This is a genomic window from Jeotgalibacillus sp. ET6 (assembly GCF_029667115.1).
Taxonomy (GTDB): Bacteria; Bacillota; Bacilli; order Bacillales; family Jeotgalibacillaceae; genus Jeotgalibacillus.
This window is the reverse complement of sequence record NZ_JARUIU010000001.1, coordinates 807,401-865,071: the sequence shown is the minus strand read 5'-3', so window position 1 is coordinate 865,071 and position 57,671 is coordinate 807,401. Positions and strand designations below refer to the sequence as shown.

59 protein-coding genes and 2 other annotated features (1 of these 61 cut by a window edge) are annotated in these 57,671 nt (G+C 42.9%); of the genes, 52 read left to right on the top strand and 7 right to left on the bottom strand.

The window, feature by feature from the left end; genetic code table 11:
* The 4 genes from hemB to P6709_RS04380 form a co-directional block, all read left to right on the top strand.
* A protein-coding gene (hemB, locus tag P6709_RS04395; protein ID WP_278239663.1) for a porphobilinogen synthase crosses the window boundary here: on the top strand, window positions 1-119 show its end. The gene continues 859 nt to the left of window position 1, outside the view; the window shows 119 of its 978 coding nt (coding positions 860-978); the start codon falls outside the window, past its left edge; the stop codon is at window positions 117-119.
* Between the two features lie 19 nt (window positions 120-138).
* The gene (gene hemL / locus P6709_RS04390) at window positions 139-1,431 is read left to right on the top strand and encodes a glutamate-1-semialdehyde 2,1-aminomutase (protein ID WP_278239662.1); all 1,293 of its coding nucleotides are present in this window, start codon (window positions 139-141) and stop codon (window positions 1,429-1,431) included.
* 77 nt (window positions 1,432-1,508) lie between these two features.
* Window positions 1,509-2,576, top strand: a complete 1,068-nt coding sequence (locus P6709_RS04385) for an AbrB family transcriptional regulator (protein WP_278239661.1) — start codon at window positions 1,509-1,511, stop codon at window positions 2,574-2,576.
* 106 nt (window positions 2,577-2,682) lie between these two features.
* Entirely contained in the window at window positions 2,683-3,705 is a 1,023-nt protein-coding gene (locus tag P6709_RS04380) for a hypothetical protein (RefSeq protein WP_278239660.1), read from the top strand.
* Here the strand turns inward: P6709_RS04380 and P6709_RS04375 are convergent.
* Window positions 3,702-3,893: a hypothetical protein gene (locus tag P6709_RS04375; protein WP_278239659.1), complete on the bottom strand. Its 192-nt coding sequence runs from the start codon at window positions 3,891-3,893 to the stop codon at window positions 3,702-3,704. The genes P6709_RS04380 and P6709_RS04375 overlap by 4 nt on opposite strands.
* Window positions 3,894-4,011: 118 nt before the next feature.
* Window positions 4,012-4,249, top strand: a binding site (T-box leader).
* A gap of 115 nt (window positions 4,250-4,364) precedes the next feature.
* Here P6709_RS04375 and P6709_RS04370 point away from each other — a divergent pair.
* The 5 genes from P6709_RS04370 to P6709_RS04350 all read left to right on the top strand — a co-directional run bounded on the left by P6709_RS04370 (window position 4,365) and on the right by P6709_RS04350 (window position 14,834).
* Window positions 4,365-7,010: a valine--tRNA ligase gene (locus P6709_RS04370; protein WP_278239658.1), complete on the top strand. Its 2,646-nt coding sequence runs from the start codon at window positions 4,365-4,367 to the stop codon at window positions 7,008-7,010.
* A 260-nt stretch (window positions 7,011-7,270) separates the two neighbouring features.
* Window positions 7,271-8,578: a bifunctional folylpolyglutamate synthase/dihydrofolate synthase gene (locus P6709_RS04365; protein WP_278239657.1), complete on the top strand. Its 1,308-nt coding sequence runs from the start codon at window positions 7,271-7,273 to the stop codon at window positions 8,576-8,578.
* A 73-nt stretch (window positions 8,579-8,651) separates the two neighbouring features.
* Window positions 8,652-10,361, top strand: a complete 1,710-nt coding sequence (locus P6709_RS04360; protein ID WP_278239656.1) for a sensor domain-containing diguanylate cyclase — start codon at window positions 8,652-8,654, stop codon at window positions 10,359-10,361.
* Window positions 10,362-10,428: 67 nt separating this feature from the next.
* Entirely contained in the window at window positions 10,429-13,890 is a 3,462-nt protein-coding gene (locus P6709_RS04355) for a DUF5057 domain-containing protein (RefSeq protein ID WP_278239655.1), read from the top strand.
* Between the two features lie 56 nt (window positions 13,891-13,946).
* Window positions 13,947-14,834 carry an ankyrin repeat domain-containing protein gene (locus P6709_RS04350; RefSeq protein WP_278239654.1) on the top strand — a complete coding sequence of 296 codons (888 nt, stop codon included), beginning with the start codon at window positions 13,947-13,949 and terminating at the stop codon, window positions 14,832-14,834.
* A gap of 69 nt (window positions 14,835-14,903) precedes the next feature.
* Here P6709_RS04350 and P6709_RS04345 read toward each other — a convergent pair whose 3' ends face one another.
* The 3 genes from P6709_RS04345 to P6709_RS04335 are packed head-to-tail and all read right to left on the bottom strand — an operon-like array spanning window position 14,904 to window position 17,658.
* On the bottom strand, window positions 14,904-16,529 hold the full coding sequence (locus P6709_RS04345; RefSeq protein ID WP_278239653.1) for a hypothetical protein: 1,626 nt from the start codon (window positions 16,527-16,529) through the stop codon (window positions 14,904-14,906).
* 15 nt (window positions 16,530-16,544) lie between these two features.
* Entirely contained in the window at window positions 16,545-17,159 is a 615-nt protein-coding gene (locus tag P6709_RS04340; protein ID WP_278239652.1) for a PilW family protein, read from the bottom strand.
* Entirely contained in the window at window positions 17,152-17,658 is a 507-nt protein-coding gene (locus P6709_RS04335; RefSeq protein WP_278239651.1) for a type IV pilus modification PilV family protein, read from the bottom strand. Before P6709_RS04335 ends, P6709_RS04340 begins: the two co-directional genes overlap by 8 nt.
* 92 nt (window positions 17,659-17,750) lie before the next feature.
* Between P6709_RS04335 and P6709_RS04330 the strand changes: the two genes are divergently transcribed.
* The 30 genes from P6709_RS04330 (at window position 17,751) to pheA (ending at window position 43,778) form a co-directional block, all read left to right on the top strand.
* Entirely contained in the window at window positions 17,751-19,211 is a 1,461-nt protein-coding gene (locus P6709_RS04330; RefSeq protein ID WP_278239650.1) for a hypothetical protein, read from the top strand.
* 36 nt (window positions 19,212-19,247) lie between these two features.
* Complete coding sequence (locus P6709_RS04325) at window positions 19,248-19,967, top strand: PRC-barrel domain-containing protein (protein WP_278239649.1); 720 nt, start codon at window positions 19,248-19,250, stop codon at window positions 19,965-19,967.
* A gap of 19 nt (window positions 19,968-19,986) precedes the next feature.
* A complete protein-coding gene (locus P6709_RS04320) occupies window positions 19,987-21,414 on the top strand; it encodes a VanW family protein (protein ID WP_278239648.1) in 1,428 nt (475 codons plus the stop codon).
* 29 nt (window positions 21,415-21,443) lie between these two features.
* Entirely contained in the window at window positions 21,444-23,099 is a 1,656-nt protein-coding gene (locus P6709_RS04315) for a GspE/PulE family protein (protein ID WP_278239647.1), read from the top strand.
* Between the two features lie 10 nt (window positions 23,100-23,109).
* Window positions 23,110-24,135 carry a type IV pilus twitching motility protein PilT gene (locus tag P6709_RS04310; RefSeq protein WP_278239646.1) on the top strand — a complete coding sequence of 342 codons (1,026 nt, stop codon included), beginning with the start codon at window positions 23,110-23,112 and terminating at the stop codon, window positions 24,133-24,135.
* A gap of 12 nt (window positions 24,136-24,147) precedes the next feature.
* The gene (locus P6709_RS04305; protein WP_278239645.1) at window positions 24,148-25,359 is read left to right on the top strand and encodes a type II secretion system F family protein; all 1,212 of its coding nucleotides are present in this window, start codon (window positions 24,148-24,150) and stop codon (window positions 25,357-25,359) included.
* 89 nt (window positions 25,360-25,448) lie between these two features.
* Entirely contained in the window at window positions 25,449-25,934 is a 486-nt protein-coding gene (locus tag P6709_RS04300; RefSeq protein WP_278239644.1) for a prepilin-type N-terminal cleavage/methylation domain-containing protein, read from the top strand.
* 112 nt (window positions 25,935-26,046) lie between these two features.
* Complete coding sequence (gene pilM, locus P6709_RS04295; protein ID WP_278239643.1) at window positions 26,047-26,973, top strand: type IV pilus biogenesis protein PilM; 927 nt, start codon at window positions 26,047-26,049, stop codon at window positions 26,971-26,973.
* Window positions 26,970-27,572 (top strand): PilN domain-containing protein, encoded by a 603-nt coding sequence (locus P6709_RS04290; protein ID WP_278239642.1) that lies wholly within the window; start codon window positions 26,970-26,972, stop codon window positions 27,570-27,572. The genes pilM and P6709_RS04290 overlap by 4 nt, the downstream gene beginning before the upstream one ends.
* A complete protein-coding gene (locus tag P6709_RS04285; protein ID WP_278239641.1) occupies window positions 27,565-28,341 on the top strand; it encodes a hypothetical protein in 777 nt (258 codons plus the stop codon). The genes P6709_RS04290 and P6709_RS04285 overlap by 8 nt, the downstream gene beginning before the upstream one ends.
* Window positions 28,338-28,769 carry a type II secretion system protein gene (locus P6709_RS04280; RefSeq protein ID WP_278239640.1) on the top strand — a complete coding sequence of 144 codons (432 nt, stop codon included), beginning with the start codon at window positions 28,338-28,340 and terminating at the stop codon, window positions 28,767-28,769. Before P6709_RS04285 ends, P6709_RS04280 begins: the two co-directional genes overlap by 4 nt.
* Before the next feature lie 35 nt (window positions 28,770-28,804).
* Window positions 28,805-29,563, top strand: a complete 759-nt coding sequence (locus P6709_RS04275; protein WP_278239639.1) for a prepilin peptidase — start codon at window positions 28,805-28,807, stop codon at window positions 29,561-29,563.
* 105 nt (window positions 29,564-29,668) lie between these two features.
* The gene (locus tag P6709_RS04270; RefSeq protein ID WP_278239638.1) at window positions 29,669-30,469 is read left to right on the top strand and encodes a hypothetical protein; all 801 of its coding nucleotides are present in this window, start codon (window positions 29,669-29,671) and stop codon (window positions 30,467-30,469) included.
* A 69-nt stretch (window positions 30,470-30,538) separates the two neighbouring features.
* On the top strand, window positions 30,539-31,099 hold the full coding sequence (locus tag P6709_RS04265; protein WP_278239637.1) for a Maf family protein: 561 nt from the start codon (window positions 30,539-30,541) through the stop codon (window positions 31,097-31,099).
* 68 nt (window positions 31,100-31,167) lie between these two features.
* Window positions 31,168-31,839, top strand: coding sequence for a RadC family protein (gene radC / locus P6709_RS04260; protein ID WP_278239797.1), 672 nt, complete (start codon window positions 31,168-31,170; stop codon window positions 31,837-31,839).
* 110 nt (window positions 31,840-31,949) lie between these two features.
* Complete coding sequence (locus P6709_RS04255; protein WP_278239636.1) at window positions 31,950-32,954, top strand: rod shape-determining protein; 1,005 nt, start codon at window positions 31,950-31,952, stop codon at window positions 32,952-32,954.
* A 32-nt stretch (window positions 32,955-32,986) separates the two neighbouring features.
* Entirely contained in the window at window positions 32,987-33,874 is an 888-nt protein-coding gene (gene mreC, locus P6709_RS04250; protein ID WP_278239635.1) for a rod shape-determining protein MreC, read from the top strand.
* Complete coding sequence (gene mreD / locus P6709_RS04245) at window positions 33,871-34,389, top strand: rod shape-determining protein MreD (RefSeq protein WP_278239634.1); 519 nt, start codon at window positions 33,871-33,873, stop codon at window positions 34,387-34,389. The genes mreC and mreD overlap by 4 nt, the downstream gene beginning before the upstream one ends.
* 35 nt (window positions 34,390-34,424) lie before the next feature.
* A complete protein-coding gene (gene minC, locus P6709_RS04240; RefSeq protein ID WP_278239633.1) occupies window positions 34,425-35,108 on the top strand; it encodes a septum site-determining protein MinC in 684 nt (227 codons plus the stop codon).
* Window position 35,109: 1 nt separating this feature from the next.
* Window positions 35,110-35,910 carry a septum site-determining protein MinD gene (gene minD / locus P6709_RS04235; RefSeq protein WP_278239632.1) on the top strand — a complete coding sequence of 267 codons (801 nt, stop codon included), beginning with the start codon at window positions 35,110-35,112 and terminating at the stop codon, window positions 35,908-35,910.
* Window positions 35,911-36,067: 157 nt separating this feature from the next.
* Entirely contained in the window at window positions 36,068-36,769 is a 702-nt protein-coding gene (locus P6709_RS04230; protein WP_278239631.1) for a peptidoglycan DD-metalloendopeptidase family protein, read from the top strand.
* A 58-nt stretch (window positions 36,770-36,827) separates the two neighbouring features.
* The gene (locus tag P6709_RS04225; protein ID WP_278239630.1) at window positions 36,828-37,604 is read left to right on the top strand and encodes a M50 family metallopeptidase; all 777 of its coding nucleotides are present in this window, start codon (window positions 36,828-36,830) and stop codon (window positions 37,602-37,604) included.
* Window positions 37,605-37,689: 85 nt separating this feature from the next.
* A complete protein-coding gene (locus P6709_RS04220; RefSeq protein ID WP_278239629.1) occupies window positions 37,690-39,123 on the top strand; it encodes a ribonuclease E/G in 1,434 nt (477 codons plus the stop codon).
* A gap of 75 nt (window positions 39,124-39,198) precedes the next feature.
* Window positions 39,199-39,273: a sequence feature (ribosomal protein L21 leader region), on the top strand.
* Between the two features lie 15 nt (window positions 39,274-39,288).
* The gene (gene rplU / locus P6709_RS04215) at window positions 39,289-39,597 is read left to right on the top strand and encodes a 50S ribosomal protein L21 (RefSeq protein WP_278239628.1); all 309 of its coding nucleotides are present in this window, start codon (window positions 39,289-39,291) and stop codon (window positions 39,595-39,597) included.
* An 11-nt stretch (window positions 39,598-39,608) separates the two neighbouring features.
* On the top strand, window positions 39,609-39,938 hold the full coding sequence (locus P6709_RS04210) for a ribosomal-processing cysteine protease Prp (protein ID WP_278239627.1): 330 nt from the start codon (window positions 39,609-39,611) through the stop codon (window positions 39,936-39,938).
* 16 nt (window positions 39,939-39,954) lie between these two features.
* Window positions 39,955-40,245 (top strand): 50S ribosomal protein L27, encoded by a 291-nt coding sequence (rpmA, locus tag P6709_RS04205; RefSeq protein ID WP_278239626.1) that lies wholly within the window; start codon window positions 39,955-39,957, stop codon window positions 40,243-40,245.
* A 302-nt stretch (window positions 40,246-40,547) separates the two neighbouring features.
* Window positions 40,548-41,102, top strand: a complete 555-nt coding sequence (locus tag P6709_RS04200) for a Spo0B domain-containing protein (RefSeq protein ID WP_278239625.1) — start codon at window positions 40,548-40,550, stop codon at window positions 41,100-41,102.
* 20 nt (window positions 41,103-41,122) lie between these two features.
* Window positions 41,123-42,412, top strand: coding sequence for a GTPase ObgE (gene obgE, locus P6709_RS04195; RefSeq protein WP_278239624.1), 1,290 nt, complete (start codon window positions 41,123-41,125; stop codon window positions 42,410-42,412).
* A 14-nt stretch (window positions 42,413-42,426) separates the two neighbouring features.
* Window positions 42,427-42,897: an ACT domain-containing protein gene (locus P6709_RS04190; protein WP_426869411.1), complete on the top strand. Its 471-nt coding sequence runs from the start codon at window positions 42,427-42,429 to the stop codon at window positions 42,895-42,897.
* A gap of 23 nt (window positions 42,898-42,920) precedes the next feature.
* Window positions 42,921-43,778, top strand: coding sequence for a prephenate dehydratase (gene pheA / locus P6709_RS04185; protein WP_278239622.1), 858 nt, complete (start codon window positions 42,921-42,923; stop codon window positions 43,776-43,778).
* Between the two features lie 71 nt (window positions 43,779-43,849).
* Here pheA and P6709_RS04180 read toward each other — a convergent pair whose 3' ends face one another.
* The gene (locus tag P6709_RS04180; protein WP_278239621.1) at window positions 43,850-44,386 is read right to left on the bottom strand and encodes a transcription repressor NadR; all 537 of its coding nucleotides are present in this window, start codon (window positions 44,384-44,386) and stop codon (window positions 43,850-43,852) included.
* A 130-nt stretch (window positions 44,387-44,516) separates the two neighbouring features.
* Between P6709_RS04180 and safA the strand changes: the two genes are divergently transcribed.
* The 9 genes from safA to yajC all read left to right on the top strand — a co-directional run bounded on the left by safA (window position 44,517) and on the right by yajC (window position 51,314).
* The gene (gene safA / locus P6709_RS04175) at window positions 44,517-45,743 is read left to right on the top strand and encodes a SafA/ExsA family spore coat assembly protein (protein WP_278239620.1); all 1,227 of its coding nucleotides are present in this window, start codon (window positions 44,517-44,519) and stop codon (window positions 45,741-45,743) included.
* Window positions 45,744-45,881: 138 nt separating this feature from the next.
* Complete coding sequence (locus P6709_RS04170) at window positions 45,882-46,391, top strand: YhcN/YlaJ family sporulation lipoprotein (RefSeq protein WP_278239619.1); 510 nt, start codon at window positions 45,882-45,884, stop codon at window positions 46,389-46,391.
* A 67-nt stretch (window positions 46,392-46,458) separates the two neighbouring features.
* Complete coding sequence (locus P6709_RS04165; RefSeq protein ID WP_278239618.1) at window positions 46,459-46,767, top strand: BofC N-terminal domain-containing protein; 309 nt, start codon at window positions 46,459-46,461, stop codon at window positions 46,765-46,767.
* Window positions 46,768-46,962: 195 nt separating this feature from the next.
* Window positions 46,963-47,574 carry a Holliday junction branch migration protein RuvA gene (ruvA, locus tag P6709_RS04160; RefSeq protein ID WP_278239617.1) on the top strand — a complete coding sequence of 204 codons (612 nt, stop codon included), beginning with the start codon at window positions 46,963-46,965 and terminating at the stop codon, window positions 47,572-47,574.
* A 31-nt stretch (window positions 47,575-47,605) separates the two neighbouring features.
* Window positions 47,606-48,607, top strand: a complete 1,002-nt coding sequence (gene ruvB / locus P6709_RS04155; RefSeq protein WP_278239616.1) for a Holliday junction branch migration DNA helicase RuvB — start codon at window positions 47,606-47,608, stop codon at window positions 48,605-48,607.
* Window positions 48,604-48,807, top strand: coding sequence for a DUF2905 domain-containing protein (locus P6709_RS04150; RefSeq protein ID WP_278239615.1), 204 nt, complete (start codon window positions 48,604-48,606; stop codon window positions 48,805-48,807). The genes ruvB and P6709_RS04150 overlap by 4 nt, the downstream gene beginning before the upstream one ends.
* A 17-nt stretch (window positions 48,808-48,824) precedes the next feature.
* Window positions 48,825-49,850, top strand: a complete 1,026-nt coding sequence (gene queA, locus P6709_RS04145; RefSeq protein ID WP_278239614.1) for a tRNA preQ1(34) S-adenosylmethionine ribosyltransferase-isomerase QueA — start codon at window positions 48,825-48,827, stop codon at window positions 49,848-49,850.
* Window positions 49,851-49,866: 16 nt separating this feature from the next.
* Window positions 49,867-51,006 (top strand): tRNA guanosine(34) transglycosylase Tgt, encoded by a 1,140-nt coding sequence (tgt, locus tag P6709_RS04140; RefSeq protein ID WP_278239613.1) that lies wholly within the window; start codon window positions 49,867-49,869, stop codon window positions 51,004-51,006.
* A gap of 35 nt (window positions 51,007-51,041) precedes the next feature.
* Window positions 51,042-51,314: a preprotein translocase subunit YajC gene (gene yajC, locus P6709_RS04135; RefSeq protein ID WP_278239612.1), complete on the top strand. Its 273-nt coding sequence runs from the start codon at window positions 51,042-51,044 to the stop codon at window positions 51,312-51,314.
* Between the two features lie 46 nt (window positions 51,315-51,360).
* Here the strand turns inward: yajC and P6709_RS04130 are convergent, their stop codons facing one another.
* Complete coding sequence (locus tag P6709_RS04130) at window positions 51,361-51,744, bottom strand: TIGR04086 family membrane protein (protein ID WP_278239611.1); 384 nt, start codon at window positions 51,742-51,744, stop codon at window positions 51,361-51,363.
* 85 nt (window positions 51,745-51,829) lie between these two features.
* Between P6709_RS04130 and P6709_RS04125 the strand changes: the two genes are divergently transcribed.
* Window positions 51,830-52,471, top strand: a complete 642-nt coding sequence (locus P6709_RS04125; RefSeq protein WP_278239610.1) for a DUF421 domain-containing protein — start codon at window positions 51,830-51,832, stop codon at window positions 52,469-52,471.
* A gap of 2 nt (window positions 52,472-52,473) precedes the next feature.
* On the opposite strand, the gene spoVB is transcribed toward P6709_RS04125, so the two are convergent.
* On the bottom strand, window positions 52,474-54,012 hold the full coding sequence (spoVB, locus tag P6709_RS04120; RefSeq protein WP_278239609.1) for a stage V sporulation protein B: 1,539 nt from the start codon (window positions 54,010-54,012) through the stop codon (window positions 52,474-52,476).
* Window positions 54,013-54,125: 113 nt separating this feature from the next.
* Between spoVB and P6709_RS04115 the strand changes: the two genes are divergently transcribed.
* From P6709_RS04115 to P6709_RS04105, 3 genes are all read left to right on the top strand, one after another.
* Window positions 54,126-54,485: a post-transcriptional regulator gene (locus P6709_RS04115; protein WP_278239608.1), complete on the top strand. Its 360-nt coding sequence runs from the start codon at window positions 54,126-54,128 to the stop codon at window positions 54,483-54,485.
* Window positions 54,486-54,628: 143 nt separating this feature from the next.
* Window positions 54,629-56,890: a protein translocase subunit SecDF gene (secDF, locus tag P6709_RS04110; RefSeq protein WP_278239607.1), complete on the top strand. Its 2,262-nt coding sequence runs from the start codon at window positions 54,629-54,631 to the stop codon at window positions 56,888-56,890.
* 295 nt (window positions 56,891-57,185) lie between these two features.
* On the top strand, window positions 57,186-57,524 hold the full coding sequence (locus tag P6709_RS04105; RefSeq protein WP_278239606.1) for a LapA family protein: 339 nt from the start codon (window positions 57,186-57,188) through the stop codon (window positions 57,522-57,524).
* Window positions 57,525-57,671 lie beyond the last annotated feature (147 nt).

Sequence of the window (57,671 nt, the reverse complement as noted above, 5' to 3'; positions counted from 1 at the left end):
ATGGCTGGGTAAACGAAAAAGAAATTGTGATGGAAAAACTAACGAGCATGAAACGAGCAGGTGCAGATCTGATTATTACGTATCACGCAAAAGATGCTGCAGCCTGGCTGTCAAACTAATCGATATGGAGGGATGAAAATGCCAAATTACAACCGTTCGAAAGAGGCATTTACTGAAGCAGAAACACTTATGCCGGGTGGCGTTAACAGCCCTGTCCGCGCATTTAAATCTGTAAACATGGATCCCATTTTCATGGAAAAAGGAAAAGGCTCGAAGATTTACGATATCGATGGCAATGAGTATATCGATTATGTCCTTTCATGGGGACCATTAATACTGGGTCATGCTCAAGACAAGGTCGTTTCTGCTATTCAGGAAATTGCAGCGGGAGGGACAAGCTTTGGAGCACCAACGACGCTTGAAAACAAGCTGGCGAAACTGGTCATTGACCGGGTGCCTTCTATAGAAAAAGTCCGAATGGTTTCTTCCGGCACTGAAGCTACAATGAGTGCACTCCGGCTGGCTCGCGGATTTACCGGCCGCGATAAAATTGTGAAGTTTGAGGGCTGCTACCATGGTCATGGAGACAGTCTTCTCATTAAAGCAGGATCAGGTGTAGCAACGCTTGGTCTGCCGGACAGCCCCGGTGTACCGAAAAGTATTGCGCAAAATACGATCACGGTACCTTATAATGATTTGGAATCGATTCAATATGTATTTAACGAATTTGGCTCTGAAATTGCAGCTGTCATCGTTGAACCGGTGGCAGGGAATATGGGCGTTGTGCCTCCTATAGAGGGATTTCTTGAAAAGCTTAGAGAGATTACGACGGAGTACGAGTCACTTCTGATATTTGATGAAGTCATGACCGGATTTCGGGTAGGCTATCATTGTGCACAGGGACATCTTGGTGTTACCCCTGATCTGACGTGCCTTGGCAAAGTAATTGGAGGCGGACTTCCTGTAGGGGCTTTCGGTGGACGTCAGGATATTATGGATCAAATAGCACCAACAGGTCCTATCTACCAGGCTGGAACGTTATCAGGCAACCCTCTTGCTATGACAGCAGGGTACGAAACCTTATCACAGCTGACACCTGAATCCTATGCGTACTTTACCGAGCTCGGTGATATGCTTGAAGAGGGGTTCACAGCTTTAGCTGCTGAATATTCGATCCCTCATACCGTTAATCGTGCGGGCTCCATGCTTGGCTTTTTCTTCACTAACGAAAAAGTAACTAATTTTGATCAGGCTAAATCAGCAGATTTACAATTATTCGCAGAATTTTACCGACATATGGCTGACAATGGGGTTTTTCTGCCTCCTTCTCAATTCGAGGGCTGGTTCTTATCCACTGCTCACACAAAAGAGGATGTAGAAAAAACACTGCAGGCAGTAGAGGCTTCATTCAAAGCTATTTCAACAAGATGATTTTTTTGCCGGTCCAGGATATATCAGCCTGAGACCGGTTTTTTGTTATACTTTAAGGCAGGAAGAAGGTGGAGAGTATGGCAAATTCTAAATGGAAATGGTTTTTCTTAACGGCTTTATTTTCCACTGGAATGGGCTTCGTTTTTTACGCAGGTGGAATCTTTCTTCCATGGTTATTAGGACCGTTGATCATCATGATGATTCTGCGCAATAGTACGGACTGGCCATTTTACTGGCCAAACTGGTTACGAAATACAGGCCTTTTAATTGTTGGCGTTCAGATGGGAACCTCCTTTACTTCACAAGCGCTGATGATTATGGTGCTTCATTTGCCTCTCATGCTGGTCTTGACATTATTGATCACAGGATTTACTGCCGTTTCGGCACTTACGCTTTCAAAAAATACAGAATATCCTTATCAGACCGCATTACTTGGAAGTTTTCCGGGAGGGCTGTCCCAGATGGTGCTGCTTAGTGAAGAAGTAAAAGGTGCACAGCCTTCAGCGGTCGCGTTAATGCAAACTATCCGTATCCTGCTCGTTATAACAGTAGTTCCGTTTCTAGTGACATTCTTTTTCCCCGCTGCACAAGAACAGACAACCGCGTCTATTCAGCCTATGATCACCAGCGTGCCATTTTTGTGGTTATTCCTGCTTGCTGCTTCAGTACTCGCTGTCTTAAAGGGAATGCAGAGGGCACATTTTCCCATTCCTTTTATGCTTGCGCCGCTGCTTAGTGTAGTGGCATACAATGTTCTTACCTCCAGCCCGTTTGCTCTTCCTGAAACCATTATTGCAGCTGCCCAGATTCTGCTTGGAGCGCATCTTGGTTTGCAAATGGAGGGACTAAGGGGATTATTATCAATAAAGCCGCTTGTCATTGTGGTGGGGATTAATTTGGCGTTGATTTTGTTTTGCATAGGACTATCTTTTGCATTAAACTCTGTTTTTTCGTTTCCTTTGATTGATATGTTTTTAAGCGCTGCACCAGGCGGCGTAGCGGAAATGGCGATAACTGCTTATTCTGTTGGAGCAGATGTTTCCACAGTGACAAGTTTTCACTTGTTCAGGATCTTTTTTATATTATTTGCTGCTGCACCTGCTACTGTTTTCCTGCTGAAAAGGTCTTTAAAAAGAGCCGGCTAAAAATGTATTTGACCCTTTCCCGTTTGTATTCCGTCATATTCTTTTTGATATTTGCATATAAAGCAAGAGTAGGAGTTTTGCAAATGGAGAAATGAGGGAGGAAATGATGAAGAAAAATCACATGCCCCTATCGCTGAATGAATCAATTGTTCTTGATGGAGAAATCGGCTTAAAAGAAATTCGTTCGCTTTCTTTTGAACCGAGCGTTTCAATTACTGAGCATGCTGACCATATTTTGATTGAGGGATCACTTTATTTGGCCGGGGAAGGTATCGCAAGTACACAGTCGGGCTATGATGAACATAAGTACAGAGGCTATGACCGCATTCAGGTTATTAACCATCCGCAGGACGAGCAGCTTGAGTTTGAGCACTACTTTCCAATAACGGTAGCGGTATCTTCTTCTCGTGTCTCAAATATTCATTTATTGGATGTCTATATTGAACACATCGATTATGAATTAAAAGACGAACGTCTCTTATCCATTCAAGCTGATATTGTTGTGGATGGGGTATCGCAGACTGAAGCGGTTCAACCTGTTATCCATGAGGCTCAAGAAGAATCTGAAGAGGGGACAGAAACACTCGAAGAAGATCGCGAGGAAGTGCATGAACTGCCTATCCGGCTTTTGCCTAATCCGTTGAATGAGTGGAATGGACAGCTGCCTCAGGAGGAGCAGGTAGAGTTTGATCTTGATGATCAAGCAAGCTCGGTGAAGCAAAATGCTCAGAGTGAAATCGAGCCGTTCATCGCATCTGAAACAATGGTTATACCGGAAAATGAAGTAAGAGCGACCCCTGCTGCAGAGTCACTCTATGCACCCTATAATGAAGATTATACAACTGCTGACTATTACAACGGGGTTGAGACTAAGGAAGCGGATGACCCTGCAAGTGAAACTGAAAACGATGAGGATTCTTCAGAGCGCAGTGATGATCAGGCTTTAATGAGTTTTGTATCATTGCTGGAAGAAGAAATGACGACAATCAGAATTCATATTGCCCAGCAGGATGAAACCCCTGAAATGGTTGCTGAGCGCTATGGTGTTTCAATGATTCAACTGATGAAGAGCAATCAATTTGAGTCCAGGGCGCCATTTGAAAAAGGCAAGCTTGTGTGGATCCCTTAAATCCATTCAAAATAAAGAACACAGGCAATCCCGATTAAAATGCCGAGAAGAAGTACGTCAAAAGTAGTTGGAAGCAAAATTAGCCGCACGGTCTGGAAACAGCAAAAGGGAATAATCAGCGCCTGACAGCTCGTGCGGCATTTTTTCCACCAGGGAGGCATGGGCTTTGGAAACATTCTTTTAGCCATTTTGTTTCTTCCTTTCCATGTATCAACATCTGATAGTATATGCAGAACTGAAAAAATGGACATTCTTCATCAAAATATTGACGTACATGTCCAACATCCGCTACTATAGAAATACATACTAAAAGCGTTGATTGGGAAGAGTACACGATCTTTCGTTCTTCAGAGAAGAAATTCATTAGCTGAGAGAATTTCCAGAACCGAAACCGAGGAAGTCCCCCATGAGCTGCTTAAATGAACAGGAGTCTATCCTTATTAATTTATAGCCGGTTAAACACCGTTAACGGAATTGAGTGCACAAAATTTTAATATTTTGTGTAAAAAGGTGGTACCGCGAATTCGCTCCTTTCGTCCTTTTACAGGCGAGAGGAGTTTTTTTGTTTTTTACTTATTGTTTTTAACAGTATTGGTGGAATATCCCTGAATGCGAGTTGAAAACCAGACAACAATTATAAAATCTGAGGAGGAAGAGAAATGGATACAAAAGAACTGTCAATGCCGACTAAATACGATCCATTGGCCATTGAAAAAGGCCGGTACGAGTGGTGGCTGAAGAAGAAGGTTTTTGAAGCAAAAAGCGATGCGGATAAAGAGGCTTATACGATTGTGATTCCTCCGCCCAATGTAACTGGGAAGCTGCATCTTGGCCACGCCTGGGATACGACGCTTCAGGATATTTTAACGCGTATGAAAAGAATGCAGGGCTATGATGTACTATGGCTGCCGGGAATGGATCACGCTGGAATCGCCACACAGGCTAAGGTTGAACAAAAGCTGAAAGAACAGGGAACCTCCCGCTATGACCTTGGCAGGGAAGCTTTTGTTGCAGAAAGCTGGAAGTGGAAAGATGAATACGCCGGCCATATCCGTGAGCAATGGTCAAAGCTTGGTTTAGGGCTTGATTATTCCCGTGAACGTTTTACGCTTGATGAAGGCTTGTCTAAAGCGGTTCAAAAGGTGTTTGTTTCTTTATATGAAAAAGGATTAATCTACCGCGGTGAATACATTATTAACTGGGACCCGGCTACAAAAACAGCTTTGTCAGATATAGAAGTGATTCATCAGGATGTACAGGGTGCATTCTATCACATGCGCTACCCATTAACAGATGGCAGCGGATCCATTGAAATTGCCACCACGCGTCCTGAAACCATGCTTGGCGATACGGCTGTCGCTGTTCACCCTGAAGATGAACGCTACAAAGCGCTTATCGGAAAAACAGTTACGCTACCGATTGTGGGACGTGAAATTCCAATCGTAGCAGATGATTATGTGGATATGGAGTTTGGCTCCGGAGCTGTAAAAATCACACCGGCTCATGATCCGAATGATTTTGAGATCGGCAATCGACATAATCTTGAACGCGTTCTTGTAATGAATGAAGACGGTACGATGAACCAGCAGGCAGACAAGTATCAGGGAATGGACCGCTTTGACTGCCGGAAACAAATTACGAAAGATCTTCAGGACCAGGGCGTGTTGTTTAAAATAGAAGAGCATCTGCATTCGGTTGGCCACTCTGAACGAAGCGGAGCAGTAGTAGAACCTTATTTATCCACTCAGTGGTTTGTGAAAATGGCGCCTCTTGCTGAAAAAGCGATCGATCTGCAAAACGGAGATGGCAAAGTAAACTTTGTTCCAAACCGTTTTGAACAGACATATGTACGCTGGATGGAAAACATCAGAGACTGGTGCATATCCCGTCAGCTATGGTGGGGACACCGTATACCTGCCTGGTACCATAAGGAGACAGGAGAGATTTATGTTGGAGAAGATGCTCCTTCAGACCCTGAAAACTGGAACCAGGACAATGATGTGCTGGATACCTGGTTCTCCTCTGCTTTATGGCCGTTTTCAACAATGGGCTGGCCGGATGAAAATGCTGAAGACTTCAAGCGGTATTATCCGACTGCAGCTCTTGTCACGGGCTATGATATCATTGCGTTCTGGGTTTCAAGAATGATTTTCCAGGGGCTTGAGTTTACGGGAACCAGACCATTTAAGGATGTTTTAATTCACGGACTGGTTCGGGATGCTGAAGGCAGAAAGATGTCTAAATCGCTTGGTAACGGCGTTGATCCGATGGATGTAATTGGGCAGTATGGTGCAGATTCTCTTCGTTACTTCCTGTCAACTGGTTCATCACCAGGACAAGATTTGCGTTTTTCAATGGAAAAAGTAGAATCTGTATGGAATTTTGCGAATAAAATTTGGAATGCTTCCCGTTTCGCTTTGATGAATATGGATGGCTTGACGTTTGATGAAATTGATTTGTCCGGAAAAAAATCAGTTGCAGATCATTGGATTCTTACCCGTCTGAATGACACGATTAAAAACGTAACGAGTCTGGCAGACCGCTATGAGTTTGGCGAAGTCGGCCGCACGCTTTATAATTTTATCTGGGATGATTTCTGCAACTGGTATATCGAAATGTCGAAGCTTCCGTTGAACGGGGAAGATGAAGAAGCTAAAAAAACAACCCGTTCCATTTTAGCTTACGTACTTGATCAAACCATGCGTCTGCTGCATCCATTCATGCCGTTTATTACAGAAGAAATATGGCAGAACCTTCCTCACGAAGGCGAATCCATTACAGAATCCTCCTGGCCTGTAGAAAAGCATGAATTAACGGATCGCGAAGCTGAAGAGGAAATGAAGCTTCTGATTGAAATTATTCGTGCTGTACGGAATATCAGGGCAGAAGTAAATACACCAATGAGCAAGCCGATAAAATTGCTGATTAGAGCGCAGGATGAAAAGGTATTGGCGCAGCTCGAAAAAAATGAAGCTTATTTGGATCGTTTCTGCCATCCTGAAACGCTAACGATGGGAACATCGATCACCATCCCTGAAAAAGCGATGAGTGCAGTCGTAACAGGAGCGGAGCTGTTTCTGCCTTTGGAAGGTTTATTAAATGTAGAGGAAGAAGTAGCCCGATTGGAAAAAGAACTTGTAAAATGGACAAAAGAAGTAGAACGGGTAAACAATAAATTAAGCAATGAACGGTTTGTAAGCAAGGCTCCTCAATCAGTGGTCGATGAAGAAAAAGCCAAAAAGCTTGATTATGAAGCCAAATATAAAGCTGTTCAATCCCGTATTGAAGAATTGAAAAATATATAAAATTATCATAGACGATATTGGAACAAAATTTATAACAGTTTAACTAATAAATAATGATCAATAGTATGAGGTGAGCGGAGCGGAATGCGGCGACTCCAGCAGGATTTGACGGCAAACTGAGGGTTTCAGGGCAAGGCTCTGGAAAGGCTCAGCGCCGTCCCTGTGGAAAGCGCCCGCCTTAAAGCGCAGCGAACCAGTCAAAGAGCTTGAGACACTTTTGTCCCAGGCTCGCTTTTTTAATAGAAAGGACGATGGAAAGAATGAATTCATATGAAGAAGCGATTGAGTGGATTCACGGACGATTGCGACTTGGAATTAAACCAGGACTTGCCAGAATGGAGTGGATGATGAAGGAACTGGGAAATCCACAGAAAAACATTCAAGCGGTCCACGTCGGAGGGACAAACGGCAAGGGATCAACTGTCACATTCCTGAGGTCCATATTGAGTGGTGCAGGAAAGAAAACAGGAACCTTTACCTCTCCATATTTTGAAACTTTTAATGAGCGGATCGCTGTTGATGGAAAGCCGATAACGGATGAGGAATGGCTGATGCTGGCTAAAAAAATCAAGCCTCTTGCAGACCGATTAGAAGAAACCGAGTTAGGGGGTCCTACGGAATTTGAAGTTATTACGGCTATGATGTTTCTTTATTTCGGAGAGTACCGTACCGTTGACGCAGTTCTGATTGAAGTAGGACTGGGTGGACGGCTGGATTCAACGAATATCGTTGAGCCTCTTTGTTCCATCATCACCTCGATCGGGCTTGATCATGTAGCAATTCTTGGTGATTCATATGAAAAAATTGCTTTTGAAAAAGCTGGGATCATTAAACGGGGCGTGCCTGTGATTGTGAATGTGAAAAATGACGAAGCAAGTGCGGTGATTAAGAAAACGGCAGAAAACCAGCAGTCTCCTATTTTTGAATCCGGAATTGATTTTTCTGTGCATGTAGAGAAATCAGATAAAGTAGGAGAAAAGTTTATTTATCAGGATTCTTTACGGCTGGTGCCGGTGCAAATGGATATGACGGGGGAGCACCAGGCAGAAAACGCTGGCCTCGCGATCTTTGCAAGCCACCTTCTTCAAAAAGAGCTGGCATTCGTTTTAACTGCCCAAACCTTGCAGACTGCTCTTGAAAAAGCGTATTGGCCTGGCAGAACGGAGATTTTATCTCAAAGCCCGCTGATTATGATGGACGGCGCTCATAACAAAGAGGGAGTTGAAGCTCTTTTAAAAACGGTTAAACGAAAATTCTCTGATCGGAATATTCATTATCTTTTTGCTGCTGTAGGAGATAAGGATTTAAAGAGCATGATTGAACAACTGGAAGAGTCGGCAGAAACAATTTCTTTTGATACGTTTGACATGCCAAGAGCTGCTTCAGAAGAAGACCTGTTTAAACTGTCAGCTCATAAAAAGAGCAGTAAAAAGAATTCATTAGAATGGATTGAAGAGGCTTTAGAGTGCAAAAGTGACGATGTTTACATTATTACGGGTTCTCTATATTACTTATCTTCCATTGCACAGGAGATAAAAAAACAGATTAGAATGAAAAATATAAAGTGACTTTGGCAGTAAAATTTGGTAATATTATGCGTATATTGTGACTATTATCTTATGAAGGTGGAGTTGGTGAAGGATGGAAGGAGTTACTGGCAAAATAAAATGGGCTTTATGGCTTATTTGGATCTGCGTTTTCCCAGCTGGTCTTTATTACTCCTATCAGATAGATCCTCCTTCTTTTGATTCCTTATGGATTCCGTTAAGCTTGATTGCTCTAGCAATCATTTTTTCTTTTCTGCCTTTTACAGTAGACAGCACGACTATTTTCATTATTCACTGGATTAATCTTGCTGCATTTTTAACATATGGTCTATTCTTTGAATTAATATTGATGCAGATTGTTTTAATTCCTCTCCTGCTAAAGTCAGGGATGACGTGGAATACGTCCTACCGCTACGCTTTAAATTCAACTATGATGCTGATGATTAGTATAATTGCTGGATTAACCTATTATTATTATAATTTTTCCGTAACGGAGGATTCATTATGGAGAATTACAGTCGGAGCTGGCCTATATATAGTCATTCACATCGTTTTTAATCACTTCTATTTATATTTTTTCAGTTTAATTGTGAAAAACGGCTTCCCTTTTTTCTCGAGGGACACATTGTTTGATTATCTGGCCACTTTATTAAGCATGCCATATGGACTCGCTTTTTACTTTTTGTTAAACGAGGTCGGTTTAGCAGCGGTTTTTTATTTGGGTTTGCCATTTTTGGCAGTAGCCATTGTGCTGAGATTGTATAACAATTCAGAACAGGTAAATGAAGATCTCGGGAAAGCGGGGAAAATTGGCCATCAGCTCGCAGCACAGCTTGAAGTAAATGAGGTCCTGGACTTATTTGTCAAGAAATTAACAGAGCTTATGCCGGTGGACTATGCGTACATACTTGATGTGGAAGAGAAGGAACAGAAGCTGAAGCTGCTGCGCAGATATGAAAATGAAAAAATTGAATTTAATAATCTTGCCCCTGTATTAAAAGGTGAAGGGATAAGCGGAAATGTATGGGTCAGCGAAGAATCTGTTCTTTATAATAAGAAAATTGAATGGAACGAAAAGGTCGAGGGGTATATGCCCCGGGACACTGAAAGCATTCTCTCTGTGCCGATCAAACGGAATAATAAAACCGTGGCCGTGCTGCTCGTAGCCTCCAAACGAAAAAATGCGTACCGTCCACATTTAGTTCCAATCGTGGATCTTTTGTGTTCGTATTTTGCAGTTGCAATTCAAAATGCTAGGAATCATCAAAAAACCATTACGAGAAGTGAACGGTGTGCCTTAACAGGGTTATATAATTACCGCTATTTTGATGAGAGGCTTGGACTTGAATTCTCTCAGCTGGATAATGGCGGTTTGGAGGAACTGTCCTTACTGCTGGTCGATATTGATCATTTCAAGAAAATTAACGATACGTATGGCCATCAAAGCGGCAATGAATTGCTGCGTGCCCTTGCTTCAACTCTCTACACACTTGTAGGGGACAAAGGAGTGGTTGCGAGGTATGGCGGAGAAGAGTTCGTCGTTCTGCTTTGCGATGTTTCGAAAGAGGAAGCACTCATAATAGCAGAAAATATACGAAAGACTGTGGAGGAAACTGTTTTTCAAACGTCACATGAATTAAGTGATAATAGGGAAGCGATTGATGTAAAGATGACGGTGAGCATTGGGGTTTCAACAGCACCGGAAGATACAGATGATGCTCAAAATTTAATGAGGAATGCAGATCGTGCACTTTATATCGGGGCAAAAAGAGCGGGAAGAAACCGGGTAGCAGCAGGTGCGTAAAAAATATTCTCCATTTCATCTGCAATATGCTATGATGAAGGTACTAGAACTAAAGGAGGATAGACGCATGAGAAAAGTACTGCTGTTTACCATTGCTTTAATCGTAATATTCACGTCTGCTTTTTCAGCTCCCCCCACCCCTTTACAAGCAGAATCAACTCTTCAAAAATTACAAGTGCTTGAAATTACTCCGGATGGACAGACTACATTAACCAGTCTGACAACGGAAAGTTCTTTTCAATATAATGGATACGATATTCAAATCGAAACAATGGCAATGAAGCGCTTTGTGGCTTTGCGTGAAGAAATTGATGGTAAATACGATATGGTCATTATAGGAGAAGGATTTTATAATCCTGCAGGAGTAAATGGCCGGAATCATAATACTTCATCCGTACAGAACGATATAACAAATCTTAAGGCAGACGAACTGATTGAAACCTTTGTAAATAAGGGTCAGCCTCTGTTCATTCATAAAGACAGTGTGAACAATGGAGCCATCCTTCAAAAGCGGCTTGGCAGTTTGCAGCAGCCTTCAGTGATCTATTATAAGAAGGCAGACTCGGCCAATCTGGGTAAAGACTTTGAACAGCTTATGAGCAATGACTTTCAGCAAAAGCCTTCTTTTACATTAACTTCAAAGCCCAAACCTATTTCCTACAATTCACTTGAAGCATATAAGCGTGGAGAAACGGTTCAATTTGACTTAAATATTGATGCTCCATCCTCCGCTTCGAGCCGATCAATGAAACTCAGATTATACATCGACAGAGACTTCAATGATCAATTTCAATCCTCTGAAATTGTTAAAGAAGTCAATGTATCTTCTCAAACACCTTCACTCACGTACGAACTTCCCCTTGGCTATTCCGGAGTCCGTACCTGGAAGCTTGAACTAATTGAAGTTAAAAATAATACTATTTTAAAAGATTATGAAATCGGACAATTTTTATTCGAAGATGAACCGATTCAAATAAATGTACTGCAGGTATTCAAGAGCAGCAACAGTTCTTTAAAAAATTCAAATAACATGAATCAGAGCTATCTCACTAAAGATAAGCAATACGCAATCTCCATTGATGCGACAGATTTTTCCGTTTTTAATTCTGGTGTAGGGTCTTCCCAAAACAGCCGGCTTTATTCACATGAACTTATCAATGGGAAGTATGATATGGTGATTTTCGGTTTTGCGGATACGTACAACACCTCCAATTTAAGCCAGGGTGCTGTAAACTCATTAAAAAAATTCATTGATTCAAAGCAAAGCATTTTATTTACTCATGATACGATTTTTAACCGAAATAACGTATGGGTGAATAATTTCAAAACCACAACCGGGCAAAAGGATCCTGAGACCAATTTAGGACTTAATGCTCCGAATCAGTCTAAAACGACAAAAAAAGTGAATGAAGGGCTTGTCACAACTTTTCCGTTTGACTTGCCTGAAAATGTAGGTATTCAAACTACACATAATCAGTACTATACGCTGGATTTAGAAGATCCGAACGTGATTCCCTGGTACAACATCACAGGAAGCGCAAGGGATACAAACGACAGCTGGAATCATTACTATACGTATTCCAAAGGCAATATTACGTATTCAGGAACAGGACATACCTCTTCAAATTTCCCGGACTCAGAGCAGCGCCTTTTTGTAAATACCATGTACCGTGCGTTTGCAGGTTCCAATCATGCACCTGTTATCACCGTGCTGTCGCCTGAAAACAACGAAACCATTCCATCTAATCAAAAAATTCCTTTATCATTTAAAGTAGAAGACTTCGATCTTACTTCTACTACTAATGATGTGAAAGTTTATGTAAATAATAAACTGCAATATGAAGAAAAGGACAGCTTAAATGGAAAAGCATTTAATTTGCAGCTGGACCATGGCCTGAAAGATGGAGGCGCTGTAGAAATAAAAATTACAGCAAAGGATCAGGAAGGTGCAGAATCTATTCAATATGTCACACTTGAAATTTTAAAAAGTGAAGACTTGCTCGAAGTGGCAAGGTCGTTTGAACCAGAAAAATCCATGTACGAGGCAGCCAAAGATGTAATTGCAGTCAAATACAACATCACACCAAAAGAGATTAATCGCAGTTCTTCTGCAGGTGAAGGAGACCAGACGTTGTCAAATCTGACCTTTCGCGAGACATTTCCACCTGGAATTGACGTAGTGGAAGTGCCCCAGGGCTTCAAAAAATCCGGCACTAAAGAGACCGGCATAACAGTAGAAGGAAAAATGAAAAATATAGTGTACGAAACGAAAGACGACAAAACCTATACAGCTAAGCCGGTTAATTTAACTCTGAAAATTCGTGCAGAACAAAACAAAACCTATCTTTTACAGCAGGCAGGCTTAACATACAAGGACTTTTTCCTTGAAGAGAAAAAAGCTGAATTTAATCGGCTTTCGCTGTCAGCAGCTTATGCAGTGAATGAAGTGAAGCTGACACCATCAATCGTTCTGGACAAAGGACTCGAACGTAATTTAAGCGCTTCAGGCGATTTTGCGTATTCGCCTTCTAACGCAGCGGTTCAGGAGATAAAATGGTCTTCGAGTAATGAATCAATCGTCAGCATTTCTCAAAATGGAGTGATAAAGGCTGCGGGAAAAGGATCGGCCCAGATCACAGTCACAGTCAGAGATGTTTTTGGAAACCAGGTTACTAGAACAGCTACTGTGACCGTACGTGTTCCGATTGAAACCATTTCGCTTGAGAGCATGGAACTTTTTGCAGGAGAAACGATTGATTTACCTCTTAAAGTGAATCCTGAAGATGCATCTGGAAGTGTGGAAATTATATTCCAAAATGACCGTATTGCATCCGTAAATACGGCCTCAAAAAAAATAACGGGAATAAAACCGGGTTCAACCAGAGTGGTTGCCAGAGGGATAAATGAAAATGGAACCATTGTGGAAGCAGAGGCGCTCGTCACGGTAAAAAGCCGGGAAATAGAAAAAATCATGGTGAATCCGAAAGAAGTGACAATCAATAAATTTGAAACGTTCAGTGACTTTGAATTAACCGTTTTGCCGGAGTATGGGGATGCCTCAACCGTTGCATGGACCTCTACGGATCCTCCGATTGTGCAGGTTGTCTCTCCTGGTGTAATACTTGGAATGCGTCCGGGAACTACCACTATACTTCTTCAGGCTCCAAGCGGGGTGACTGAAGAAATAAAGGTAACCGTGCATTCACCGCTTACCAGCGCAGGGTTTGATCAGGACTATATTGTTATTTCAAAAGGGGATACTTATTCACTTTCAGGAAACCTCATCCTGAACCCTGCTGATGCTTCTACAGTTGAGAGTATTGTTTATAAAGATATGGCAGCTGACAACCCATTTATTCTTGTTGAACCGAATGGCTCTGTATTTGGAAAAAGAATAGGGGAAGGCAGTTTGGTAGAAGTAACTGTTAAAGATAAGTCAGGGAACGAATACAAAGATACGATTCTTGTGCATGTAAGAGAAGAAGATACGGATGATGAAGACAATGAAAATGGAGACGACCGCTATTAAAATTGTATAGGACTGAGAAATCGGTCCTTTTCTCTTTTATAAAATGAGGTGAACAAATGAAAAAAAAGATACTGATAACACTGGCGGCACTCTTTGTTGTACTAGCAGCGGCCAGCGGAATTCGCTATATGCAGGTTCAAAATTTCAAAGGGGAAAGTGAACCGTCTGTCTTCTTTGAGTCCATCTATGACAAAGATAAAGAAAAAGTGAAAGCGCTGCTGGACAGCGGCATGTCGCCAAACGCTAAAAATGAAATGGATCAAACCGCGCTGGAAGTATCCATTGAAATTAATGCGGTCGAGATTGCCAGAATGTTACTGAATGAGGGGGCTGATGTAGAACCGCATTTTTCACGAACGGCTCTTCAAGCGATGGTGGACCCTGCACTTGGAGAAGAAAACAGCTTAAACGATTCTATGTTTGAATTGCTGAAGGATATGGCACAAGAAGAGCCCGAGATTGTCCTTTTTCAGGCTGAAAACGGTGAAAACCTCTTATTTGAAGCCATCCGGAATCAGCATAAACCGACTATACTATGGCTTCTTGAAAAAGGTGTAGATCCTCATGCGATTAATGACCACGGGGAAACGACCTTTCACGCAGCCGTTAAATATCCGGCTGATCAAACAGGATTTTATTTTGAATCAGCTCAATATACAAGGGGTACTGCAAATGCAGATATGGAAACCCCGCTGTCTTTAGCAGTAAAATCAGGACAGCCGGGATGGGTCCTCCTGTTAAAAAATGTTGAAGATATTAATAAACCAAATTCAATGGGATGGACGCCTATTATGTTTGCAGTAGATTTTGGGTTTGAGTCTATCGTGGAGGAATTAATTGATTCTGGAGCTGATTTGTCCATAGTAAATCAGGACGGGGATACAGCTGCCACCTTAGCCCGAAAATGGGAAAATGAAACTATTATTGAACTTGTAGAAAAGTAAAAGCCCTGGAGTAGTGCTCCAGGGCTTTTTGGCTGTTCATATATTCCTGATAATTGGGTATACAGCAATTTAATTAATTTTCCTATAAGGCTCCTCTATAACATCCAGTTTTTCTACTGCCGGGAGAGCCTGCTGTTTATCTATAAAAAGACGCTGATCATTTCGGATAAATAAGCGGGATTTGCTATAGTAATCCTCGCCTTCATTTTCCGGGTCTGCCAGTGAAAATAAAATATCATCTGCTCCCTGAACCGTATCTCCTCTGAAACTGTTAAATTCAAGAGAGCCTTTACTGAAGATTCCGCCCTCTACATAGACATATGATCCGACAGAATAAATCTCAGCATCTTCATCTGTGTAAAGAAAAGCATTCAGCTGATTGGGAAATTCATTAAAGCTTTCCGGATTGCTGAAAGAGTTTAACAGGGCAATATCGAGTCTTCCTCTGCTCATTAAAATAAGCTCTCCATCGCCGTTTACTTTTTTAATATTAGCATTAAAGATATTGGTTGTACCTAATACATACATAACTGAATCCATTTGATGATCCCCTCTGATCATCACGTCCCCAAATACAATCATATTAGCCTGAATGAGTGCCTCCTCCTGAGCAGCGCTTTCAAGGATAAGATCACCCATGACAACTATCCATTTATCATTGTTAAGGGTTACAGAGTCGGTATTGAGGTAGGAGTCTTTCAAAAACAAATGATTCTTATCAGGCTCAAGCCCGCCGATCACATTTTCTTCATGCAGCACGGTATCTGATGTCAGCTGGTTCTGATATTCATTTTTCGTAAGCGTCCGCCCGACAGTCTCCTGGCCCTTTATGGTAAGCAGATCCCCGCCGGCAGCAAGGATCTCAATCTGCTGCTCTGTAAAAGACGAATCCATTTCTTTTAATTTGGATGTAACAGTGGGAAGCAGTTTGACATCAATATAGCCGCCGTCTGAGCCTAAGACAGGAGCTTGTACGCTAAATGCATCACTGATCATTTGATCGGCTGTTTTCGGCAGCCAGTGGACGGATCTGTTTAAAGCTGAATCAAAGCATGGAGAGGCAGGACTGCTTTTGCAGCTGGCCGCAACCCCATTTAAAATCAATTGGGAGTTTTTTTCTACAGTTGGGAAGTAGCTTACTATCGTTTTACTGTTTCCATCATATTTGTATTTTGCTTCGTCAGAAATAAACAACTGTTTGTCAGCATAGATGTCTCCATCAATGTACATTCCCCCATGCAGGCTCAATGTATCTCTGGCCCCGGCTCCATACTTTAAAAAACCGGGCATGGCTGTGATATAAATCGTTTTAGAAAAATTCTGCTTGTATCCTTTGCTGCTTACCTCGTAAACTCTCGTATATTCTGTCTCCGGATCGAGGGAATGCCCGGAGGAAGCATCCGAAATCTCTAGAGTAGGGTGCTGGGTTAAATGAGATGAAATCATTGTATCAAGTTCGTTTTGATAAAATGGCCCCGGCGGAGAAAATGGGAATTGCTGAATTCTGTTTTTTAAAACTGCCACGCCTTCTTCAATTGATTTTATTGCTTCAGAATCCTGAACGATGGTTTCTTCTCTGATCTCCGTTCTTTTCGCCCCGCCTATTGTCGCTGTTAGAATGGCTGCTCCAAGCGTAGTGAATACCAGTATAATCAGCATCACCGTCAGTAGAGTGTAGCCGTCTTCTTTTTTCAATGAAATCCCTCCTTCTTAAAAACCAAAACTTGATTGCAATGTTACAGGATTCATACGTTCCGCCACCCGTTCGTTTTGAGGCAAAATAGCAAGCTCAAGTTCAATGATTCCGTTTGATTCACGCCCATTGCACGCTTGGGATGAACAACGCATCTGGAGAAAGCTTTGATCTGAGGCGGTTAAAATTTGAATAGTTTCCCCCTCAAGTACAAGCTCCGGCTCATCACCTGCAGCAATCGCACTTCCATACGTTTCTTTTTCTTCTTTTGTAATGGTGTCAATCCAGATTTTGTTTTCTTCAAAGTAGATATAAGTATCATCAGAAGTATCAGGCTGGCGTATTAAATAGCTTTCAACTTCCTTGTCGGATAACCGGATCAGCTTTACACCCTTTTGGTTGCCGTTTGAATAAGGTTCTACAAAATCAGGTTTCTGTTCAGACATTTCATTTAAAATCATCGTGGCAATATAGTCTGTCTCATCCCGCGCATTTCCTAATGCAGACGTTTTTTCATAAAGGCTGTAGCCGGAAATAAACACTCCATAAATGGACACGATGAAGATGGAAGATACGGCCAATCCTGTGAGCAGTTCTACAAGTGTCATCCCTTTATTGTTCAACCTATTCATTTCTCAGCACTCCTCTTACCAATACTTCCTCCATGCGTTTTCTTTCCCATTGAACAGAAGCTTCGATGGGAATTAATTCGCTTTTCATTTCTTCTGTTTCTTGTTCATTCGAGCCCTCAAATTCAGTAAGTGTAACCAGTACGGAATAAGTCTGATTATTAATAACCGGGCTGAAATTGGAACGGCATATCTCTTCCTGGTCAAATAATAAAGAACCGTTAATCACAGTGCTGCAGGAATCAATGGTCAACTCCAATTCCGATGAGCCTTGCTGGGAAAAATAATCCCTTACATGCTGAAAGTCCTGATTTTCGATGTATGTAACGACATTTTTAGCTACATTTACGCCGACCGTATTGTCCTGATTAGAGAATGTGAATTGGTAGGAATTTAAAAAGAAAGTCAGTAAAGAAAAAACAATTATATTCAGTAAGGTGATAGATACCAGTACTTCAAGCAGTGAGAACGCTTTATTATTTGAAAAAAGTTCTATTTTCAATGATTTTCACTTCTTTCAATTTAGTTAGCTTTATTATACAATATTTTATATATAAATCATAAGTACTAATTCTATCTTTTAGGAGTGAAGTAATGGCTTCATATATTTTTGCTGCTATCGGCATGTTACTGTTAATCCCTGTACTGTATTTTATTCCTATTGGTTTTTCTGTTGCAGGCAGATTGCTGCTTGCTGGAGCAGCACTATTATCAGCGTTTGCTGCGATTGCTCTGCAGCCTTTTTTAAATACCCTTCAAAGTGTGCTGATCGGCGCCATGCTTACGATTACGGCTGCTATACTGCTGCCTCGTGCAGCGGCGGGGATTTTTAAAGAAGAGGAGGAGGATCAGGATGTATTTTCTTTTTCTGAACCCATTCCTGCTGGGCCTTACGCTCCAAAAGGGTATAAGGATTACGACGAAGTTCCGGAAGAAAACACGGGGATAAAAGAATCATACGAAACGGAAGAGCTTAGTAAAAGTGAGCTGGACTGGTTCTTAGCTCCTGCTCCTGAAGCAGAAAAGGCTGAAGAGGAAGAAGAAGAATTGAATCCAGCCGCCGGTGAAGACATAGTAATCGAAGAACCGGAAAACAAACCAGATGAAAACTCAGTTCTGGATGAAGAAATTCAGGATAACGCAGAAGAAAAAATTGAATATTATGATGAGCCGGAAACGGAAGCAGAAGAAGAGGACGAAGTAGCTTCCTTTTTGGATACAAGAAATAAAATAATGCTCAATGATTTGCAGGATGAAGACGATAATACAATAGAGCCCGCTGAAAACCCAGATGAGGAAATGGATGAATCTGTTTTTAACCGTTCATGGCTTGAAGCAGCTGTATCAGCCGAAACTGCCGCAGCTTATGAAAAAGCAGAGGTGGAGGAAGATAGTCTCTCTCTTACAGCTGAAAATAATGAAGAATTATTGCATTCCTTTACCTTTTCTATAGAAAACAAGGCAGACGAAAGTGATCAGCCTCAAGTGGCACAAGCAGAATCTATTAATCTTGAAAAAGAGGAAGAAGTTATTACTGATTGGAAGGATGATCTTTCTTCAGAAAAATCAGAGCCTGATTTAACACCTGATGCTGAACTCGAACAAACGATGTCTGAACAGCACGAGGAGAATTTTGACGAAGTGGATACCGAGCCTTTAGCAGTAGTTGAAGCGGCAAGCGAAGCACAGGAAGTATTTTCTGAAGAAGTAATTGAGCCAGCTTCTGAAGATACCTTTGCAGCAAAACCTCAGCCTGCATTTATTGATCCTGAATTGTTCCAGACCATTCTTGATCAATTTTCTTATATGCAGGCCTCGCTTTCTGCTTCTGAATATGAAGAGTCAATCAGAAGCGTCATCGAACTGCCGCTTGCCCAGGAACAAAAATTGGCTTTGTACCGCCACTTCCTGCTATTTCTGATTGAAAAGAAGGAAATGAACCACGCGGGACAAATTGCAGAAGAAATGGCTGATGAGTTCAGCATGTACAGAGCAGTAACAGAGGAAATAAAGATGTTCAGAGAATTTATCGCTCACTCGCATGTCAATGGATAATAGATTAAAAAATGAAAAGAATAGGTGTGGTTATTTATGAAAAATAGTACAGAATTAATCGGTCTACCCGTTATCTCTATCACGGACGGTTTGGAAATTGGCACAGTTAAGTCAATAGTTGTGAATCCTGAAAAAAGATCTGTGGACTTTATTGCAATTGAGCACGAAGACTGGCAGACAAGTGTCCGGGCGATTCCTTTCAAAAAAATTATCGGACTGGGTGAATACGCTGTCACAGTTGAGCAAAGCAGCGCCATTATTGATTTAAATGAAATTCCATTAGCGAATCAATTGCTTAACCGGAAAATTTCCATTACAGAAACAAAAGCAATGAGTAAAAAAGGAAGACTAATAGGAGAAATAAAAGACTATTATTTCAATGAAGACAGCGGCTTGATAGAGCATCTTGAAATAGAATCCGCACAGCAAAGAGGCTACCTGAAAGCGGAAATGGTTATTACGTACGGAAAAGACATTATCGTGCTTGAAGAAGCGGCCTACAGTTCATTTCAATCTTCTCTTTTTGAAGAAGAAGCTCCTGAAGCTGAAGAGGGGCCTGAAGGTGTTACACTGCTTTCACAGATTAAAGACAAGCAAAGCAGCTTGTTGGTGGGCCGTAAATTAACCACCGATGTGAAAGATGACAAGGGAATTTCTATTTTGCATGCAGGCAGTGAGCTGACAAAAGCAGATATTGAGCTTGCTCAGCGCAAAGGACCCGCCGTATTTGCCAAACTGGCTACCTCAGTAAACTAATGGAAAGTGGGTGTTGGGAATGGGGAACAGCCAGATTGTAAAATTACTGCTTACCGGATTTCTTTCCTTTTTCATAATTTACGGAACCTCACAGGCTGGTCCTAAAATTCTTCCCGGCTTGCCCGGCGGCACGAGCGTTTTTGAGGAGGATACCCAAATAGGCGGAGTAGATGTGGGAGGCATGAGCAAGGATGAAGCGGTCATTGCGCTTATTGATGACACTCAGACCTGGAAAGAACAGGCATCCTTAGAAATAGCAGAAAACGAACAAACAAGCCCCGTCGAATTGTCTTTGCTTCATTTTCTGATTGAGGAGTCAGTTGAAGCAGCTTCGGATCATCAGTCAAACCCGTTAAAGGTTAAATTGGATATTCAAGAGATCTTAATCGGCATTGAACAGGATCTTTCTGTACCTGCGTCTGAGTGGGTGGATCCTGCAAAGCTTCAGTTTGAAATTGAAAAAAATGTACAGATTCTTTTTTCTGAGGAAACAGTGACGATTCCCTTAACCGCTCTGCTGCCGGATGACAAAGAGCAATCAATCATCGCAGAAGAAGCAGGTGATTTTACTCTCTCGGGCAACCAGCAGCTTTTTGTGGAAGAACATAAAATAGTGCCGATTGAATCCGGCGGTACTTTTTCCATCCTTTCTCTCGCAGCTGCTTATGGTGAGGAGTTTCTAACCGATGAGGAATTCTCCCAGCTGGCAAGTGTTATCCACGGTGCCGTTATCGATTCACCGCTGACGGTAACAGAGCGCTCAATCTCTCTATCCCTGCCTGCTTGGGCAGAAAGAGGAAAAGAAGCTAAAGTGGAGAGAGAGTCAAGCCGCGATTATCAGTTCATGAATGCTTCATCAGCACCGGTCACCATGGAAATGGAGATTGTACAGCAGTCGCTTTATGTACGCATTAAAGGACAGCAGCATTCTCATACATACGAGGCGGTTACAGGTGACATTCAAACGATCAAACCGAAAATTATTAACCAGTACAGTCCCTTTGTTCAATCCAATGTCACCAGAATTTCAGAAGAGGGCAGCGATGGCTATTTGATTCCTGTGTATCAGCGGGTGCTGGACGCAGCGGGAGCAGAGGTTGAAAAAAACCTGCTGTATGAAGATTTTTATCCGCCTGTACACCGGGTTGAAATCAAGAGTCTTGAGCGCCCTGAAATCCGGATCGAAAAGGATGATTCTCCTTCAGTTTCAGTAGACAGTGAGAACACCGAAGATGGGTCAGGTTCAGATGACGAACAGAATACAGATATAAGCGAAGATGCGGAGGAGGGACAATCATCAGATGCCTCCTCTGCATCTGGAACTCAAGCGGATCCGGCTGATGGCGAAGTACCAACCGAAATAGACCAAAAGGAATACGAAGAAGAAGAATCTGATCAGGGAACTCCTCAAGGGTCTGAGAAAGATGAAAACGAAGAAGATAAATAGCTGATTACTACTGAAATCGGGGTGTCATGATGTCCATACAGCAACGGAAACGGCTTGGAGATATGCTGATTGAAGCAGGGGTTTTAACATCTGAACAGCTTACCGTCACGCTTGCTGAAAAGCAGCAGCATATGAAACTCGGTGATGCCCTTCTTGAACGGGGGTTTATCACCGAACAGCAGCTTATTGAAGTACTTGAGATTCAGCTGGGTATTGAGCAGGTCAGCTTGTATCGCTACCCAATAGACACAAATCTCTTTACGCTCATACAAAAGGAACAGGCGCAGCGCAACTTAATCATCCCTTTGAAAAAAGAGGGTGACAAACTTTACGTTGCTATGGCAGATCCAATGGACTATTTCATTATTGAAGATCTGCGGCTGTCTACAGGCTTCAATATAAAGCCTGTCATTTCAACGAAAGACGATATCATCCGATCGATTAATAAATATTACGAAACTGAAGAGGGCTTTGAGGAGCTCAAGCTTGAGGACAAACAGGAAATAAACAATCAGGATCTGACGGATATGGAATCCCCGATTATCCGCCTGGTGAACCAGCTTTTATCCTCTGCAACCTCTCAGAAAGCAAGTGATATTCATATTGATCCGCAGGAAACAAAGGTCCTGTTCCGAATCAGAGTGGATGGTGTACTCAGGACCGAACGAATTCTCCCGAAGCATATTCAGGGCATGCTGACGGCGCGTATAAAAATACTTGCCAATATGGATATTACAGAGCAGCGCGTACCGCAGGATGGAAGGATTAAAATAAATGTGGATTATAAGCCGATCGATTTAAGGGTATCCACGCTTCCAACCGTTTATGGAGAAAAGCTTGTGCTTCGTATCTTGGATCTCAGCAGTTCATTAAATGATTTGCATACACTCGGTTTTAACCCGTTAAATCTTAAGCGCTTCACATCCATGATTGATAAACCGACAGGCATCGTCCTGATTACGGGACCAACCGGATCGGGTAAATCATCCACATTGTATGCAGCGCTGAATAAATTAAACAGCGAAGACGTCAACATTATTACGGTTGAAGACCCTGTTGAGTATCAAATGGAAGGAATAAATCAAATACAGGTAAACTCCAATGTGGGACTGACGTTTGCTGCGGGACTGCGGGCGATTTTGCGTCAGGATCCCAATATCATCATGGTGGGAGAAATACGGGATCAGGAAACAGCAGAGGTTGCGATACGTGCTTCCTTAACCGGGCATCTCGTGCTGTCGACCATCCATACAAATGATTCACTAAGCACCATCACGAGGCTTTTTGATATGGATGTTGAGCCATTTCTTATCGCTTCTTCATTGAGCGGAGTGGTTGCTCAGCGGCTTGTCCGGAAAGTTTGCCGGGACTGTGCTGAAAAAATGCAGCCTTCTCAACGGGAAAAAGAGATTTTTGCTAAACGGGGCCTCACCCTCGAAACCGTCACAAAAGGCAGCGGCTGTGCTTCCTGCAATATGACCGGATATAAAGGGCGGATTGCGATTCATGAAGTCCTTGAAATTGATGAAGAAATGAGAAGGGTTATTTTAAACAATGATGCGTTTTCCAAGCTTCGTGAAATTGCCATTAAAAATAAAACGATTTTTTTACTTGATGACGGTCTGTTAAAAGTAAAACAGGGGATCACCACGACAGAAGAAATTCTGCGCGTCGCAATGGAATAGGAGATAGAACATGAAAGAGCAAATCCAATATCTTTTAAAATCCGCCTTTGAATTAAATGCCTCTGATCTGCACCTAACGGTTGGATCGCCGCCTGTCCTTCGCATTGATGGAAGTCTGAAAAGATTGGGGAAAGAAAAACTGACCGGTGACCACACAGAAAATATGGCCAAAGCCATTTTTCCAAAAGGAAAATGGGAGCAGTTTGAAGAAAACGGGGAGCTTGATTTTTCGTATGGACTCCCCGGAGTGTCGCGCTTCCGGATTAATGCGTATCATCAAAGAAATTGTATTTCTATGGCGATTCGTGTGATTCCGTCCTCCATTCCAACTCTTCAAAGTCTTCAGCTTCCCGTTGTGATACAGGACATCTGCCGGCTTTCCCAGGGGCTTATTTTAGTGACAGGGCCAACCGGAAGCGGCAAGTCCACCACACTTGCTTCTATGATTCAATTCATGAATGACACCATGAAAAAACATATTATTACCTTGGAAGATCCGATTGAATACCTACACAGTCACGGCGGGTGCTTAATTGACCAGCGGGAAGTCGGCTATGACACAAAATCATTTTCAAATGGCCTTCGAAGCTCCCTGCGCCAGGATCCTGACATTATTTTAGTAGGAGAAATGCGTGATCTTGAAACCATCCACACAGCTATTACCGCAGCAGAAACCGGCCATTTGGTTCTGGCTACGCTGCATACATCCAGTGCAGCTTCTACTGTTGAACGAATTATTGACGTATTTCCAGCTGACCAGCAGCCTCAGGTGCGAATTCAGCTTGCATCTGTCCTGAAGGCGGTCATTTCCCAGCGTCTCCTTCCGCTTGCTCAAAAAAAGGGGAGAGTCGCTGCTGTTGAGATTATGCTAAACAATTCAGCTGTAGCCAATTTAATCCGGACGGAAAAAATTCACCAGCTGCCTTCTGTGATTCAAACCTCGATGGCGCAGGGGATGCAGCTGATCCAATCGAGTGTTAATGAATTATACCAAAAAGAGAAAATCACATTGGAAACGGCAAAACCTTATATGTAAGGAGCGGAGTAAATGGCTCGCTTTAAATACGAAGGCAAAACAAAATACGGGCAAAAAAAGGGGATCATTACAGCTGTCACACGAAAAGAAGCTATTCAACAGCTTGCAGTAGATGGCATTCGTGTGCTCGATATCCAGGAACAGCAGGAGACGCTGCTAAATAAAGATCTTGCATTCGGCAACCCCGTAAAGCTTCAGCATCTGGTTATTTTTGTCCGTCAGTTCTCCACTCTTTTAAAGGCAGGTGTGACTGTCGTTGATGCAACAGCGATCCTGTCGAAGCAAACGGAAAGCAAAGCACTGAAAAAAGCGCTTTCTGCCATCGAACTTGAACTAAGGGAAGGAAATACACTTTCCGATTCAAGTGCTAAGTTTAATCGCATTTTTGAACCTTTTTTTATCAATATGATTCGGGCGGGAGAAGCAACAGGTAACCTGGATGAGACACTGGAAAGACTGGGCGACCACTATGAAAAGCAGTACAACACAAGAAAGAAAATCCAGTCAGCGCTATCCTACCCCATTGTCGTTGGACTTGTCGCCATTGGGGTCGTGATCTTTCTATTAACCTCCGTTGTTCCAACTTTTGTCACAATGTTTGCTGACTTCGGCGGCGAGCTTCCGCTGATCACTCAATTTGTTTTAAACGCGAGTGGGTTTATGGTCAGCTGGTGGTATTTAATCGTGGCTGGAATGATCGGTCTCGCTGCGTTAATTTCAGTTTTGAAAAAGCATCCGTCCACTAAATATCATTTTGATTATGCTGTCCTTAAAATTCCGCTTTTTGGAAAATTAATTCAAAAAGCGGTGCTCGCCCGATTAACCCGTTCCATGAGCTCTTTATTCTCAAGCTCAGTTCCGATCCTGCAGGCACTGACGATTGCAGAATCCATCGTCGAAAACGAAGTGATGGCAAGAGTGGTTAAGCAATCAAGAGAATCGCTTGAAAAAGGAAATTCACTTACAGAACCGATGAAAAACCATTGGGCCTTTCCTCCTCTTATTTCTCAGATGATTCAGATCGGAGAACAAACAGGTGCTTTGGACTCAATGCTTGGAAAGGTTGCGGACTTCTATGAAAAGGAAGTTGACAACGCTACTGAACAGCTAAAATCCTTGATCGAGCCGATCATGATTGTTGTATTAGCAGGCATGGTAGGAACAATCGTAACATCGATCATGGTGCCGATGTTTGAAATATTCAACGATGTGCAAAATTTTTAAAATTTTGTAAAATAGGTATTTTTTCATTGTTCATTTATGGTAGTATAAAGTAGTATAAAAGATACAATAATTGAAATGGAGGCTATAAAATGTTTAAGAAAATGAAGAAAATGCTCAAAAACGAAAAGGGGCTTACACTGATTGAGCTTTTAGCTGTTGTCGTTATCCTTGGAATCATTGCTGCAATCGCCATCCCTGCCATCGGAGGAATTATCGACAACACCCGTAAAGACGCTCACGTTGCTAATGCTCAACAGATGATTAGTTCGGCGAAAATAGCATTGGCGGGTGATAGCACACTATTACCTACAACTGGAGATGTATTTATTCCGCTTGCTTATTTAGAAGAAGAGGGATATATAGAAGAATTAGTAGATCCTGATGAACAAACTGATGGGTATGATAAAGGCACTGCTACAATAGCAACCACTGCTCCAGATGGTTCTTATGTAGAGGCTACTAAAAACGCTACATCTAATCAGGTTGAATACTCAGTGGTTCTAGTTGGAGACGAAAGAAATATTAATGCGGCTGAAGCTGATTTAGATAGAGATTCTGTAGTAGATAATTCTTAGAAAGTAAATTTGGGAGAAAAGCCAGCCGGCATTTCTCCTGTTTCTACTATTCTTATAACCCTCATAAATTGCAGTCACTATGCCAGATTTTCCAACAAAGGAGTTACATCTCATGCTCAAATCATTGTTTAAGCGATCAAACCAGCTTGTCCATATGGTGTTTACTGAAAGCGCGATCCGCATGATCGAATTTAAATCGATCAGTCCGCTTGAGGCGAAGCACACATTTCACACCCCTCTTCCGGAAGGTGTGATTGAAAAAGGGAAAATTGTTGACCTGCCCTTGCTGGAATCCATCGTGGAGCAGTGTGTGGCTGATTGGAAAATCAAGCATAAGAAAGTGCAATTTATTGTGCCGGATCCGTTTGTCATTATCCGGCAGATTGAATTAAAGGAAAACTTGTCCCAGCAGGAAATACAGGGCTATTTGTATATGGAGCTTGGAAATCGCATACAGCTTCCTTTTGAAGAGCCTGTTTTTGATTTTGTGAAGCTGCCGACTGAAAGCGGGAAAGATCTGCTGATTTTCGCGTCGCCTGAAGACGTTGTAAAGAGCTATCGGGACCTGCTTGAAAAGGCTGGGCTTGAACCGGTTACAGCCGATATTTCTCCATTAGCCCTATATCGGTATTATGAACGTTACAGTGAGATTGAAGAAGAAGATCATCTGCTGATTTTACGGTTTGACCAACGGCAGCTGACAATTTCCATTTTTCATCAGGGCTATCCATATTTTATGCGTCCTATTGCATTTGAAGAAGATCGGGGAGAAGAAGCCTACGGTGAATTATATAGTGAAATTTCAAAGATCCTGAGTTTTTACCGCTACTCCATTCATCAGGGAAGCGGGGAGATCAGCCGGGTTTATGTAAGTGGAGACTGGCCTGATCTGGATGCTTTTGCAGAAGGACTGAAGCAGGAATTGACATTGGAATTTCAATATCCATTTCAGCCTGAGTATTCTGAGGATGACCTGGAAATGCTTCCGGATCAATTTGAAATCGCGACAGGGCTTGGCTTAAAAGAGGTGGAGGCATGAAGCAGATCTCAATCAATCTTCTGCCGAAAAAACAACGCCGGCAGCGGCTTCAGCTCTGGGTTGTCGGACCTCTTGCTGCTTTTTTAGTCGTTTCCACCGTTTTTATTACTGTCCTCCACTATACTAAATCCCAGGAGCTGAACCGTACAGAAGCGGCTTACAGCCAGGTGGTTCAGGAAAGAGAAATACTAGAACAGCAGCAAACTGCAAATGCAGGCACAGGTTCTGTTGAACAGCTTGAGATGGCGATCGAGTTTATGAAAACCTACCCGATTGATACGGTGCCGATACTGGATCATTTTACGGAACGCTTGCCTGAAAGAGGGTTTTTTCAATCCTTTCAATACAATGAGTCGGGAATTATTGTGCTGAGTGTTCAATTTGATTCAAGCAGAGAAGCGGCTTTCTACCTCTCTGAATTACAACAGTCAGAATGGGTGGCAAACGCATCAGTATCAAGCATCACAACGTCAGAAATTCAGTCACTTGAAACAGCTGCTGCCAGCGATGATGAAGGAGCTGTGCTTCCGCGATATGTAGCTCAATATACAATTGAACTTTCGGAAACTATAGGGATGGAGGAAGAGGCAGATGAATAATCAATTTAGCCGTCCCTTTCTGATTACCCTTTTGCTTGGCGCAGCGGCTTTTTTCATTCCGCTCTTTTTATATTTAAACTGGTTACACCCGGTAAACAGTGAGATTAACGAACAGAAAATGCTGGTTGAAAATGAGGAGGCGCTCGTCTCCGCCTTGCTTGATACACAGATTGAGAGCCCGGCTGAAGAGATATTAACGGACAGCGCTTCCTTGCAGACGCAAATTCCAGTTAAACCTTTAACCGAGCAGCTGATCCTTGATCTTGAGAAAGCGGAACTCTTATCGAACAGTTTTATTGAATCTATTGCCATTACGGAAACAGAAATATCGCCTACCTCTTTACAGCCTGAGTCAGAGCCTCAAATGGAAAACCCGCTGGATGAACCTGAAGAGGAGGCGGCAGCGGTTCCGGCCGTAAGTCCCGAGGAACTCGCGCTTATCCCGGAGGGTCTGCACAAGGTTATGGTGAGTCTAACCGTCCAGTCTCCAACATACTTTGAACTACAGCGGTTTTTAACTGTAATCGAAGAACTCCCGCGTATTATGGAAGTGGAGCAGATTGGCTTTAACGATACGGGGGAGGTTATTTCGCTGAATGACTCTGCTGAGACGCTGTCTTTTTCCCTTACAATTGGAGCGTATTACTATCCTGCATTAAATGAATTAATTGAGGACCTTCCATCTATTGATTCTCCTGCCCCTGCTCAAAAGAAAACGCCTCTTTCAACGTTCCCTGAAGAACAGGAGGAAGAAGACGAGTCGTTATGAGGAAGGAAAATGGCTTTACACTCATTGAAGTGCTGGCGGTCGTTGTCATTGCAGGAATTCTATTTAGTATAGGGGCGGCGATGATGCAGACAACTATTATGATTTCGAGGCACGATTCCTTTCTTGCCACGGCTCATTCCTTAGAAGAAGCGGCACGACAGTATTCCTATCACCATCAGATAGGAAAGAAAGAAACAGAGCGCGTTACATACAGTGATCTGGTTGGGGAAGGACTGTTTGAAAGGGTGAAGGATCCTTATACAGGCGACTTTTTTGAGGATGATAATACAACCTTCATCAGCTATAAAAACAATGAGCCGCTTTCGATCTGCTTAAAAGGATATACACATGAAATCTGCGGGGATTCGAATGGTGAAGGCCTTTCTTTTTCTTTATTGTCGCGGGATAGAATTGTCAGGATGGAATAAGCTGAACGCTGGTCGATGAGGAGTGCTCGATTGCAATGACGATAGTATATACTAGTGTTTTATTTTTCTATGGAACTATTTTAGGTTCTTTTTATAATGTGGTCGGACTAAGGCTTCCGGAAAAGAAGTCCATTGTTTTTCCCGGCTCCAGCTGTCCTAAATGCCAACATCAGTTAAAATGGTTTGAATTGATACCCGTTCTGTCATACCTATTTTTAAAAGGATCCTGCTCAAAATGCAGGTCACGAATTTCTGTCTTATATCCGGCCATGGAGATGCTGACGGGGATATTATTTGCTTATGCATTTTGGGTGCACCAATTTTCGCTTGAATTCGCGGCAGCCATTTTATTTATTTCACTGCTCGTCATCATAACCGTATCTGATTTAGCTTATATGATTATTCCTGACAAAATCCTGCTTTTTTTTGGAACAGCTCTTCTTGCAGTCAGAGTAGTGGAGCCTCTTTCCCCCTGGTGGAATGCTTATTTAGGGGCAGGTGTCGGGTTTACTCTGCTGCTGTTGATTGCCATCGTGTCAAAAGGGGGCATGGGAGGCGGAGATATTAAGTTGTACGCTGTCATTGGATTGGTGCTTGGTGTAAAACTGACTCTCTTGTCTTTTTTTCTCGCAACATTCATTGGAACGATCGCAGGGATTGCGGGGATCGTCTGGAAAAGTAAAAACAGAAAAGAGCCTGTTCCATTTGGGCCGTCAATTGCGGCTGCTTCCATTATTACGTATTTTTGGGGACAGGATCTGATCGACCTTTATTTCAACCTTCTCTTTTATTAATCGAATCATGTCACTATTTTTCAGGAACAGGACGACACGAGTCTTGTTCTTTTTTGGCTTGTCCGTGATAGGCTGATGAACAAACAGGACATGAGGAGGATGCATTTGGAGCCGAGCCAGCACAACCCAAAAAAAGATGAACAACCGATTGAAAATCAGCCGAGTCAAAATGCCGTAATTTATTTGCCCAAATTAACAAAGAAAAAAGTAGGGAAAGGAGTCTCTTCTTTAAAAGGTTTTATTAAAAAAGGAAGACCGATCATTTTCGCGGCAATTGTTTCAACGGTGTTTGCAACGATTGCTTTCACCGTTATTGATCCGGAACGGGTGAATCAGACTGCCCTGACTGAGCAGGCAAATCCTGTGGCTGCAGAAGCTGCGAGTGCAGGGGAGGCGGTTCAACTGCCGGAGCTGTCAATGTGGGTTGTACAAGCAGGTGTTTTCAAGGAAGCGGCATCGGCTGAAACGAATTTTCGTGCAATAACCGCTGAAATGCCTGTTATTCAAACTTCAAATGAAGAATTTATTGCTTTGTGGGTAGGTGCAGCATCCGATGAATCTTCAGCCCAAGCAATTGCAGACAAGTATCAGACAGAACAGCTTCCATTGTACGTGAAGCAGGTGTCAAGTGGAGAATCAGAGCTTCAACTCAGCGGGAAGGATGCCCAATGGGTGACATCTGCAGCTGCTATTACACAAAGTATTTTGGCTCAGGATCTCAATCAGGACGCAATTAATGAACTTATTGCTTCTCCTCCGGAAAGTGAACTTCTTCAGGATTTGTTTGCGTCCATGACCGCTCTAGGGGAAACTGCCGGCGGATCAGAGCTTGATCAGGCCCGGGCATCTTTACGTGTAGTGGAAATGGCGTGGGAATTGCCGCAAAAAAAAGAACCGGATCAATAGGAAGACAATGGGGGATATGCTACAATAAGCATATCTCCCATTTTAATTCCATGTTAAGAGGTGCCATTCATGTCCCAAATTATTTTAGCTTCATCCTCACCTAGAAGAAAAGAGCTTCTCTCCTATTTACCCTTCACATTTTCCGTTCACCCCAGTTCCTATGAAGAAACATTTTCACCAGATGAAGACCCTGAAAAAACAGTCCTCCGCCTGGCAAAAGGAAAGGCGGAGGAAGTAGCCAGCCGATTCCCGCAGTCGGTTGTGATTGGCTGCGATACGATTGTTGCGGGCGAAAAAATACTTGGAAAACCCAGGGATGAGAAAGAGGCAGTCAGCATGCTTGAAGAGCTGTCGGGAAACACTCATACCGTCTGGACGGGCGTCAGTATCGTTTCACCGCTTCGTAAAGCAGAATTCGCTGAACGGGTTGATGTAACGTTTTGGCCGCTTAGCAAAGAAGAAATTACTGCTTACGCAAAAACAACTGATCCGTATGATAAAGCAGGCGGCTATGGCATTCAAAGCGGAGGAGCTTTGTTTGTTAAGCATATAAATGGAGATTATTACACAGTTATGGGCTTGCCTGTTTCCAGACTTCATCGTGAGATCGCGGTTTTTCTGCAAAGCTGATGCGGCTTCTTTTCTTCCTGGAATCTTAAGGAGGAAACCTGTTGATTACAAAGCCTCAGACAACTTTAATGATTAGGGATTTTGCTGAAGAAGACCGCCCCAGAGAACGCCTCATCACACAAGGCCCCCAAAGTTTATCCAATCAGGAGCTCATTGCTATTTTACTCCGAACAGGAACAAGAAAAGAATCTGTCTTAAATCTTTCAAATCGTCTGTTACATCAGTTCGAGGGTTTACGTCTATTAAAAGAGGCGTCTCTTGAAGAAATCATGACAATCAGCGGAATCGGTCAGGCCAAGGCTGTCCAGGTAATGGCAGCGATTGAAATCGGCAGGCGCATTTCCAACCTGACCTTTGAAGACCGCTACGTGATTCGGTCCCCTGAAGACGGGGCGAACTTTCTAATGAACGATATGCGGTTTTTGCAGCAGGAGCATTTTGTCTGCCTTTATCTTAATACGAAAAATCAGGTGATGCATCAGCAAACCATTTTTATTGGCAGTCTTAATGCTTCCATTGTTCATCCGAGAGAGGTGTTTAAAGAAGCATTCAGGCGTTCAGCTGCCTCGATTGTTTGTGCACATAATCACCCGAGTGGAGACCCGGCGCCATCGAAGGAAGACATTGATGTAACAAGAAGATTAGTAGAGTGCGGGAAGATGATAGGCATTGAAGTGCTTGACCATTTAATCATTGGAGACAAGAAGTATGTCAGCTTAAAGGAAAAAGGGTATATGTAACTCTGTTATTTTAATGTTGGGTGATATATAATAAAAGCTATGGTTTTTGCAAGAGTGCTAGAATAAAGTCAGGCACTTTTTAGCAGTGGAATTAGAAAGGGAGATACTCCATGTTTGGATCAAAAGATATTGGAATCGATTTAGGAACAGCAAATACACTCGTTTACATAAAAGGAAAAGGTATTGTTGTGCGCGAGCCGTCCGTTGTGGCTTTACGCCAGGATACGAAAGATATTGTTGCGGTGGGAAATGAAGCGAGAAACATGATCGGAAGAACGCCGGGGAATATTGTCGCGCTTCGTCCGATGAAAGATGGCGTAATCGCCGATTTTGAAACGACATCAACCATGATGAAGTATTACATGAATCAGGCATTAAAAAACAGTGGGTTTTCTTCACGCAAGCCATATGTTATGGTCTGCGTGCCTTCAGGAATCACTTCGGTTGAACGAAGAGCCGTTATTGATGCAGCCCGGCAGGCGGGAGCTCGTGATGCGTTTCCGATTGAAGAGCCTTTCGCTGCAGCCATAGGCGCTAACCTTCCTGTATGGGAACCAACCGGCAGTATGGTTGTAGATATCGGGGGCGGGACAACAGAAGTAGCTGTTATTTCACTCGGCGGCATCGTTACTAGCGAGTCGATCCGCGTGGCAGGGGATGAGATGGATGATTCAATTATCTCCTATATAAGAAAGCAGTATAATTTAATGATTGGCGAGCGGACAGCAGAAATGATTAAAATTGAGATTGGTTCAGCTATTGTGTCAGATGAGCCAAGAGAAATGGATATCCGGGGCCGTGATTTACTGACAGGTCTTCCTAAGACGATTCAAATTGCCGAAACAGAGATTACACAGGCTTTGTCAGATACCGTGACTTCCATTATTGATTCAGTGAAGAGCACACTTGAAAAAACTCCTCCGGAGCTGTCAGCTGATATTATGGATCGTGGAATTGTACTGACAGGCGGCGGAGCATTGCTCAGAAAGCTTGATGAGATGATTACAAGGGAAACAGAAATGCCTGTGCATATTGCCGAAGAGCCTTTAGATTGTGTAGCAATCGGAACAGGAAAAGCATTGGACAATATTGATTACTTTAAAAAGCAAAAATAATCGCGTTTACTTTAATTGAGGTGTTTTAAATCATGCCCCCATTTTTTATGAACAAGCGGCTTATTGTGCTCCTGCTTAGTATTATTCTGCTGGTTGCGCTAATTGGCTTTTCTTTAGGCGAAAGAGATAAAATTTCCTGGCCGGAGCAATTTGCAAAGGACATCGTAGGTTTTGGACAGAATATTGCTTCCAAGCCAGCCGGATTCACGCAAGGCATTATCGAAAATGTACAGGACCTGACAAATACCTACTCTGAAAATCAAACGCTCAAAGCGAGATTGGAAGAATTGGTGCTTCTTCAAACTCAGGTAACCGACTTAACCCGTGACAATGAAGAACTGCGGGCAGTTGTTGAAATTGAAGAGAATTTACGGGATTTTAACGTCGTAAATGCAACAGTTATTGCAAGAAATCCTGATCAGTGGCAGGAATCTATTATTATTGATAAAGGCCAGATTAACGGAATTGAAAAAGATATGGCGGTTCAGACAGCAAGCGGAATGATCGGCAGAATAAAAGATACAAGCCAGTTTACTTCAACGGTAGAACTTTTAAGTGCCAGAAATCCTAATAACCGCGTTTCTGCTTTAATTCAGTCAGAGGAATCCAATGTATTTGGACTTGTGGAAGGCTTTGATCTTTCGCGGGATGAGCTGATGGTAAAGAAAATTCCGTTTGATCAGGAAGTTGAAGTAGGATCAAAAGTGATCACATCCGGATTGGGGGGTGTCTTCCCTAAAGACCTGCTGATCGGAGAAGTTACAGAAGTGTCCTCCGATGAATACGGACTCACCCAAACGGCTTATGTGAAACCGGCTTCTAGCCTGTATGATCTTGAGCATGTAATGGTTATTGAACGGACAGCAGCAGGACAAGATGAAATTGAAGAGGACAGCCAGGATGAGGAGGAAGAAGAATGACGCGTTTAATTCTTCCGATTCTCGGCATTGTTATTTTTTACAGTGAAAGTATTTTTGCGACATTTTCTCCCATTGAAGCGTATGGCGAAACCAGATTTCTCGTTCCGCGCTTTTTGTTCTTATTCATTCTTCTTCTTAGTGTCTACTATAAGCCAAAAACCGCTTATATTTATGGATTTACCTTCGGGCTCTTATACGATGTATTTTTCACTGGTATTATCGGTATTTATATGTTTTTATTTCCTTTATTGGTATATATAGCTTTATATATATTGAGATTCATTAATCAGAACCTTATCGTAGTTGGACTGCTCGGACTTTTCCTTATTGCACTTATGGAATGCGCCGTTTACCAGTTTAATATGCTGATCGGGGTTGCTGGTATTGACTTTAAGACGTTTCTGACACAGCGATTATATTCCACACTTCTTTTTAATTCTCTATTTTTGCTGCTGCTTGCTTATCCTTTAAAATCATGGATCGGCAATTTGCAGCATGCACATTTGGAGGACTAATAAGTAAGTGAATGCAAGGGTATTGAGGTGAAAAAATGGGTAATCGGCAAAATGTCATGATTAAAGGCACAAAAGACGGCTTCATTCTAAAACTTGATGATCGTTGCGGGTACGACCTGTTAAAAGAAGAGCTGATTGAAAAATTAGCTGTACAATACAAGGCGATGGACGATCAGCATGTAATATCTGTGAAAATTGAAGCAGGAAACCGCTTTTTAACTGAAGACCAGCAAGAGGAATTAAGAGAAATTGTAAAAAGCCAAAAAAGTCTTATTGTGGACGAGATTCAAAGCAATGTGATTACGGTGGATCTCGCTGAACAAATTATCCGTCAGCGCGAAATGTCGACAATTGCAGGAATCGTCCGCTCCGGGCAGGTAATCGATGTGGAAGGTGACTTCCTTTTGATTGGTGATGTAAACCCGGGAGGAATGATCAGAGCCGGCGGGAATATTTATATCCTTGGAACGTTAAAAGGAATTGCGCACGCGGGATGTTATGGAAATGAAGATGCTGTTATCGCAGCTTCACAAATGCTCCCGTCCCAATTAAGAATATCCAAGTATTTAAACCGCGCGCCTGATTTGGACAAAAATGATTATGATTCACATGAAATGGAATGCGCCTACATAGACGAAACAGAACAAATCGTAGTGGATCGGCTTCAGGTGTTAAGGCATATACGTCCGTCCATTACGAATTACAAAGGGGGAATGTAAAGTGGGCGATGCAATCGTTATTACCTCTGGAAAAGGCGGAGTAGGAAAAACGACCACTACCGCAAACCTTGGAACCGCTATAGCGATGCAAGGAAAAAAAGTATGTTTGATTGACACAGATATCGGCCTGCGCAATCTGGATGTGGTTCTCGGTCTTGAAAACCGAATTATCTATGATTTGGTGGATGTAATTGAAGGTCGCTGCAAAGTCCATCAGGCGCTTGTAAAAGATAAACGTTTTGATGATCTTTTATATCTGCTTCCGGCTGCTCAAACGAGTGACAAGTCAGCTGTTGATCCGGCTCAAATGAGAGAACTTGTGGATCAGTTGAAGCAGGACTATGACTACATTCTGATTGATTGTCCTGCAGGAATTGAGCAGGGTTATAAAAATGCGATTGCAGGTGCGAATAAGGCGATTGTCGTCACTACACCTGAACGTTCTGCTGTGCGTGACGCAGACCGCATTGTCGGATTGCTCGAACAGGAGGAAATTGATCCTCCTATGCTGATCATTAACCGGATCCGCAATCACTTAATGGAATCGGGCGATATGCTTGATATCGACGAAATTACTACGCATTTGTCCATTGATCTTCTTGGTATTGTAGTGGATGATGACCAGGTGATAACAGCTTCGAATAAGGGTGAGCCGATTGCAATGAACCCTGATAATAAAGCTTCTTTAGCTTACAGGAATATTGCGAGGCGGATTCTCGGTGAATCGATTCCACTAATGTCTTTAACAGAAGAGAAAAAAACGTTTTTTCAAAAGTTATTTAGTTTTATGTCTAAAAAATAATGAATGAATACGAGCGGAAAGCCATTATCATCATTTATCTTTTATAAAAGGTTTCTTAAACTGACCCTCAAGGATGCGGGGGTCAGTTTTTTCATATTTTTCTTTTCTTCGCCATATGGTTAGAGTAAAGAAACTGCTTAACAAGAGGAGTGAAAAGATGAGGCATCCATCATTGATCAAAATGCAGGCAGCTGAAAAACGAAAGGGAAGAATCGGAAAAATTACTCCGCGAAGAACTGTACCAGTGCAAAAGCAGGAGCCTTCTTCTTCTCCACAAGACCAGGCATACTGGTTTGTGAACCGTCTGCTGGTAAAGTCCATCGTGTCAGTTGTGATTGTTGCTGCTGCTCTTTGGATTCATGACCATCCCCAATCAATTCCTGACAAAGTAAAGGAACCAATTATTACATTAGCTGCTACTACTTTTTCTTTTGCTTCACTCCAGGAAAAGTGGGGAGGCTATCTTGGCTACTCAGAATCCGGGCCGCAATCAGCCGTCTACAGCTCTGAATTGTTGTATGCAGCCCCTGTTTCTTCTTTTTCTGATTCAACTATGTCCAAGCAGGGCGATCAGCTTGTGATTTCAGCAGGAAAGGGAGAAAATGTGTACGCCACAGAATCCGGTATTGTTCTTTACATAGGTGCTGTTGAAAATGAAAGGATGATGGTGATTCAGCATGCTGATGATCGAGAGACAATTTACGAAGGGATTGATCCTGCTTCATTTCGTCCATTTGATCATGTGCAGCGCGGACAAATAATCGGACAAGTTGTGGGGGGCGGGGGATTTATGTTTTCAGTTCGGGATAAGCAGGGTTTCCTGGATCCGTCTGAATTATTTTTAGAAAATGAGGAGTAATGTCAGGATCAAATTATCCATTCATCCTTTAACCTGGTCGTTGGCCGGCATTTCTTTTGTGACCGGTCAGTTTATTTCTTTTTTCCTGTTATTTCTGATTATCGTGATTCATGAATGCGGCCACGCAGCAGCTGCATGGTGTTTTCGCTGGAAGATCGTTTCCATCTCGCTTCTGCCCTTTGGAGGGAAACTGGAAGTAGAAGGCATCCTGGACCGTCCGCTTGCTGAAGAGCTTGCTGTCGTGGCTGCTGGTCCTATTCAGCATGTTTTTATCGGAGCAGCAGCATTTTGGCTTTTTCAGGACTGGACATACTACGCACTTTTTCAGCAAATTAATCTTGCTTTGCTTCTATTTAATATCCTTCCCATTTGGCCGCTTGATGGCGGAAGAATACTTTTTTTGCTTCTTGCCAAAATCACCTCCTACAAGCAGGCAGTGAAGGAAACACTCCTCCTCAGCTTACTAGGTACACTGGTCACATTCTTGACTGTATTCTTTTACCTCGGACTGACGGTTCAATGGGTGTTTGTGTTGGTTTACGTGTTGTTTAGCTGCTTTTTACAATGGAAGCACCGGCATATGCTGGAAAGACAATTCTGGCTTGAACGGCTGTCTAAGCCTGCCCCGCCTGCACATCTGCCGCGTATGATCCATCTCACCATGCAGGACCCGATCAGCCAGGTATTGCACGCACTGAAAAAAGGTCAAAGAGACATGATTATTATAAAAAATAATCAAAAAACAATCGGTCTTATTCCGGACCATTCCATTATTGAATATTATTTTAAACATGGAAATCCGTCGCGGACGCTGGCGTCGCTTCTTCAAAAATAAACCTCTTCAGTTGGTGCATATGCTGCATGCATTAATCATGCTATACTGCAATCAACAGATTAATTTGAGAGGAAGAAAAGAAGCTTTGGAAAATCATATTATCATTAATGCCAGAGAGCGCGAGAAAAGATGGCTGTTTTTACAGGGAAATAAAGCAATGAGGTACGAGATATACCCTCCTGATCAACCATCGAAGGTCGGGAATGTATACTCTGCGATTGTGCACTCTGTAAAATCTTCCCTAAACGCAGCGTTTGTTTCTTTTGACACGGGTAAAAACGGATATCTTTCTCTACAGGAAATTCCATGGGCAGCTAAAAAAGAACCCATTCACGCCGTACTGCATCAGGGTCAGAGACTAATGGTGCAGGTTCGTAAAGATGAATCCGAAACTAAAGGAGCGCTGCTGACCTGCAATATTGAATGTACAGGGAGAGGCATGGTGTATTTTCCTTATGGAGAAAATGTAACCATTTCTAAAAAAATTGAAAACGGCTCTGCCCGTCAAAAACTGGCGGCTTGGGCAGGTGCTCAACTTGATCAAAATGAAGGCTTGATTTTCCGTACGGAAGCAGAGGAAATGACCGTCGAAGACCTGGCAAAGGAAATACAGGATCTAAGAAAAACCATAAAAAAATGGGAACAAAAAATGAACACATCCAATTCTTCAGCCACAGCTGTTTTTGAACGGTCTGCCTTTAACGACAGCATTGAAAAATTGATTGGGCAGCATTCAAAAGGAACGATATGGGTTGACGATCCGGAGATGCACCATGCCATTAAGGAAACCCTTTTATCCAGCCCATCGCTGCAATGGCAATGTGAGCATTACAGAGGCGATGAAAATATTTTTCATTCAAAAGGGTTACATACTATTGACGAAAAGGTATTAAAAAAAATTGTATGGCTGAATGATGGGATTTCCATTGTTATCGAAAGCACTGAAGCTATGACCGTTGTAGATGTGAATTCAGGCAAGCTTGCCCGGTCGGGAAACAATCGTGACATGATTCGGAAAATAAATGAGCGGGCAGCTCTTGAAATCATGCACCAGCTTCAGCTTCGGGATATCAGCGGCATCGTCGCGATCGATTTTATTAACATGAATGACCAGGAAGACTTGAACTCTGTGACTAAGCTGATAGAAAAGCGGGCCGCTGCAGACTTTAAGCACGTAGAAACCATCGGATTCACGCCGCTAAGTTTATTTTTACTTACCCGCAAAAAGACCAGACCGTCAATTGACGAATTGAGAACGGTCCGCTGCCCTGTATGCAGCGGTAAAGGAAAAGTGCTCTCACCTGAATCTCTTGCTTTTCAATTGGAACGGGAACTGGTTCAGAAAAGAAGAGAAATAGATGTTGGTGTCGAAGTGGAAGCAACAAAAGAAATCATTGCTGCGTTTAATGGGAAAGAAGGTTCATTTGCAAAAGAGTTAGAGGGCTTACTGGGGTTTTCAATCGATTTTAAAGAGGTTTCTCACAGTCATCCTGCTTATTCGATTAAACGGTATTCATGATTGAGGAATACGCTGAAAATACGTTGACATGGTCTATTCTTTTGTGATAACATTCATATGTTACTGTTTGTAGCACCCGTGCTACAACCGCGCATTACAGGTTTAAGTATCTTAAAGATCACCTGTTAGATGGCGAGTCTGAGTGATTTAAGGAGGTGCAAGAGAATGTACGCAATTATTGAAACTGGCGGCAAGCAAATTAAAGTTGTTGAAGGTCAAGAAGTTTACATCGAGAAGCTAAATGCAGAAGCTGGTGTAGAAGTAACGTTTGACAAGGTTTTATTCGTAGGCGGAAGTGATGTGAAAGTTGGAAGTCCATTAGTGGATGGAGCAACGGTTACAGGTACTGTTGAAAAACAGGGTCGCGCTAAAAAGATCACTGTTTTCAAATACAAGCCAAAGAAAAACCAACATCGTAAACTGGGACATCGTCAACCATACACGAAAGTTGTGATTGGCAAAATCAACGCATAAGGCTGGATGATATGATACAAGTGATCATAGAACGCGACGGTAACCGTATAAAAGCTTTTCAGATGGATGGACATGCTGATTGGGATGAGTCGGGAAAGGACCTGGTTTGTGCCGGTGCTTCTGCTGTTTCATTCGGAGCGGTAAATGCAATTTATGCACTTACTGCCGTAGAACCAATCATTGAGCAGTCCTCTGAAGGAGGCTATTTGCGGATAGATCTTCCTTCTGATACCGAAAAGGCTGATGATGAGCGGGTTCAGCTCCTGCTTGAAGGGATGATTGTATCGCTGCAATCGATCGAACGTGAGTATGGACAATATATCAAAATAACCTTCAAATAAGTGGGAGGTGGAGTAAATGTTAAGATTAGATCTTCAATTTTTCGCATCGAAAAAAGGAGTAGGTTCTACTAAGAACGGTCGTGATTCAATCTCAAAGCGTCTAGGCGCTAAGCGTGCGGATGGACAGTTCGTTACGGGTGGTTCTATCCTTTTCCGTCAGCGTGGAACTAAGATTTATCCTGGAGCTAACGTAGGACGCGGAGGCGATGACACTCTTTTCGCTAAAGCAGACGGCGTAGTGCGCTACGAGCGTGTAGGCCGCGATAAGAAAAAAGTCAGCGTATATCCTGTAGTTCAGGAAGCGTAAGGTATAAGAAACTCTGGCCGTCTTCGGTTGGAGTTTTCTTTTTTTTCAGCTCAGCTGTCACTTCCCGCTCATCTTCTTCAATGCCTTGGACGGCGGCTTTCGTGCTGAGAGGATGAGAAAATCCTTAAAAGTTTTGTACAGTTGCCATGCCGGCAGATGGTGGTTCCTGCTGCTAAAAGGACGCTTATCACTGAAAGGATAAGAATTCTTCTAACAGCAGGAAGCGGCAACTTTTTTAGAAGTACGGGCAAGGTTTTGGTATACTTAAGTACAGGATAATTGGTGATGGTAGGGGGATGCTGATGAAGGATGCAACTCATGCTCTTGAATTACTTCAGCACAGTCGGCATGATTGGATGAACCGTTTGCAAATGATTAAGGGCAATCTGGAATTAGAAAATATTGATCGGGCAAAAGAAATTATTGAAGAAATTATCATTGAGGCAAGACAGGAAGCACAGTTGTCTTTGCTTGGAGCACCCATGCTATGTGAATGGCTGTTAACCTACAATTGGAAGCGGCGTTCTAATCTATGTTTAAAATTTGAGCTATTAAATCAGGGGAAAATTCCCCAAGAGATGGATTCTCCTATTTTTTCATGGTTAGAGAGCACAGTTGGCAAAATAGAATCAATGGTCCCTGACCGTGCAGGGAACGAATTATATTTGATTTTTCAAGTGAATGAAGGCAGTTCGTCATTTATCATTACACTCGAGTATGAAGGTGGACCATTGAACTCTCTGCCTGCTTCTGCCCTTGCTGAATCAGAAGGGCCTCAATTAAAATGGAATGACTGCTCAGAGGATTCTTTTATCGTGCAGACTTCATTCAGCTGGGCTGAAATCCAGGATCGTTAAAGAAATAAGGAGGATCACATATGTTTGTTGATCAGGTCAAGATTTATGTAAAAGGTGGAGACGGCGGGGATGGAATGGTTGCATTCCGCCGGGAAAAATATGTACCAAAAGGCGGCCCTGCTGGCGGAGACGGCGGACAGGGCGCAAATGTAGTCTTTATAGTAGAAGAAGGATTAAGAACCTTAATGGACTTTCGTTACCAGCGCCACTTTAAAGCCCCTAAAGGTGAAAACGGCATGTCAAAAAATCAGCATGGCCGCGGCGCTCAGCATATGATCGTTAAAGTTCCGCCCGGCACGGTGGTTAAAGATGAAGCCAGCGGAGAAGTCATCGCTGATTTAACAGAGCACGGCCAGCAGGCGATTATTGCGAAGGGAGGCCGGGGAGGCCGGGGGAATTCCCGTTTTGCAACACCTGCAAACCCGGCACCTGAGCTTTCTGAAAAAGGGGAACCTGGCCAGGAACGCGAAGTCATTATGGAACTTAAGCTTTTGGCAGACGTTGGACTGGTTGGATTCCCAAGTGTAGGAAAATCCACTCTTCTTTCAGTTGTGTCATCGGCTAAGCCGAAAATTGCCGAGTATCATTTTACGACAATTGCCCCGAATTTAGGCATGGTGGAAACAGAGGATGGCAGAAGCTTTGTCATGGCCGACCTTCCAGGTTTGATTGAAGGAGCGCATACAGGAGTCGGACTCGGACATCAATTTCTCCGTCATATTGAGCGGACGCGCGTAATTGTTCATGTGGTGGATATGTCCGCACTTGAAGGACGCGATCCGTATGAGGACTACGTAACGATTAATAATGAACTAAAGGAATATAATCTTCGTTTAACAGAGCGTCCCCAAGTGGTTGTCGCCAATAAAATGGATATGCCGGAATCTGAAGAAAACCTGAAGATCTTCAAGGAAAAAGTGGGGCCGGATGTAAAAGTGTTTCCGATTTCCGCTATTTCCAGACAGGGATTAAAGGATTTAACATACACAGTGGCAGATCTAATTGAACAAACACCTGAATTCCCGCTGCAAGAGGCAGAGGTGGATGAGACTATTAATCGCGTTTTATATAAACACGACGGGGTTCAGGAAGAGTTTAAAATTTCACGGGATCCTGACGGCAGTTTTGTCATTACAGGTGATTCGATTGAACGTCTATTTAAAATGACTGATTTCAGCCGTGAAGAATCAATCCGCCGTTTTGCCCGCCAGCTTCGTGCAATGGGAATCGATGATGCACTGCGCGACCGCGGAGCTGAGAATGGGGATACAGTTAAGATTGTTGAGTTTGAATTTGATTTTGTAGATTAATAACTGACACATATATGGGAGTGAAGACGGTGACAAAAAAAGTCCTGGATGAAAAGTTTTACCTCGTCAGGGAAGATATTCTTCCTGAAGCCATGAAAAAAACGCTCGATGCAAAAGAACTGCTTGAGCGCGGGAAAGCCGATTCAGTTTGGGAAGCGGTGAGACAAGTCGATCTTAGTCGAAGTGCTTTTTATAAATATCGTGATACGGTTTTTCCTTTTCATACAGTGGTAAAGGAGCAAATCATCACGCTCTTCTTTCATTTAGAGGATCGATCAGGCACCTTGTCGGAACTCCTGGGTGTTGTGGCTACCTGTCAGTGTAATATTTTAACGATTCATCAGACGATTCCGCTGCAGGGAAGAGCAAATGTGACGTTATCACTAAATGTTACAGATATGGCGGTTTCTTTAGATGAAATGATGTCGAGGTTGAAGCGGCTTGAGTTTGTAGAAAAAGTAGAAGTGCTTGGGTCAGGTGCTTAAGCATCCTTAAAAGAGGTGATCAGATGAAAGTTGCATATTTAGGACCTGAAGCTTCTTTTACGCACCACGCAGTAAAAAAAGCATTTGCAGAGGCCGAACTTGCGTCCTACGACACAATCCCTGATTGTCTGGAAGCCCTGACTGCTTCTAAGGCTGACAGAGCAGTTGTCCCGCTGGAAAATGCGCTGGAGGGATCTGTCCCAATTACAGTGGATTATCTTTACCATGATGTGGACGTTCATATTACAGCAGAATTGGTTTCTCCTATTGAACAGCATTTAATGGTGCATCCGTTAAATCAATCCAGGTGGGAGAGCGTCAGTAAAATAATGTCTCATTCCCACGCACTTGCACAGTGCCATAAGTATCTTTATTACCGATTTAGAGGCAGGACGCTCGAGCCCTCCACCTCAACCGCAGCGGCCGCACGCTACGTCAGTGAATATCCGGATGAGAATGTGGGTGCGATTGGGAATGCGCTTGCTGCGCGTACATACGGGCTAACAATTGTAGAAGAAAACATACATGATTTTCACTTTAATCATACTCGTTTTGTTGTGCTTTCAAGGCAGCCATCAGCAGACAGCCTTCCGCTTGAAGGTGGTTCTCAAAAATCAACACTTATGGTGACGCTGCCTTCTGATGACAGACCAGGGAAACTGCATCAGGTACTTTCCGCTTTTTCCTGGCGTCATTTAAACCTAAGCAAAATAGAATCCCGGCCGCTTAAGACGGGACTGGGCAATTATTTTTTTATCATTGATGTAGAACAGGCAATGGAAGGAGTATTGATGAAAGGCGCTATTGATGAACTTGAAGCACTTGGCTGCACAGTTAAAGTGCTTGGAAGCTATCAAAAATACTCCATTCCCCCTAATTAAACAGCTCGTAAAAGCACAAAAGCCGCCGAATTCCTTAGTGCAGGAGATACGGCGGCTTTTTGTGCTGCTTATTAATCTTTTACCAGGATTCCTGCTTCATCCAGCGCGTCTTCAACTTTCTGGAGCACGGCTTCAGACTCTCCTTCAATTTCATGCAAATGAATCCCGTCGGTCAGCTGGGATAAAAAAGAGGCATCTGTAGCATTAATTTTCTCCATAAAATTCTTCACATCTGTCACAGTATGAAGCATCATGGAAGCTGTCAAATCTCCATACACCGGATGCTCGATTGAAACATTCCGAATGGATGCACCACCCTCAACAATCATCAGCATTTCTTTTTCCGACTGCTCAGGAGTATGTCTGCAGACGATGGTTTTTGTAATTTTTGCGGTCTGCGGCTGAGGCATATAAAGGTAGCCCTGACTGGTCGCAAGGATCGGCTCCTGCTTCGCTTTTAATAACGTAATATCGCTGACAATCACTTGTCTGCTGACATTCATTCCTGAAGCAAGCTCTCCTCCTGTTATAGGGGATTGAGTGTTCTTTAATGTATCTAAAATCTTTTGTCTGCGAATATCCCCGTTAATTTTTCTGTCCCTTGGCATTTCTTCAACCTCTTTCACGATATTATTTGTCGTTATTGTATCATAAGCTTCCTTTTGTTAGATAAAAAAAGTGGCAAATATCCGCGTTAATCATAGGATATAAAGAATGATCCATAAAGGAGGGAATAGTGTGAAGATCCATGTTGTTCAAAAAGGAGATACATTATGGAATATCGCCAAAAAATATAATGTTTCTTTTGAAGAATTAAAAGCAGCGAACACGCAGCTTTCTAATCCGGATATGATAATGCCAGGCATGAAAATCAAAGTGCCATCGAACAGTAAAGCCATGAAAGAAGTAGTGGTAAAAGAAACGGTAGTAAAAGAATCGGTGGTTGAGCATCCTTATGTAGAACAGAAACCTAAAATGCAGTTTCAGCCAATGCCGATGCCCATCCCGCAGCAAAAGCCAATTATGATGCAGCCGGAGATTGATATTCATCAAACATACAACCTGCAGCTGCACCAATCTCAGCCGCAGTTCCATCAGCAGCCGATACAAATGCCGATGCCTCATATGCCTTTACCGGAGCTTCCAAAAGCCCCTTCACCAAAAAAAGAAGTGAAAAAAGAAGTGAAAAAAGAAATGAAAAAAGACATGAAAGAAAAGCCTGCCGTACAGGGAGTACAGCAAGGGATGCCGCAAATGCCGGAAGATTGTCAGCCTGTAACGCCGATTATGCCGGGGGATGGATTTGACTATCCGTTTCCACATCCGATGGGAATGCCGCAAGTTCAAGGTGCCCAGATGATGCCGCATCCACATCACGAAATGCATAGTGATCACGGAATGATGCAGTCTCCTCAGGTACTGGGGACGCAAATGATGCAGCATCCACATGATTGCATGGAAATGCCTCAATGGAATCCTCAGCAGACTGCAGGAGCGGGTCAGCATATGAAAAAGCCATGCGGCTGCGGAAATCAAATGCATCATCCACACCACATGCACCAGATGAACCCATGGGGGCAGCAGATGCCATATGGCAATCACCCTCAAATGGGAGGCTATGGACCAGGAATGAATCAGCCGTTTATGGGAATGGGAAATATGCCTCCGATGGGTCAGCCTGAACAGAATGGGGTACAAGGCATGATGAACGGTCAAGGCATGGATCCCGGTATGATGCCTGGCATGATGATGAACGGCCAGGGAATGAATCCTGGCATGATGAATGGTCAGGGAATGGATCCTGGAATGATGATGAACGGTCAGGGGATGAATCCGGGGATGATGAATCAAGGTCCTGGTATGATGAACAGCCAGGGGTTTGAGCCTTACGGTATGCCGGGAATGAATCCTGGTATGATGCAGCCTATGCCACGTTTTTATGAAGAGCAAGATGAAGGAAAGTAATATAGATTTTCCATTCAAGAAGACGATCCCTTCGTCTTCTTTTTACATACAATAAACGGCATTAATTGGACAGAAGCAAAAGGAATGAAGCTCGTCTTTTTGTCAAAAGCTATCCATAAACAAATGGAGGGCAATTAAATGAAAAAATATGCAGGACTATTGTTTTTCATGTTTATTATGTCAGGGTGTTATTCAGATTATCAAGGAGCAGATCCTCATCAGGAACCTGCTGTACTCTCGAGAGAAAATGACCGGTTTGACCAGAATGAAGACCGGGACATTAAGGAACTGGATGGTTTATGGGTGCAGAATTCAGGAGCAAGGGAACAGATGCATCAGGGAGAGTTTTCAGATCAGCTGACCAAGCTTGTGGAAAAAATAGAGGGTGTGGAGTATGTGAAAGTGATCGTTCATGAAAAGGAAATAGCGGCCGCAGTCACCCACTCAAATGATAAAGATGTTGAAACGCAAGTATATAACGTGGTGAGAGATCATGCAGGAGATGACTATGAGATTTATGTGTCACAGGATAAAGCCGCGTACCGGGCTGCACAAGGAGTGGATCGGGGTCTGCGTATAGGCTACGATGAAAAGTGGGAACATGAAAACATGGAAATACTAAAGGAGTTAATGACAAAAATGTCTTAACGACGCTGTCTTTTTATGTATAAACAAATGAGTTCATAGGGACACTACCTTTATGGAGGTGTTCGAATTGATAAAACCTGTATCAAAAGTACTTCTTGCAGCTTTTGCAGTATTATTACTAAATGGTTTTACTTACCACTCTGTATTTGCAGAAGAAGTACACACCATTTCCGTAACGCTTGAAACCATTTATGAAGATGGAGACAAGCAAGTGGAGACACGTACGGAGGAAGTGATGGCGATGGAGGACTTCTGGGCTAAATATTCAGCCTGGCAGCTTGTCACCATGTCAAAAGAAGAAGTGGTATTCCGTTCACAAGTAGAGGAATTATCTCCTTTAGCCATTTACAGTGGCTATAGCACTGTCTCACCATAAAACAGCCGACAGATGATGCCGGCTGTTTTTTTGTTTGATTCAAAATAACTCCCTGAATTTTTTATTGCTGAAGAAAAACAAAAGGTCTGTTAAGATAAGAACAGACGTTTTGTTTATCTGTCACAAATTCATAAAATTATCTATTGATAAAACTATGATACAATGAAGAATGGACTTGAAGGGACGATTATAAAAATGTACGAATACATAAAGGGTGAAATTGCATCTATCAGTACAGAATATATTGTACTGGATCATCAGGGGATTGGTTATCAGCTTTTCATGCCAAATCCATTTGTTATGTCGCAAAAACAAGGACAGCCTGCTCAAATATACATATATCAGCATGTTCGTGAGGATCAAATTTCATTATTTGGTTTTCCTTCAATGGAAGAGAAGCTGCTGTTCATGAAATTACTCAATGTTTCGGGCATTGGACCAAAAGGAGCTTTGGCTATTTTGGCTTCCGGGGCGCCTGAGCAGGTTATCGAGGCAATTGAAAATGAAAACGAAACATTCTTGACGAAGTTTCCAGGTGTAGGAAAAAAAACAGCCCGACAAATGATTCTGGATTTAAAAGGCAAGCTTCAGGATGTTGTGCCTGACTATTTTCCAAACCTTTTTGCAGATCCTGAACGAAATGTCTTCACAGATAAAAAAGAACTGGAAGAAGCGCTTTTAGCTTTAAAAGCACTTGGCTACTCAGAGCGCGAAGTAAAGAAATTGGAACCAGCGCTGCGTAAAGAATCATTAACGACCGACGAATACATTAAAAAAGGATTGCAGCTGATGCTTAAGCTGTCGTAAAGAAAAGAAAAAGGGGAGGGGGGACCTAAGAATGGAAGACCGGATATTATCAAGCGAAGCAGAAAATACCGAAGAACAATCGTTTGAACAAACGCTGCGGCCGCAGCTTCTGGAAACGTATATTGGACAGGACCGTGTGAAAAGCAACCTTGAGATTTTTATTCAGGCAGCCAGAAACAGGGAAGAAACGCTTGACCATGTTCTCCTATATGGTCCTCCGGGTCTGGGGAAAACCACCTTGGCATCTGTCATTGCAAACGAAATGGGCGTGAATATGCGTACAACCGCCGGACCGGCGATAGAGCGCCCGGGAGATCTTGCCGCTATCTTGTCCTCATTGGAGCCTGGCGATGTGCTGTTCATTGATGAGATTCACCGTCTGCCAAGGGCGATTGAGGAAGTCCTTTATCCAGCGATGGAAGATTTCTGTCTTGATATTGTAATCGGCACCGGACCCAGCGCCCGTTCCGTCAGGCTTGATCTGCCGCCGTTCACTCTAGTTGGCGCCACGACAAGAGCCGGGGCTATATCAGCTCCGCTGCGGGATCGATTTGGTGTGTTAAGCAGGCTTGAGTATTATGAAGAAAAAGATTTAATAACCATTGTTGAGAGAACATCCAGCATCTTTAATACCGAGATCGATCGCGAGGGCGCTCTTGAAATTGCAAGAAGATCCCGTGGAACCCCTCGAATTGCAAACCGCTTATTAAAAAGAGTGCGGGATTATGCCCAGGTTAGAGCGGAGGGGGCGATCACCTTTTCTATCGCTCAGGAATCACTTGAACTTCTTCAGGTAGATCAGCTGGGACTCGATCATATCGATCATAAACTTCTGCGGGCGATTATCGAGCGCTTTAAAGGAGGCCCGGTAGGTCTTGACACCATAGCCGCAAGCATTGGGGAAGAGTCAGCGACAATTGAAGATGTTTATGAACCCTACCTGCTTCAGATCGGATTTCTGCAGCGTACCCCAAGAGGGAGAATGGTTACAGACAGTGTCTACCATTATTTTAATATGGAGCTGCCAAAATGACGCTTCCTAAAACCATCATGCTGATTGGTGCAGTCCTTCTTGTCGCAGGATTTATAATGCAATTTATTAAGCTTGGCAAACTGCCGGGTGATATTGTTATAAAACGTGAAAACATGACTGTTTATTTTCCGATTGTTACATCGATTGTGATCAGTGTGATTTTAACAGGAATTTTCTTTCTTATCGGTCGATTTCGCTAAAGTTAGGAGAAAAGATATTGGATATACATGATTTTGATTTTCATTTGCCTGAAGAATTAATTGCCCAGGTACCTCTGCAGGACCGTACATCGAGCCGCTTAATGGTGCTTGATAAAAAGACGGGCAGTATTTCACATGAATCGTTTCGCTCTATTGAAAACTACCTTCAAAAAGGGGATTGTCTTGTATTAAATGACACCAAAGTCCTGCCGGCCCGTTTGATTGGTGAAAAGGAAAACACGGGTGCAGCGATTGAACTTCTCTTGTTGAAGCAGATGGACGGCGACCAGTGGGAGACGCTTGCCAAGCCTGCTAAAAGGCTGAAGGTGGGCACGACTGTCGTTTTTGGCAATGGCCAGCTAAAAGCGGTCTGCACGGCCATTGGTGAGCAAGGTTCAAGAATAATGGAGTTTACGTATGAGGGGATTTTTTATGAGCTGCTTGATCAGCTGGGCGATATGCCGCTTCCTCCGTATATTAAAGAAAAACTGAATGACCGGGATCGCTACCAGACGGTTTTTGCCAAAGAAAGAGGTTCGGCTGCAGCTCCTACTGCAGGACTGCATTTTACTGATGAACTTCTTGAGACATTGAAGCGCAAAGGCGTAAACATTGCTTTTATTACACTTCATGTAGGACTTGGCACCTTCCGGCCGGTTTCTGTGGATTCAATCGAAGAACATGATATGCACAGTGAATATTATCAGCTTAGTGAAGAAACGGCTCAGACATTAAATGCAGTGCGCAGCTCCGGCGGAAAAATTGTAACAGTTGGTACGACCTCGACGAGAACGCTCGAAACGATTGCCGATTCTACTGGATTGTTTCAAGCATCCAGCGGATGGACAAATATCTTTATTTATCCAGGGTATACATTTAAAGCAGTGGATGCTCTTCTGACGAATTTCCATCTGCCGAAATCAACGCTGATCATGCTTGTCAGTGCTCTGGCCGGACAGGATCAAACGCTCGCGGCGTATGAGGAAGCAGTTAAAGAAAAATATCGCTTCTTCAGTTTTGGCGATGCCATGTTAATTAAATAGAGAGGAAGTAAATAAATTGACTGCTATACGTTATGAACATATTAAAACATGCAAGCAAACTGGAGCGAGGCTCGGCATCGTGCATACCCCGCACGGCTCCTTTGAAACACCGGCCTTTATGCCTGTAGGAACGATGGCAACTGTGAAAACGATGTCTCCTGAGGATTTAACAGAGCTTGGCGCCGGTATTATTTTAAGCAACACCTACCACCTCTGGCTTCGCCCTGGCCACGACATAATTAAGGAAGCTGGCGGACTGCACAAGTTTATGAACTGGAATAAACCGATTCTAACGGATTCCGGCGGCTTTCAGGTATTTTCTTTAAGCAAGTTTCGCGACATAAAAGAAGAAGGTGTCCATTTCCGAAATCATATAAATGGTGACAAATTGTTCTTAAGTCCTGAAAAAGCAATGGAAATTCAAAATGCACTGGGTTCTGATATTATGATGGCCTTTGATGAATGCCCTCCTTATCCTGCTGAAGAAAAATATATGAAGGATTCGGTGGACCGGACGACGAGATGGGCAGAACGCTGTCTTGAAGCACATTCGCGCCCGCAGGATCAGGGTCTTTTCGGCATTATACAAGGCGGAGAATATGAAGCGCTGCGAAAGCAAAGTGCAAAGGATCTTGTTTCAATGGATTTTCCCGGATATGCAGTTGGTGGATTATCAGTAGGAGAGCCGAAGGATGTCATGAACAGAGTGCTTGAGTTTACGACTCCATGGATGCCGGAAAATAAACCGCGCTACTTAATGGGAGTAGGATCACCGGATTCCCTGATTGATGGAGCCATGAGAGGCATTGATATGTTTGACTGTGTGCTGCCAACAAGAATTGCCCGCAATGGCACACTTATGACCAGTGAAGGCAGACTTGTCGTGAAAAATGCGAAATATGCCCGTGATTTTGGACCGATTGATCCAAATTGTGATTGCCATGTCTGCAAAAACTACAGCCGCGCCTATATCAGGCATTTGATTAAATGTGAAGAAACGTTCGGAATTAGACTTACTACTTATCATAACCTGCATTTTCTGATAAACTTAATGGGGCAAGTTCGCCAGGCGATTAAAGAAGACCGACTGGGAGATTTCCGGGAAGAGTTTTTTGAACAATACGGTTTCAATAAGCCGAACGCAAAAAACTTTTAATAGATTGAACGGCAGGAAGGAGGAGTTAAAGCAATATGGAAACGTTAATTACTTTAGTACCACTTATTTTAATGTTTGCCTTGATGTATCTTTTTTTGATTCGCCCGCAGCAAAAGCGACAGAAAAAGGTAGTTGAAATGCAAAGCAGCCTTGCAAAAGGTGATAAAGTTGTGACAATTGGTGGCCTTCACGGCATTATTGATGCACTTGACGAAGGACAGGTTATCTTAAAGTGCGGCGATGGCAGCCGTCTGACCTACGACCGAAATGCAGTGCGTGAGGTTCTAGATAAGCAAACGGGAATGTAATCCCATACAAAAAAAGCTGGCGAGTGAAAACTCGTCAGCTTTTTTATTAGGCTTTTTCTCCTTTTCCTCCAAAAAGATTCACTCCTGCAATTCCCCCCACAAGCGAGATAAACAAAGTTAGTGAAGCATGCAGAATGGAGTCAGTCCAGACAGCCCCTTCAGCGGATAATAGAAACGAAAGTGCGGCCATGATTATGCCAATGATTCCTCCAACAAAGAGCCCTTTTACTTTTGAGACAGCGCCGCCAACGATGGAGCCTGTTAACACTACTGCAAACATGGACCCGTTCAGCCATTTCTCCATCTCAAGTTCTTTCAATGGAGTTAACGCGAGTAAAGTAGCCATAATGATTGAAATGGCGAGAACAGCAATGGCAATGACGATTACCCCATACGTAATTCCTTTTCCGATTTTCAGCCATGCAGACATATCCATCCTCCTGTTCTTTTGTGTAAGGATCTGCTAAGCAGGTCATACTAAATGATAAAAAGCTGTGATTAAGAGGGTGTGGCCATTGGCGGAGGAATATATTTTGGTTGGGATCAGAACCATTATTTTATATGGCCTTGTCCTGCTTATTTTTCGATTAATGGGCAAGCGTGAAGTGGGTGAACTGAGCCTATTGGATCTTATTGTCTTTATGATGATTGGTGAAGTAGCTGTTTTTGCAATTGAAGATCCTTATGTCAATATGTTTAAAGCTGTTTTTCCCATGCTATTGCTTATGTCTCTTCAAGTACTGCTTTCCTGGTTCTCTTTAAGAAACAAGTCGTTTAGGGACTTAGTGGACGGCAAACCCTCTGTCTTAATTCGTAACGGACAGTTAATGAAAGATGAAATGCGCAGAAACCGGTACAATATTGATGACTTAATGCAGCAGCTGCGTGAAAAAGAAATTTTTAATCTGCATGATGTGGAATTTGCCATTCTTGAACCATCGGGGATTCTCACTGTTTTAAGAAGAGGAAGAAGAGAAGGTGAATTATCCCTTCCTCTTGTCATGGACGGCATCATACAGAGAGATCATTTATCCAAAATACACAGGGATGAACAGTGGCTTAGAGCTGAGCTGAAAAAAGAAGGATATGATCAATTGGATAAAATATTCTTTTGTTCGTTTGAGGATGGAAGATGGTATGTCAGCACGGGAGAATAAATTTATCCTTTTTTTCTCCAGCTTGAGAAAAATGACCAATCCTCTTGTTTGATTACATTTAAGAAACGCCCCAGAACGAGATAGATTCCAATCAGGATCACCATCGTGATAAGGGGATGCATAAAATAAGCAGGAAGAAGGGAAGAAAATATTTTTTTCTCAAGTACATACATGCATAGCATCAATAATGCGACCGCTCCATATTGTGCGTAGGGGATTTTGATCGGTACGAGCTTTCTCATTGTGAAAAAATGAAGCAGGGTCACCATAACCAGACCCACCATAATACCAATAGCTGCACCTGTAATCCCCATCCCTGGCTGAAGCATCAAAGCAGCCATCACTACAAGCTTTACTACAGCACCAATCAGGCTGTTCATCATGGCCGCACCAGCCGCATCATATGCCTGAAGAACGGCATGAAGCGGGCCCTGGTAGTAATAAAATATAAACAGCACAGCCATAAAGTGCAGCAGGTTGGCACCATTAGTGGAATGATAAAGCGCCTCAAGAAGGTATGTCCCATGTGTCAGCAGGAGGATAGAAAAAAGTCCGCCTGTTACAAGCGATATCCTCAATGCCTGCTGAATCCGGTGCTCGACGGTTATAAACTGATTTTTTGCTTTCGCTTCACTTATTGCAGGAACAAGAGCCGTGCTGAGTGAAACGGTAATAAAAGAAGGCAGCAGGAGCAGTGGCAGTACAAAACCGGTAAGCATACCGTATTCCTTTGTAGCAAAAGCAGCCGTGAAGCCAACCATTGTCAGACATTGCATCACAAGAATCGGCTCTAAAAACCAGGCGATCGATCCAATCATACGGCTGCCAGTGGAAGGAAGGGCAATGCTGAGAAGCTGCTTTGCAATGGTTTTGCGGGGAGGCTGACTCCCGTTTACAGCTTGAATGCGTATTTTTCTTCTGGAGTAAATAAAGTGAAGGTACAAATAACCAAGTGATAATAATTCCCCTCCGATAGAGGCAAGCATGGCACCGGCGGCGGCATATTCAATGCCCATTGGCAGAAGCATTCCAACGAGTATGTAAAGCAGGACCAGCCGGATAAGCTGCTCAATAATAGACCCGACTGCCGTAACACCCATCTGCTGTTTCCCCTGAAAGTACCCTCTTAGTACAGCTGAAAATGCAGCAATTGGCACGATGGGAAGAATGGCAACGAACGGCCAAAAGGTTCTGTCATCTGCAAATAATGTTTCTGTTAAAAATGGGGCAAGTAAAAACATCACTGGAGTGAAGGTTAAAGCAAGTGTACCCGTGATTAAGAGAGAAACGGTCAGGATTCGCTGGACAACCTGCTCTTCTCTTTTTGCCGTTGCTTCAGATACATACTTTGCGATTGCAACAGGAAGACCGAGCTGCGTAATTGTAATAACAAGCATTAATGTGGGAAACGTCATCATATAAAGCCCGACGCCCTCTTCGCCAACCATTCTTGCAAGCACCATACGATGGATGAACCCCAATACTTTCGTCAGCATAGCTGCAAAAATAAGAATCAGAGTTCCTCTTATAAATGTAGACAATTGGCAATCCACCTTCTCAAAGAGAACTTTTTTCGGTACAATTAACCATATGCTCGGAATAGGACAGCCTATGACGAAAATATAAAGATAGGCCAATTTATAGGGGGAGAAAAATGTATAAACATACTTCATTTGAAGAAGTGGTGGTTCAATTAGGACCTGCACTAAGCAGTAAAAGGGAAGAACTTCATCTTTATGGTTACGATTCTGTGACAGAACAAGCCCTATGGCAGTACCTGGTGCAGAAAAAATGGAAGAAGTGTAATGATGAAATTCCCTTGTATGCAGTGGTAAATGACATTCTTACCATAAAGGCGGGAGATTATATGAACTGGACAACGCGCAATGAATACAAGGCTTCTTCACAAAGTGTGGAGTTAAATGAAGAGGAGCTCCATCTGCTGCTGCACGGTGAACAGGAGATAAACAACAATGGTCATCAGTCATCAGCACATGAATCTGAAAGCCATTGACACCCTATAATAAGTGATTCATAATAAATCTGTTGCTAAAATTCGGATAATTCTTCTCTATCATGAGACGATGAAAAATGAATTATATAACACTTTTAATGAACAGCTAATGTGCATTTAAACTTGAGGAGGACTTATACATAATGGTAAAAAGAAGCAGAATCGTCACCTTCATCTTACTGATTGTTTTAATTGGTGGCGCAATGGGGATGACTACCCAGACAATTTTAGGAAATATTAAGCTGGGTCTGGATCTTCAGGGTGGTTTTGAAGTTCTCTATCAGGTTAAAGGAGAGGACGGCGAAGAAGTTCCTCCGGATGTGGTATCAGACACAGCCCAGGCACTTGACCGCAGAGTCAACGTTTTAGGCGTAAGCGAACCGGTTATTCAAGTTGAAAATGGCAACCGGATCCGGGTTCAGCTTGCGGGAGTGGAAGATCAGAATCAGGCAAGAGAAATTCTCTCTACAGAGGCAAATCTTACCTTCCGTGATGTTAATGATAACGAAATGCTCAGCGGGTCTGATCTAGTAGAGGGAGGATCTTCACAGACGTTTAATGAGGAGAATCAGCCCATCGTCCGATTGGAATTGAAAAGCGGACAGAAGTTTGCGGAGGTTACACAGGAAGTTCTTGAAATGGGACCGCCAAACAATAAGCTTGTCATCTGGCTGGATTATGAAGAGGGGGATTCCTACGCAGAAGAAGCGGGTAAAGAAGAACCGAAATTTATTTCAGCACCGAATGTATCAGAGGTTATTTCAACAACTACACCCGTTATTGAAGGAAGCTTTACTCCCCAAGAAGCTCAGGATTTAGCGGATCTGCTGAATGCAGGAGCGCTCCCAGTTGAGCTGGAAGAAGTGTATTCCACTTCTGTAGGTGCTTCATTTGGCTTAATGGCAATGGATCAGACGGTATTAGCAGGGATAATCGGAATTTCACTGATTTTCCTGTTTATGATCGCTTTTTACCGTTTCCCAGGCTTAATTGGTGTCCTGACACTATCCGTTTATATTTACCTTATCCTATTAATTTTTGATTGGATGAATGGAGTTCTGACGCTGCCTGGTATTGCAGCACTGATTCTTGGAGTCGGGATGGCAATAGACGCCAATATTATCACCTATGAAAGAATTAAAGAAGAGCTGAAAGTCGGCAAGCCTGTTCGCCAGGCATACGAAGAAGGAAGCAAATCCTCTTTATGGACGATTTTTGATGCAAATATTACGACTTTGTTAGCTGGAATTGTGCTGTTTTACTTTGGAACAAGCTCAGTAAAGGGATTTGCCACCATGCTGTTGATAAGCATTATTGTAAGTTTTGTTACAGCTGTATTTGGTACCCGCCTCTTCATGAGTCTTTGGGTCAGAAGTAAATTCCTTGATAACAAAAAAGGCTGGTTTGGCGTAAAGGCTTCTGAAGTTAATGATTATAATGAAGAGGTAGATGCACTTGATTTGCCTACTAAATTTGACCGTTTTGATTTTGTTCGCAATCGGAAAAAATTCTTTGCCTTATCCGGGGTCCTGCTTGTAGCGGGTCTGGCAGTACTGATGATCTTCCGCTTGAATCTGGGGATTGATTTTGTTGCAGGTACAAGAATGGATGTACTGGCTGATACGTCGCTCAATGAAGAGGCTGTTGAAGAAGATCTGGCTGAAATTGGACTTGAAGCGAGTAGCATTGTTATCTCCGGTGAAAATCAGGAGACCGGTGTCGCAAGGTTTACAGAGTCACTGGATCAGGAAGAAATTGCAGAGCTTAGGACGTACTTTCAAGAGAAATATGGCTCTGATCCGAATGTTTCTACAGTAGATCCAGTCATTGGGGAAGAGCTGGCGCAAAACGCGCTGTATGCTGTTGCCATTGCCGCAATTGGTATTATTTTGTACGTTTCAATCCGGTTTGAGTTATATATGGCCCTTGCATCCGTTATAGCTCTTGTTCATGACGCATTTTTCATTATCGCTGTCTTCAGCATTCTGCGTCTTGAAGTCGATATTACGTTTATAGCGGCGGTGCTGACGATTATTGGGTATTCGATAAATGATACGATTGTTACGTTTGACAGAATTAGAGAAAACTTAAGAAAACTGAAGCTGGTGGAATCAAAAGAACAGCTGGCTAAAGTGGTCAATCAATCACTTCGGCAGACACTGGGCAGATCGGTTAATACCGTACTGACTGTCGTGCTTGTCGTAATTGCTATGATTATCTTTGGAGCCACCTCGATTTTGAATTTCTCTATTGCACTGTTAATCGGTTTAATCGCAGGAACCTACTCCTCTGTCTTTATCGCGACTCAGTTCTGGTATGTACTGAAAAAACGCGAGCTGAAGAAAAAAGGTTCGTTAGTTACGTATAAAGAGAAAAAAGAATGGTCAGACGAGCCTGTTGTTTAATGTGTATTAGCAGTATGAGGTGAGCGGTACGGAAGGCGGCGACTCCAGAAGGATATGAAGGTTAATTGAGACTTCGAAGGGCAACGCCCGAGAACGCTCAAGCCGTCCCTTCGGAAAGGTCAGCCTGAAGCGCAGCGAACCGGTCAAAGAGCTTGAGACATTTTTTTGTCCCAGGCTCTTCTTTTTTTTTTCAAGCCGCATAGTCGTTGCATCGCATTGCGATCAGAGGATTAGCAGTTTAGAATTAAGGGTAATTTAAAACTATCCAAGCATTTTTAAGAAAGGAGGACATGTTATGAAGTTTCAGTGGGTTTTGATTTTAGGAATTATATTTGCTCTTCTTGTAGCTATTTTTGCTGTTATAAATGTCGATCCTGTAACTGTCAACTTCGGTTTTGCTGAAACAGAAATGCCTTTAATTCTGGTTATTTTAGGCTCCGTTTTAATGGGGGGACTAATTATTGGATCAGTTGGCCTATTCCGATTATTTGTTACTCAGCGGAAAGTGAAGCATCTTGAAAGCGAAAACCTGAAATTGAATGAGCAGCTTGCGAATGCAGAAGAGAATCGAACAGAGCCGCTTCCTTCGCGCACGGATTACCGTAGAACAGCTCCTGATGGATCAGGAGAATGATAACTGCAGGAAAGAGGCTGGGAGATATCTGAAAGCCTTAGAGAAAGTAAACTAATGTACCGCAAATGTAAGGTGAGCGCAGCGTAAGGCGGCGAATCCTGCAGGACATGACGGTTGCTTGAGCCGCCGAAAGGCATAGCCTGAGAA

Excerpts from the sequence above, each read along its gene's own strand:
- hemL (WP_278239662.1), top strand. The coding sequence starts at position 139 with ATGCCAAATTACAACCGTTCGAAAGAGGCATTTACTGAAGCAGAAACA.
- P6709_RS04385 (WP_278239661.1), top strand. The coding sequence starts at position 1,509 with ATGGCAAATTCTAAATGGAAATGGTTTTTCTTAACGGCTTTATTTTCC.
- P6709_RS04380 (WP_278239660.1), top strand. The coding sequence starts at position 2,683 with ATGAAGAAAAATCACATGCCCCTATCGCTGAATGAATCAATTGTTCTT.
- P6709_RS04375 (WP_278239659.1), bottom strand. The coding sequence starts at position 3,893 with ATGGCTAAAAGAATGTTTCCAAAGCCCATGCCTCCCTGGTGGAAAAAA.
- P6709_RS04370 (WP_278239658.1), top strand. The coding sequence starts at position 4,365 with ATGGATACAAAAGAACTGTCAATGCCGACTAAATACGATCCATTGGCC.
- P6709_RS04365 (WP_278239657.1), top strand. The coding sequence starts at position 7,271 with ATGAATTCATATGAAGAAGCGATTGAGTGGATTCACGGACGATTGCGA.
- P6709_RS04360 (WP_278239656.1), top strand. The coding sequence starts at position 8,652 with ATGGAAGGAGTTACTGGCAAAATAAAATGGGCTTTATGGCTTATTTGG.
- P6709_RS04355 (WP_278239655.1), top strand. The coding sequence starts at position 10,429 with ATGAGAAAAGTACTGCTGTTTACCATTGCTTTAATCGTAATATTCACG.
- P6709_RS04350 (WP_278239654.1), top strand. The coding sequence starts at position 13,947 with ATGAAAAAAAAGATACTGATAACACTGGCGGCACTCTTTGTTGTACTA.
- P6709_RS04340 (WP_278239652.1), bottom strand. The coding sequence starts at position 17,159 with ATGAATAGGTTGAACAATAAAGGGATGACACTTGTAGAACTGCTCACA.
- P6709_RS04330 (WP_278239650.1), top strand. The coding sequence starts at position 17,751 with ATGGCTTCATATATTTTTGCTGCTATCGGCATGTTACTGTTAATCCCT.
- P6709_RS04325 (WP_278239649.1), top strand. The coding sequence starts at position 19,248 with ATGAAAAATAGTACAGAATTAATCGGTCTACCCGTTATCTCTATCACG.
- P6709_RS04320 (WP_278239648.1), top strand. The coding sequence starts at position 19,987 with ATGGGGAACAGCCAGATTGTAAAATTACTGCTTACCGGATTTCTTTCC.
- P6709_RS04315 (WP_278239647.1), top strand. The coding sequence starts at position 21,444 with ATGTCCATACAGCAACGGAAACGGCTTGGAGATATGCTGATTGAAGCA.
- P6709_RS04310 (WP_278239646.1), top strand. The coding sequence starts at position 23,110 with ATGAAAGAGCAAATCCAATATCTTTTAAAATCCGCCTTTGAATTAAAT.
- P6709_RS04305 (WP_278239645.1), top strand. The coding sequence starts at position 24,148 with ATGGCTCGCTTTAAATACGAAGGCAAAACAAAATACGGGCAAAAAAAG.
- P6709_RS04300 (WP_278239644.1), top strand. The coding sequence starts at position 25,449 with ATGTTTAAGAAAATGAAGAAAATGCTCAAAAACGAAAAGGGGCTTACA.
- pilM (WP_278239643.1), top strand. The coding sequence starts at position 26,047 with ATGCTCAAATCATTGTTTAAGCGATCAAACCAGCTTGTCCATATGGTG.
- P6709_RS04290 (WP_278239642.1), top strand. The coding sequence starts at position 26,970 with ATGAAGCAGATCTCAATCAATCTTCTGCCGAAAAAACAACGCCGGCAG.
- P6709_RS04285 (WP_278239641.1), top strand. The coding sequence starts at position 27,565 with ATGAATAATCAATTTAGCCGTCCCTTTCTGATTACCCTTTTGCTTGGC.
- P6709_RS04280 (WP_278239640.1), top strand. The coding sequence starts at position 28,338 with ATGAGGAAGGAAAATGGCTTTACACTCATTGAAGTGCTGGCGGTCGTT.
- P6709_RS04275 (WP_278239639.1), top strand. The coding sequence starts at position 28,805 with ATGACGATAGTATATACTAGTGTTTTATTTTTCTATGGAACTATTTTA.
- P6709_RS04265 (WP_278239637.1), top strand. The coding sequence starts at position 30,539 with ATGTCCCAAATTATTTTAGCTTCATCCTCACCTAGAAGAAAAGAGCTT.
- radC (WP_278239797.1), top strand. The coding sequence starts at position 31,168 with ATGATTAGGGATTTTGCTGAAGAAGACCGCCCCAGAGAACGCCTCATC.
- P6709_RS04255 (WP_278239636.1), top strand. The coding sequence starts at position 31,950 with ATGTTTGGATCAAAAGATATTGGAATCGATTTAGGAACAGCAAATACA.
- mreC (WP_278239635.1), top strand. The coding sequence starts at position 32,987 with ATGCCCCCATTTTTTATGAACAAGCGGCTTATTGTGCTCCTGCTTAGT.
- mreD (WP_278239634.1), top strand. The coding sequence starts at position 33,871 with ATGACGCGTTTAATTCTTCCGATTCTCGGCATTGTTATTTTTTACAGT.
- minC (WP_278239633.1), top strand. The coding sequence starts at position 34,425 with ATGGGTAATCGGCAAAATGTCATGATTAAAGGCACAAAAGACGGCTTC.
- P6709_RS04230 (WP_278239631.1), top strand. The coding sequence starts at position 36,068 with ATGAGGCATCCATCATTGATCAAAATGCAGGCAGCTGAAAAACGAAAG.
- rplU (WP_278239628.1), top strand. The coding sequence starts at position 39,289 with ATGTACGCAATTATTGAAACTGGCGGCAAGCAAATTAAAGTTGTTGAA.
- P6709_RS04210 (WP_278239627.1), top strand. The coding sequence starts at position 39,609 with ATGATACAAGTGATCATAGAACGCGACGGTAACCGTATAAAAGCTTTT.
- rpmA (WP_278239626.1), top strand. The coding sequence starts at position 39,955 with ATGTTAAGATTAGATCTTCAATTTTTCGCATCGAAAAAAGGAGTAGGT.
- P6709_RS04200 (WP_278239625.1), top strand. The coding sequence starts at position 40,548 with ATGAAGGATGCAACTCATGCTCTTGAATTACTTCAGCACAGTCGGCAT.
- obgE (WP_278239624.1), top strand. The coding sequence starts at position 41,123 with ATGTTTGTTGATCAGGTCAAGATTTATGTAAAAGGTGGAGACGGCGGG.
- P6709_RS04190 (WP_426869411.1), top strand. The coding sequence starts at position 42,427 with ATGGGAGTGAAGACGGTGACAAAAAAAGTCCTGGATGAAAAGTTTTAC.
- pheA (WP_278239622.1), top strand. The coding sequence starts at position 42,921 with ATGAAAGTTGCATATTTAGGACCTGAAGCTTCTTTTACGCACCACGCA.
- P6709_RS04180 (WP_278239621.1), bottom strand. The coding sequence starts at position 44,386 with ATGCCAAGGGACAGAAAAATTAACGGGGATATTCGCAGACAAAAGATT.
- P6709_RS04170 (WP_278239619.1), top strand. The coding sequence starts at position 45,882 with ATGAAAAAATATGCAGGACTATTGTTTTTCATGTTTATTATGTCAGGG.
- ruvA (WP_278239617.1), top strand. The coding sequence starts at position 46,963 with ATGTACGAATACATAAAGGGTGAAATTGCATCTATCAGTACAGAATAT.
- ruvB (WP_278239616.1), top strand. The coding sequence starts at position 47,606 with ATGGAAGACCGGATATTATCAAGCGAAGCAGAAAATACCGAAGAACAA.
- P6709_RS04150 (WP_278239615.1), top strand. The coding sequence starts at position 48,604 with ATGACGCTTCCTAAAACCATCATGCTGATTGGTGCAGTCCTTCTTGTC.
- yajC (WP_278239612.1), top strand. The coding sequence starts at position 51,042 with ATGGAAACGTTAATTACTTTAGTACCACTTATTTTAATGTTTGCCTTG.
- P6709_RS04130 (WP_278239611.1), bottom strand. The coding sequence starts at position 51,744 with ATGTCTGCATGGCTGAAAATCGGAAAAGGAATTACGTATGGGGTAATC.
- P6709_RS04115 (WP_278239608.1), top strand. The coding sequence starts at position 54,126 with ATGTATAAACATACTTCATTTGAAGAAGTGGTGGTTCAATTAGGACCT.
- secDF (WP_278239607.1), top strand. The coding sequence starts at position 54,629 with ATGGTAAAAAGAAGCAGAATCGTCACCTTCATCTTACTGATTGTTTTA.
- P6709_RS04105 (WP_278239606.1), top strand. The coding sequence starts at position 57,186 with ATGAAGTTTCAGTGGGTTTTGATTTTAGGAATTATATTTGCTCTTCTT.